General features: G+C 54.0%; 50 protein-coding genes and 1 riboswitch (2 of these 51 only partly in view). Of the genes, 13 read left to right on the top strand and 37 right to left on the bottom strand.

The window, feature by feature from the left end; translation table 11 throughout:
• The 11 genes from GJT30_01085 to rnr all read right to left on the bottom strand — a co-directional run.
• Nucleotides 1–1,057 carry the 5' portion of a response regulator gene (locus GJT30_01085; protein MSM38205.1) on the bottom strand. The gene continues 338 nt to the left of window position 1, outside the view, so only the first 1,057 of its 1,395 coding nucleotides appear in the window; it begins with the start codon at nt 1,055–1,057; the stop codon falls past the left edge of the window.
• Between the two features lie 46 nt (nt 1,058–1,103).
• A complete protein-coding gene (locus GJT30_01080; protein ID MSM38204.1) occupies nt 1,104–2,732 on the bottom strand; it encodes a PAS domain S-box protein in 1,629 nt (542 codons plus the stop codon).
• A 3-nt stretch (nt 2,733–2,735) separates the two neighbouring features.
• Nucleotides 2,736–3,959 (bottom strand): type II secretion system F family protein, encoded by a 1,224-nt coding sequence (locus GJT30_01075; protein ID MSM38203.1) that lies wholly within the window; start codon nt 3,957–3,959, stop codon nt 2,736–2,738.
• 31 nt (nt 3,960–3,990) lie between these two features.
• The gene (locus GJT30_01070) at nt 3,991–5,091 is read right to left on the bottom strand and encodes a PilT/PilU family type 4a pilus ATPase (protein MSM38202.1); all 1,101 of its coding nucleotides are present in this window, start codon (nt 5,089–5,091) and stop codon (nt 3,991–3,993) included.
• Between the two features lie 14 nt (nt 5,092–5,105).
• Complete coding sequence (pilB, locus tag GJT30_01065; protein MSM38201.1) at nt 5,106–6,812, bottom strand: type IV-A pilus assembly ATPase PilB; 1,707 nt, start codon at nt 6,810–6,812, stop codon at nt 5,106–5,108.
• 56 nt (nt 6,813–6,868) lie between these two features.
• A complete protein-coding gene (locus tag GJT30_01060; protein MSM38200.1) occupies nt 6,869–7,753 on the bottom strand; it encodes a shikimate dehydrogenase in 885 nt (294 codons plus the stop codon).
• Between the two features lie 232 nt (nt 7,754–7,985).
• Nucleotides 7,986–9,851, bottom strand: coding sequence for a DUF2723 domain-containing protein (locus GJT30_01055; protein ID MSM38199.1), 1,866 nt, complete (start codon nt 9,849–9,851; stop codon nt 7,986–7,988).
• Nucleotides 9,841–10,872 (bottom strand): flippase-like domain-containing protein, encoded by a 1,032-nt coding sequence (locus GJT30_01050; protein MSM38198.1) that lies wholly within the window; start codon nt 10,870–10,872, stop codon nt 9,841–9,843. Before GJT30_01050 ends, GJT30_01055 begins: the two co-directional genes overlap by 11 nt.
• Nucleotides 10,853–11,839: a bifunctional riboflavin kinase/FAD synthetase gene (locus GJT30_01045; protein ID MSM38197.1), complete on the bottom strand. Its 987-nt coding sequence runs from the start codon at nt 11,837–11,839 to the stop codon at nt 10,853–10,855. The genes GJT30_01050 and GJT30_01045 overlap by 20 nt, the downstream gene beginning before the upstream one ends.
• 20 nt (nt 11,840–11,859) lie before the next feature.
• A complete protein-coding gene (tatC, locus tag GJT30_01040; protein MSM38196.1) occupies nt 11,860–12,711 on the bottom strand; it encodes a twin-arginine translocase subunit TatC in 852 nt (283 codons plus the stop codon).
• Between the two features lie 213 nt (nt 12,712–12,924).
• On the bottom strand, nt 12,925–15,210 hold the full coding sequence (rnr, locus tag GJT30_01035) for a ribonuclease R (protein ID MSM38195.1): 2,286 nt from the start codon (nt 15,208–15,210) through the stop codon (nt 12,925–12,927).
• Nucleotides 15,211–15,486: 276 nt separating this feature from the next.
• On the opposite strand from rnr, the gene GJT30_01030 reads away from it, so the two are divergent.
• Together GJT30_01030 and GJT30_01025 are read left to right on the top strand one after the other, a co-directional pair.
• Nucleotides 15,487–17,586, top strand: a complete 2,100-nt coding sequence (locus GJT30_01030; GenBank protein MSM38194.1) for a tetratricopeptide repeat protein — start codon at nt 15,487–15,489, stop codon at nt 17,584–17,586.
• A 112-nt stretch (nt 17,587–17,698) separates the two neighbouring features.
• Nucleotides 17,699–18,787 carry an AAA family ATPase gene (locus GJT30_01025; GenBank protein MSM38193.1) on the top strand — a complete coding sequence of 363 codons (1,089 nt, stop codon included), beginning with the start codon at nt 17,699–17,701 and terminating at the stop codon, nt 18,785–18,787.
• A gap of 54 nt (nt 18,788–18,841) precedes the next feature.
• On the opposite strand, the gene GJT30_01020 is transcribed toward GJT30_01025, so the two are convergent.
• The 9 genes from GJT30_01020 to gptM all read right to left on the bottom strand — a co-directional run bounded on the left by GJT30_01020 (nt 18,842) and on the right by gptM (nt 25,934).
• Nucleotides 18,842–19,501 carry a hypothetical protein gene (locus GJT30_01020; protein MSM38192.1) on the bottom strand — a complete coding sequence of 220 codons (660 nt, stop codon included), beginning with the start codon at nt 19,499–19,501 and terminating at the stop codon, nt 18,842–18,844.
• Between the two features lie 21 nt (nt 19,502–19,522).
• Nucleotides 19,523–20,389 (bottom strand): methanol dehydrogenase, encoded by an 867-nt coding sequence (locus GJT30_01015; protein MSM38191.1) that lies wholly within the window; start codon nt 20,387–20,389, stop codon nt 19,523–19,525.
• Nucleotides 20,390–20,444: 55 nt separating this feature from the next.
• The gene (locus GJT30_01010; protein MSM38190.1) at nt 20,445–21,026 is read right to left on the bottom strand and encodes a LemA family protein; all 582 of its coding nucleotides are present in this window, start codon (nt 21,024–21,026) and stop codon (nt 20,445–20,447) included.
• A gap of 25 nt (nt 21,027–21,051) precedes the next feature.
• Nucleotides 21,052–21,342 carry a hypothetical protein gene (locus GJT30_01005; GenBank protein ID MSM38189.1) on the bottom strand — a complete coding sequence of 97 codons (291 nt, stop codon included), beginning with the start codon at nt 21,340–21,342 and terminating at the stop codon, nt 21,052–21,054.
• Entirely contained in the window at nt 21,339–22,079 is a 741-nt protein-coding gene (locus GJT30_01000; GenBank protein MSM38188.1) for a TrmJ/YjtD family RNA methyltransferase, read from the bottom strand. Before GJT30_01000 ends, GJT30_01005 begins: the two co-directional genes overlap by 4 nt.
• A 2-nt stretch (nt 22,080–22,081) precedes the next feature.
• Nucleotides 22,082–22,720 (bottom strand): DedA family protein, encoded by a 639-nt coding sequence (locus GJT30_00995; protein ID MSM38187.1) that lies wholly within the window; start codon nt 22,718–22,720, stop codon nt 22,082–22,084.
• A 235-nt stretch (nt 22,721–22,955) separates the two neighbouring features.
• Nucleotides 22,956–23,714, bottom strand: coding sequence for a hypothetical protein (locus tag GJT30_00990; protein MSM38186.1), 759 nt, complete (start codon nt 23,712–23,714; stop codon nt 22,956–22,958).
• Nucleotides 23,715–23,759: 45 nt separating this feature from the next.
• Complete coding sequence (locus GJT30_00985; protein MSM38185.1) at nt 23,760–24,191, bottom strand: hypothetical protein; 432 nt, start codon at nt 24,189–24,191, stop codon at nt 23,760–23,762.
• A 441-nt stretch (nt 24,192–24,632) separates the two neighbouring features.
• Entirely contained in the window at nt 24,633–25,934 is a 1,302-nt protein-coding gene (gene gptM / locus GJT30_00980) for a putative geopeptide radical SAM maturase (GenBank protein ID MSM38184.1), read from the bottom strand.
• 264 nt (nt 25,935–26,198) lie between these two features.
• Here gptM and GJT30_00975 point away from each other — a divergent pair, with 264 nt between their 5' ends.
• Genes GJT30_00975 through GJT30_00965 form a run of 3 tightly spaced genes read left to right on the top strand, consistent with a single transcriptional unit; the run spans nt 26,199 to nt 30,480 of the window.
• Nucleotides 26,199–28,025, top strand: coding sequence for a TonB-dependent receptor (locus GJT30_00975; GenBank protein MSM38183.1), 1,827 nt, complete (start codon nt 26,199–26,201; stop codon nt 28,023–28,025).
• Complete coding sequence (locus GJT30_00970) at nt 27,992–28,888, top strand: ABC transporter substrate-binding protein (protein ID MSM38182.1); 897 nt, start codon at nt 27,992–27,994, stop codon at nt 28,886–28,888. The genes GJT30_00975 and GJT30_00970 overlap by 34 nt, the downstream gene beginning before the upstream one ends.
• A 23-nt stretch (nt 28,889–28,911) precedes the next feature.
• On the top strand, nt 28,912–30,480 hold the full coding sequence (locus GJT30_00965) for a HAMP domain-containing protein (protein MSM38181.1): 1,569 nt from the start codon (nt 28,912–28,914) through the stop codon (nt 30,478–30,480).
• Here GJT30_00965 and GJT30_00960 read toward each other — a convergent pair.
• From GJT30_00960 to GJT30_00905, 12 genes are all read right to left on the bottom strand, one after another.
• On the bottom strand, nt 30,452–31,909 hold the full coding sequence (locus GJT30_00960) for a response regulator (protein ID MSM38180.1): 1,458 nt from the start codon (nt 31,907–31,909) through the stop codon (nt 30,452–30,454). The two genes, GJT30_00965 and GJT30_00960, sit on opposite strands and share 29 nt — an antisense overlap.
• A gap of 530 nt (nt 31,910–32,439) precedes the next feature.
• Entirely contained in the window at nt 32,440–32,832 is a 393-nt protein-coding gene (locus GJT30_00955; GenBank protein MSM38179.1) for a peptide chain release factor-like protein, read from the bottom strand.
• A gap of 25 nt (nt 32,833–32,857) precedes the next feature.
• Entirely contained in the window at nt 32,858–33,193 is a 336-nt protein-coding gene (locus GJT30_00950) for a DUF2845 domain-containing protein (GenBank protein ID MSM38178.1), read from the bottom strand.
• 118 nt (nt 33,194–33,311) lie between these two features.
• Nucleotides 33,312–34,898 (bottom strand): FAD-dependent oxidoreductase, encoded by a 1,587-nt coding sequence (locus GJT30_00945; protein ID MSM38177.1) that lies wholly within the window; start codon nt 34,896–34,898, stop codon nt 33,312–33,314.
• Entirely contained in the window at nt 34,895–36,385 is a 1,491-nt protein-coding gene (gene glpK, locus GJT30_00940; GenBank protein ID MSM38176.1) for a glycerol kinase GlpK, read from the bottom strand. The genes GJT30_00945 and glpK overlap by 4 nt, the downstream gene beginning before the upstream one ends.
• Nucleotides 36,386–36,445: 60 nt before the next feature.
• Nucleotides 36,446–37,450 (bottom strand): SAM-dependent methyltransferase, encoded by a 1,005-nt coding sequence (locus tag GJT30_00935; GenBank protein MSM38175.1) that lies wholly within the window; start codon nt 37,448–37,450, stop codon nt 36,446–36,448.
• A 242-nt stretch (nt 37,451–37,692) separates the two neighbouring features.
• The gene (locus GJT30_00930; GenBank protein MSM38174.1) at nt 37,693–38,220 is read right to left on the bottom strand and encodes a hypothetical protein; all 528 of its coding nucleotides are present in this window, start codon (nt 38,218–38,220) and stop codon (nt 37,693–37,695) included.
• A 63-nt stretch (nt 38,221–38,283) separates the two neighbouring features.
• Nucleotides 38,284–38,922 (bottom strand): response regulator, encoded by a 639-nt coding sequence (locus GJT30_00925; protein MSM38173.1) that lies wholly within the window; start codon nt 38,920–38,922, stop codon nt 38,284–38,286.
• Between the two features lie 565 nt (nt 38,923–39,487).
• Nucleotides 39,488–40,762: a M48 family metalloprotease gene (locus tag GJT30_00920; GenBank protein ID MSM38172.1), complete on the bottom strand. Its 1,275-nt coding sequence runs from the start codon at nt 40,760–40,762 to the stop codon at nt 39,488–39,490.
• 54 nt (nt 40,763–40,816) lie between these two features.
• Nucleotides 40,817–41,581, bottom strand: coding sequence for an acyl-ACP thioesterase (locus GJT30_00915; GenBank protein ID MSM38171.1), 765 nt, complete (start codon nt 41,579–41,581; stop codon nt 40,817–40,819).
• A gap of 37 nt (nt 41,582–41,618) precedes the next feature.
• A complete protein-coding gene (locus GJT30_00910) occupies nt 41,619–41,930 on the bottom strand; it encodes a rhodanese-like domain-containing protein (protein MSM38170.1) in 312 nt (103 codons plus the stop codon).
• A gap of 2 nt (nt 41,931–41,932) precedes the next feature.
• Nucleotides 41,933–42,628, bottom strand: coding sequence for a BAX inhibitor (BI)-1/YccA family protein (locus GJT30_00905; GenBank protein ID MSM38169.1), 696 nt, complete (start codon nt 42,626–42,628; stop codon nt 41,933–41,935).
• A gap of 225 nt (nt 42,629–42,853) precedes the next feature.
• A riboswitch (cyclic di-GMP riboswitch) is annotated at nt 42,854–42,929 on the top strand.
• 155 nt (nt 42,930–43,084) lie between these two features.
• Here GJT30_00905 and GJT30_00900 point away from each other — a divergent pair.
• Nucleotides 43,085–43,666: a hypothetical protein gene (locus GJT30_00900; protein ID MSM38168.1), complete on the top strand. Its 582-nt coding sequence runs from the start codon at nt 43,085–43,087 to the stop codon at nt 43,664–43,666.
• 133 nt (nt 43,667–43,799) lie between these two features.
• On the opposite strand, the gene GJT30_00895 is transcribed toward GJT30_00900, so the two are convergent.
• Nucleotides 43,800–44,225, bottom strand: coding sequence for an SseB family protein (locus GJT30_00895; GenBank protein ID MSM38167.1), 426 nt, complete (start codon nt 44,223–44,225; stop codon nt 43,800–43,802).
• Nucleotides 44,226–44,476: 251 nt separating this feature from the next.
• Between GJT30_00895 and GJT30_00890 the strand changes: the two genes are divergently transcribed.
• Nucleotides 44,477–45,061 (top strand): hypothetical protein, encoded by a 585-nt coding sequence (locus GJT30_00890; protein ID MSM38166.1) that lies wholly within the window; start codon nt 44,477–44,479, stop codon nt 45,059–45,061.
• A gap of 27 nt (nt 45,062–45,088) precedes the next feature.
• On the opposite strand, the gene GJT30_00885 is transcribed toward GJT30_00890, so the two are convergent.
• A complete protein-coding gene (locus tag GJT30_00885; protein ID MSM38165.1) occupies nt 45,089–45,553 on the bottom strand; it encodes a response regulator in 465 nt (154 codons plus the stop codon).
• Between the two features lie 310 nt (nt 45,554–45,863).
• Between GJT30_00885 and GJT30_00880 the strand changes: the two genes are divergently transcribed.
• On the top strand, nt 45,864–47,099 hold the full coding sequence (locus GJT30_00880; GenBank protein MSM38164.1) for an HDOD domain-containing protein: 1,236 nt from the start codon (nt 45,864–45,866) through the stop codon (nt 47,097–47,099).
• Between the two features lie 129 nt (nt 47,100–47,228).
• On the opposite strand, the gene GJT30_00875 is transcribed toward GJT30_00880, so the two are convergent.
• A complete protein-coding gene (locus GJT30_00875; GenBank protein ID MSM38163.1) occupies nt 47,229–50,231 on the bottom strand; it encodes a GAF domain-containing protein in 3,003 nt (1,000 codons plus the stop codon).
• Between the two features lie 434 nt (nt 50,232–50,665).
• On the opposite strand from GJT30_00875, the gene GJT30_00870 reads away from it, so the two are divergent.
• The 4 genes from GJT30_00870 to cowN all read left to right on the top strand — a co-directional run bounded on the left by GJT30_00870 (nt 50,666) and on the right by cowN (nt 55,035).
• A complete protein-coding gene (locus GJT30_00870; protein ID MSM38162.1) occupies nt 50,666–52,183 on the top strand; it encodes an HDOD domain-containing protein in 1,518 nt (505 codons plus the stop codon).
• A 229-nt stretch (nt 52,184–52,412) separates the two neighbouring features.
• Nucleotides 52,413–53,705, top strand: a complete 1,293-nt coding sequence (locus tag GJT30_00865; protein MSM38161.1) for a putative DNA modification/repair radical SAM protein — start codon at nt 52,413–52,415, stop codon at nt 53,703–53,705.
• Nucleotides 53,705–54,448: a DUF4130 domain-containing protein gene (locus GJT30_00860; protein MSM38160.1), complete on the top strand. Its 744-nt coding sequence runs from the start codon at nt 53,705–53,707 to the stop codon at nt 54,446–54,448. Before GJT30_00865 ends, GJT30_00860 begins: the two co-directional genes overlap by 1 nt.
• Nucleotides 54,449–54,732: 284 nt before the next feature.
• A complete protein-coding gene (cowN, locus tag GJT30_00855; protein ID MSM38159.1) occupies nt 54,733–55,035 on the top strand; it encodes a N(2)-fixation sustaining protein CowN in 303 nt (100 codons plus the stop codon).
• A gap of 107 nt (nt 55,036–55,142) precedes the next feature.
• Here the strand turns inward: cowN and GJT30_00850 are convergent, their stop codons facing one another.
• Together GJT30_00850 and GJT30_00845 are read right to left on the bottom strand one after the other, a co-directional pair.
• Nucleotides 55,143–55,775, bottom strand: coding sequence for a hypothetical protein (locus GJT30_00850; protein ID MSM38158.1), 633 nt, complete (start codon nt 55,773–55,775; stop codon nt 55,143–55,145).
• Between the two features lie 165 nt (nt 55,776–55,940).
• The gene (locus tag GJT30_00845; protein ID MSM38157.1) at nt 55,941–56,303 is read right to left on the bottom strand and encodes a hypothetical protein; all 363 of its coding nucleotides are present in this window, start codon (nt 56,301–56,303) and stop codon (nt 55,941–55,943) included.
• Between the two features lie 473 nt (nt 56,304–56,776).
• Between GJT30_00845 and GJT30_00840 the strand changes: the two genes are divergently transcribed.
• Nucleotides 56,777–57,671, top strand: the 5' portion of a protein-coding gene (locus tag GJT30_00840) for a hypothetical protein (protein MSM38156.1). Its footprint extends 641 nt past the window's final position; 895 of the gene's 1,536 nt are visible here — the first part of the coding sequence; its start codon is at nt 56,777–56,779; its stop codon lies beyond the right edge, outside the window.

The following is a 57,671-nucleotide window of genomic DNA, read 5'->3' as shown; positions in this document are numbered from 1 at the left end:
ACGCCATCAGGACATTCAGCGCATCATTGGTGATGATCTGCCGCCCTTCAGGTTTCCCCGCAAATTTTTGATAAAAATGTTCGACAAGGATTGGTATGTCCTCGGGCCGCTGCCGGAGCGGCGGCATCATAACCTGGACCACATCAAGGCGATAATAGAGGTCCTCCCGGAACCCCCCTTCTTTCACCTGCTCTTCAAGATCGCGATTTGACGCCGCAATGATGCGGACATCGGACTTACGGTCAATACTGTCGCCAACCCGTCTGAATTCCCGCTCCTGCAGCACCCTGAGCAACTTAGCCTGCAGCTGCAGCGGCACCTCGCCGATCTCGTCGAGGAAAAGGGTCCCCCCTTCAGCCTGCTCGAAATAACCGGCCCTGTCGGCAACGGCGCCAGTAAAGGCACCCTTGCGGTGCCCGAACAGTTCGCTTTCCATGAGATTTTCAGGTATGGCGCCACAATTCACGGCAACAAAGCGTTTCTCTCTCCGGGGACCGTTATAATGGATGGCGCGGGCAGCCAGTTCCTTGCCGGTGCCGCTCTCGCCGAGGATCAGTACCGTTGCAGTACTGGCAGCGACCTTCTCGATAAGGGCATAGATCTCCTGCATCTTGACGCTTTTCCCGATGAATCCACTGAAACTATATCGCTCTTGAACTTCACGACGAAGCCGCACATTTTCCTGGACGAGAATGCGCTTTTCCAGCGCATTCCTGACCAGGACCTTGATCTCTTCGACCTTGAACGGCTTGGCAATATAATCGTAAGCACCGAGCTTCATCGCCTCGACCGCCTGTTCAGCCGTGCTATAGGCTGTAATGAGCAGGACAGCAGTATCGGGTGTAATCTTCTTGATCTGCTCCAAGAGCTGTAACCCGGATAACCCAGGCATATTGACGTCGGATATGACCAGTTCGTAGTCTTCCGTTTCCAGCAGTTTCAGCGCTGATTCGGCACTGTCTGCCAGATCGGGATGGTATCCCTCACGCTCCAGGAGGATGGAGAGGAATTCCCGCATGCTCAATTCATCATCAACGACCAGAATTTTCGTTTCCATTTTTCCTCATTTTGATCACCGGCATGCGTTCCTTCTGAAATATCGATCAACACCTCGGCAGGTTTATCTTGAATGTAGTGCCCCTGTCCGGCTCGCTTTCAACCGAGATGTGCCCTCTATGGGCATCGATGATCCGGAATACCGTAGCGAGCCCAAGACCGGTTCCCCCCTGCTTGGTCGTAAAAAATGGCTCAAATATACGCTGAATATCCTGTGGAGGCATACCCGGCCCCGTATCGGCAAACAAAATCCGCACCATCTCTTTTCCCTCTCCCCACCCATGGTCGATGCCGACATCTATTGTCACGGCCCCTTCTCCCTGCATCGCATCAAAGGAATTGACAAACAGGTTCCAGAAAACCTGTTGCAGCTGATCTCGGTCAGCGCATACCTTCAGGCCGGGAGCGCACTGCGTGGTAACGCTAATATTATAGAATCGAGGATCTCCCGAAAGAAGTGCCGAAAGCTCATCGAGGAGATGTTTCAGAACAACCGGCGCGATATTGGGGGCATTGGGTCTGGCATAGGCAAGGAAATCTCCGATCAGGAAATTGAGGCGTTCCGTTTCGCGCATGACAATGTCTAGAAGTCGACGGTCCTCCTCCATGACCCGTTCACCCTGAGCAATGAGCTGTACCGAGCCGCTGATGGATGCCAGAGGGTTTCTGATTTCGTGAGCCATGTGTGCGGCAAGTTCACCGATAGCCGCCAATCTGTCGGCCCGCTTCAACTCCCGCTCCATCTCCATAATGCGGGTCAGGTCCTTGAAATTGATAAGAGTCCCGATCCGGTTACCATCTTTATCGGTAAGATCTACCGCACGGTAACCGAATATTAACTCGTTACCGTCCGGCTTCTGGTAGCTTATCTCATCAGCGTAAACCGAATTTTGCTTGTCCAGTATACCGGCAAAACCCGGGATGACCTCCTGGAGCGGCTGGTCATATGCTTCTCTCTGCAAGATGCCGGTCAGCTCTTCTGCGTGGCGATTAAAAACCCGCACTCTCCCCTCGGTGGTGATAGTCAACAAGCCACTCGACAGATTCTTTACAATAACACTGTTCAGTCTTTCCAGTTCTTCGTAGTTGATCTCCTTTTCCTTGAGGGCATTTTCACTGCTCCTGACCCGTTCTGCCAGATAACCGGTGAGAAGAGCAGTCAGATAAAAGGCAACGATATTGACAAATATCGTATAGAGAATGTGCACTGCACCGTACTGTTGCGCATAGAACGGTGTGAGACCGAGGGCGCTCAACGTGCCGAAATATTGAAGATCGAGAATCCCACCGTAAAGGATGCCACAGAGGGAAGCCGCATAAAAGGCCTCCCTGCGCGCGAGTAGCACCGATGCTGAAATGATGGCCAACATATAGAGAAATGAATATGGAGAAGTAATGCCGCCAGTAAGAAGGATCAGGGTCGTCACCAGCAGGATATCCCAGATGATCTGGGCATAGGACAGGAAAGGATGGGGTTTATCAGTTCGATACAGGACTACGAGAGACAGCAGCGAAAAAAGGAAGGTAACACCGACCAACCTGACCAGGCCGGGTAGAGAAAGGATTTCAATACTATCAGGGACTCGCCGGTACAGGATGATCGTGGAGAAAAAAAACAGCGCCACCACGATCATCCTGGCTAGGATAAACCAGACGAGACCCCTTTTCTCATTCATCGGCTATCCGCCGACGACACTGCCCATCTTGAATATGGGAAGATACATGGCAATGACCAGGCCACCGACCGTGGTCCCCAGCACCACCATCAAGAGTGGCTCCATCATCGAGGTCAGTGCTGATACGGCGTCGTCCACCTCGTCATCGTAGAAATCGGCAATCTTGTTCAACATGGTATCCATGGCGCCGGTAGCTTCGCCGACCGATATCATCTGCACCACCATGGGAGGAAAAACGCCACTCGCAGCCAACGGTTCCGCAATGGTCTTCCCTTCGGATATCGCCTGACGAACGTTGTAGATGGCCTCTTCCACGACCTTGTTCCCGGCTGTCTTGGCAACGATCTCCAGGCCGTCCATGATCGGGACGCCGCTGGATATCATGGTCCCAAGGGTACGGGTGAATTTTGCCACCGATACCTTGCGGATGAGAGGACCTGCAATGGGCGCTTTCAGCGCCAATCGATCAACAACCTTCCTTCCATTTGGCGTAGCATAGTATTTCTGAAAAGCAAACTTCAAGACAAAGAAGGCCGCAATCATCACAAGGATATACTTCTTAAAGAAATTACTGAGCCCAATGACCAACTTTGTCGGCCCGGGCAGATCACCACCCATATCGGCAAACATCTTCGCAAAGGTGGGGATGACAAATACCAGGATGACACCGACGACAATCACTGCAATGGAAAGGATGGTTGCAGGATAGACCATGGCCCCTTTGACCTGCTTCTTCAGCTTCATCGCCTTCTCGATGTAGGCTGCAAGCCGGTTCAGGATTGTGTCCAGAATGCCGCCAACCTCACCCGCTGCGACGAGGTTTACATAAAGCTGGTCGAAGGCCTTGGGATGCTTGGCAAGGGCATCGGCAAAGGTGGAACCGCTCTCCACGCTTTCCTTGACCTTATACAGGATATCCTTGAAGGTCTTATTTTCCTGCTGGCCGGAGAGGATGTCCAGGCATTGGACCAGGGGAAGACCAGAATCGATCATGGTTGCAAACTGTCGGGTAAAGACGACAAGATCCTTTGTCTCGATCTTCTTGGCACCACTAAAACCGGGGATCTTCAGCTCCTTCCCAAGACCTTTCCCTTCCCCTTTGACGGTGATCCCCGTGAAGCCAAACCGCTTCAATTGGGCTTCGACGAGTCCTATATTATCGGCCTCCATTACCCCTTTCTGGATCTGGCCAGACTTGCTCCGTGCTTCCCAGTTGAACTTTGCCATGGTTCCTCCCGTAATTCCTTTCCATTCCTGCTTAACGTAGCGGACGGCGCTGCTGCCCGGGCAGTGTACCTCCCGCAGCAAACATCTGTTTCAATTCATCCGGCTCGGGTGACCTGCCCATGGCATCATCGACAGAGATGAGCCGACGGGCACAGAGACTGAACAACGATTGGTTCATGGTCTGCATGCCGAACTTGTCCTGGCCGACCTGCATCTGCGAATAGATCTGATGAACCTTGTCCTCCCGGATCAGGTTGCGGATCGCCGGGTTCGGCACCATAACCTCAAGAGAGAGAATGCGACCATGGCCGCCCAACTTTGGTATCAGGGTCTGGGATAGAACGCCTTCGAGCACGAAAGATAGCTGCGTCCTCACCTGAGTCTGCTGATAGGGAGGGAACACGTCAATGATCCGGTTGATGGTCTGTGCACAGGAATTGGTGTGAAGCGTGGCGAAACAGAGATGGCCGGTTTCGGCAAGAGTCAGAGCCGCCTCGATGGTCTCAAGATCACGAAGCTCGCCGATAAGGACCACGTCAGGATCCTGCCGCAAGACATATTTCAGGGCACTCTTGAAACTCTTGGTGTCGGCGCCGACCTCCCGCTGATTCACCAGACAACCCTTGTGCGGGTGCAGGTATTCGATGGGATCTTCGATGGTAACGATATGGTCGTGACGATCGGTATTGATCTTGTCGATGATGGAAGCAAGCGTGGTCGATTTCCCGCTGCCGGTCGGACCGGTGACCAGGATCAATCCACGTGGTTTCTCGGCAAGGTCTTTTACCACCGGAGGCAATCCGAGCTCCTCAAAGGTGAGGATCTTGTAGGGGATGACCCTGAATACTCCTGCAACCGCACCACGCTGCACCAGGATGTTCCCACGGAATCGCGACAGTCCCTTGACCCCGAACGAAAGATCCAGTTCGCTCTCTTCCTCGAACTTATGCTTCTGTGCTTCGGTGAGCACGCTGTAACAGAGCTGTTTGGTGTCGACTGCAGTGAGGGGCGGCAAGTCGAGTGGGCTCAACTTCCCGTCGACACGAATCTGCGGTGGAGTATTGGTGGTGATATGCAGGTCAGACCCGCCTCTATCGACAAGCTCTTTCAGCAACTGATGCAGATTTGCCATGGGACACCAACCTCCTAATCGTCGGAAACGGTCACTCTCAAAACCTCTTCAAAGGAGGTGACCCCTTCTTTCAGCTTGGTAAGTCCGGACTGACGCATGGTCTTGATGCCCAGACGCATGGATTCTCGCTTGATCTCTGCCGTATTGGCGCCATTCAGGATGAGTTCGCGGATCTCTTCCAGCATGGGAAGGACCTGGTAAAATCCGACCCGCCCCTTGTAGCCGGTCCCGTTGCATCTGGGGCACCCTTTGCCGCGGTAGCAGACATATTCCGGCGCTTCTTCCTTGGAAACTCCGGCAGTGATAAGTGCCTGAACAGGAACCTCTTCTATTTCCCTGCATTCGCTGCAAATTCGTCGTGCCAGGCGTTGGGCCGTGATCAGGTTTACTGCCGACGCCACCAGGAACGGCTCGATCCCCATGTTGAGCAGACGGTTAATGGTTGCCGGCGCATCATTGGTATGCAAGGTCGAAAGGACCATGTGACCGGTCAATGCAGCCTTGATAGCGATCTCTGCCGTTTCGAAGTCACGGATCTCACCAATCATGATGATATCAGGATCCTGACGAAGGAAGGAACGGAGCGCCGCGGCAAAGGTGAGACCAATATCCTCATGCACCTGAACCTGGTTGATCCCGGCAAAGTTGAATTCCACCGGGTCTTCAGCAGTAGAAATGTTTTCCGTTACTTTATTCAGTTCCGAAAGCGCCGAGTAAAGAGAAACCGTTTTACCGCTACCAGTTGGACCAGTCACCAATACCATGCCGAACGGCTTGTGGATCTGCTCTTGGAATCGGGACAGGGCATCAGGCTCATAGCCGAGCTTGGTCATGTCCAACTGCAGATTCGACTTGTCCAGGAGCCGGAGAACGATCTTCTCGCCGAACAATGTCGGCAGCACGGAAACCCGGAAATCCATATCCTTGCCGCCACCCAGCTTTATCTTGATCCTGCCATCCTGTGGGAGGCGACGCTCGGCAATGTCCAGTTCGGACATGATCTTGATTCGTGAAGTTATGGCATTCTTCAGTTTCATGGGAGGCTTCATAGCCTCGTACAGCACCCCGTCGATCCGGTACCTGACACGAAACATCCGTTCATAGGGCTCGATATGGATATCACTCGCCTTTTTCTTGATGGCATCGGTAAGAATCAGGTTGACGAGTTTTACTACCGGTGCGTCTTCGGTAGCCCTCTCCAGAGAGTTGAGATCGACATCCTCCTCTTCACCGACGACCTCCAGATCTTCCATGTCGAGATCACCCATGACATCGGCCAGTGATGCAGACTGGTCGTAATACTTGTCTATGGACGTCTTGATGGCAGATTCGGGGGCTACCACAACCTCGATGCTGAATCCGGTCATAAAGCGGATATCATCGATGGCAAAAATATTGGATGGATCACTCATGGCAATGATCAGGGTTCCCCCTGCGCGGTTGACGGGAACGACCTGATACTTTTGCGCGATATCCACCGGGATGATCTTGATGACCGCCGGATCGACCTCGACCTCACTCAGGTTGATAGAGGGGACACCATACTGCTTGGAGAGAAAGGAAACCAGATCCTCTTCGGTAATGATATTGTTCCGGGTGAGAATGGTGCCAAGGCGAACCTGGCTGCCTGCCTGCTTCTGCTCGTCAAGCGACTGGGCAAGCTGTTCCTTGGTAATCAGATTATTTTTGACCAGGAGGTCTCCCAGTCTACTTGGTTGCATAACTACCCCTGTAATTCCAACAAGCTATAGAAATACTAATTGAAGGGCCTTCAATGTCAAGACAATGCCGCCAGTGCTGACAGTACCCGTTCCAGCATCAAGCCAGGCGGGGGGTCGCAGCCGATCCAAAGGCGGAAGGCTGATTCTCCCTGTGCTGCCAGCATACTCGCACCATTCATGGCCTTAATGCCGGCTGCACGTGCTGCCTGTAACAACGGCGTCTCGGACGGCACATACACCATGTCATAGATTCGTGCACCAGGCTTGAGCCATGTGACATCAAAATTGACAAATGCCGTACCTCCCATACCAACGGAGGTGGTGTTTACCACCAGATCAAATGATCCCAGCAGGGCTCGATCGGCACAAACGGCTGCCAGTGAGGTATGACTTCCACTGGCTCTGGAGCCGGCATGTTTCAGCAGGGAAAGTAAGTTCTCAGCAGTAGATTGTGTCCGATTGGCAATGGTTATATTCTCGATTCCAGCCTGGGCAAGGGCAACCAGAGCTGCCCGAGCAGCCCCTCCAGCCCCGAGTAGCAAAACACTCGCCCCTGCTGGATCAAATCCCATCCCTTCGGTGATTGCCGAGAGAAAACCGATGGCATCAGTATTGTGGCCAATGAGGTGAGCACCCTCCCGAGTTACCGTGTTCACGGCCCCGATCAGTTCGGCTTCGCGGGACAAGCCATCCACTAAACCGACAACCGCGGTCTTGTGCGGGATGGTAACATTGAAACCGGCAACATTGAGTGATTGCAGACCCAAAAGTGCGGTTGAGAGTTCCTCTGGTCTGACACGAAAAGGGACATATACGTAATCGAGTCCGAGCGCACGCAAGGCTGCATTCTGCATGAGCGGCGACAGGGAGTGACTGATGGGATCACCAATGATGCCAAGTACTTTTGTCTTTCCGGTCAGTTCGGGAATGGATTGAATCATGAAAAGCTCCATGCCGCGCTCTGCACCGTCTCCACCCAAACAGTGATGCACGGCCTCTTCGCACGGTCTACTCGTAAATAGCATCGGTTAGAATGGGGAAATCTTTACCGCTTCATGAAAAAAACCGGCAAGCAGCGGTTCTCGAACGAATGCTGTGCCGGTTGAAACGTTGTGGACAGGCATGGTAGTGATACCCTCCCCGTAAAGGGGCGCCATCAGAGACCTGCCAGCATCACCTCAAACCGTAACCGGCCAGAATCTGAGTGATCTGCGATCTCATTTCAGGTGAAATCGACTCTGCCTGCTGAAACTGGCGTAAGCCTTCGGCGTAACGTCCAAAACGGATAAGAGCCTCACCAGCCTCAACATGGCTATTGGCATAAATAAGAATCGCCTTTTCCGTATCCAGATCCCGGAAAAACATATCACCGCTCATCCCTCTGAGGCTGTAGAGATTCCAGACTGACGTGTCGGGCATATTCATCCCCCCACCGGCCGCATAATTCAACTGATAACAGATGCCTTTCTGGGTAAGGGCAAAGGTATCAAAAGGCACTGAATAACGCGTTGAAAAGTCGACAAAGATGGGACGCTGCGCAATCTGCTCGGAGATTGCCAGCTTGAGCACATTTTCAGGTATCTGCGTTTCCAGAGGGATTGCACGCAGGATGCTCTTGTCAAACAGGTTGGGAAAGGCATCGAGATACCAGGTAAACACGAGATGCGGCGTATGGAGCAGGTCCACATCGTCACGCATCCGTTCTACCCCTTGCAGATACCAGAGCGGAAAGGCACCGCTATCCCCCCAGGTATAGAGAATCGCCCGCTGCGACAGGGTACGTAGCGTATTGGTGGCGTAATCATAGGCAATATAGTTCAGGTGTTGATCGTTCTCCACGTAATTTATGGCGCAGATGGTCGTCGGCAGAGCAAGAAGAGCCCCTCCCAACGCCAAGTGAACAGGCAGCATTCTGATGCTCGGAACCGGCAGCAGATTGACCAGCATCTTCAGCAGCGAAAAAAGCCCTAACCCGATGAATACGGCTGAAAGAAGATAGAGCGGCGTAAAAAATTCTTCGGTAAGGAAAATCAAATCACTCGGCGTATTGAAATAACCGACGATTACCAGCAAAAACGTGAGAATGCCCACGCCATAGGCAAGGATTTCATTGCGCAGCCGCCGCCGATATGCCACGCAACCGACAAGCAGCAGGAACAATCCGACCCAGGTAAATTCATACGGGACATTAAAGGCATTCACCTGTCTCCAGAACAGGCCGAAATCACGAACCGGCTTTTCCACCGGATACCCTTTGCGGAGAAAATGCCAGAGAAACTGTGAAATATTCCTTGCGTCTCCCCAGTTGAGGAGCGGGTTCTGCATTGCCCTGACCGGCAGATGGAGATGCACTCCAAAGCCGAGAATGGCAAATGTGACTGCAAGGATAATCTCCTTGAAACGTGTGATAACATGCCAGTCAGTCACCAGGATCAAGAAGGCATAGACCGGAACCATGAGGATAATGGTCTGATGGGCACCGAAAGCGAGCCCGCACAGGAATGCCCCCAGGTAGACGAAGGCCGGCCGTTCCTCTCCGGCCAGATAGGCCGAACGCCAGCGGAGCACCAGATAAAACACCAGAGCCGACATGAAGGCGATCAACGGATACGGTTTGTCATGATTCGACTGCAGCCAGAGCCGCGGAGTAAAGGCAAAGGCAAAAGCGGCAGCCAGAGCTGCACCACGTACATACCAGCATGAAATGCGGTGATCGTCTGCCACTTCCTCATCTGCAAGCAGATATGTCACCAGCAGGTAGACCGCAAAGCAGGCAGCTGCAGCCGATACGGCAGTCGCTATATTCACGCGAAATGCGATATTGCCAAAAGGAAGATAGGTGAACGGTTTTGCATAATTGATGAAAAAAGGGTAGCCGGGCGAGTGGGCAGAACCGAGCGAATAGATGGCCGTGACAAACTCCCCGCTGTCGAAAAAAGTTACCGAGGGGGCCAGTGTCAGGAGATAAACAAACAGGGGAACGATGAATGAAAGGATAGCACAGAAATCGAGCCGCGATGCCAGGCGGTCACTGTTCACGGGTAAGCTCCTGTTGTGAGGATCTGGCACTGATTGCACGTAGCGAAAGGTTGTCACGCCAGCCACAGAAGAGCCCGGCAATGATAACGGGGAAAAAGCTTATCCCGTGGATGACCAGGGCAACGCTCATTGCCTGTTCCAATGGGATACGGAATGCCATGAGCCCATAGACGCAGGCCGCATGATATGTACCCACATAGCCTGGTGCGGCCGGGACCATTACCGCAAAGACAAGGAAAACCATGATGAACATGGCAGCGGTAATGGGAAGCATGATCCCGAAGGCTCGGAGTACCAGATCAATCGGCCAGGTGGCAAATGTCCAGATCACCAGTGAGGTTGCCAGCAGTGCCAGCAGTTCCACGGCTCGCGTTGAAATCCTTAACCCTCCGATAAATGAAGAGAGTGCCACCACGATACGACTGCTGATCTTTTCGGGAAAGGGCCGCAGCACCGTCTCGACGACCCTGAGCGTCCATGCGGTACGGCGGCGCAGGACCACGATGAATGCGATACAGCAGAGATAGACGGCAAGGGTAACATACCCCCCTGTCACCATCGCCTGCTGGATGGTTTCCATCCCTGTCGGCAGCTTCAGCGTAAAAAAGGTGATCAGAAGGATGAGAAGGACCGTGAAACCATCGTACAACCGGTCCAGAACCAGCGTGGCAAAGACCTGCCCGGTGGGAAGCTCTTCTCGTTGCGCCAGCACATAGGCACGGACGAATTCCCCAAGCCGGGCCGGAAGAAGATTATTGGCCATGTAGCCGATGAGGGTTGCGGATACAAGCGGCCACATTGAGACCCGCTTGATGGGGAGAAGGAGAAACCGCCAGCGCACTGCCCGAAAATAATAGCTTATGAACGTCAAACCAATGGCAGGAATGAGGTAAACGGTCTCCATGGTCCGGAAGGCGTCGACAAGCTTGGCAAGATCCATCTTGCGCAGCAGAAAGGCTAGACAGACGGCACTGACAACCAGGCCGACCAGGAATTTCCTGTCAACCTTGAACGATGCCATCAGCCTCCTCCTGCAGATACTCATGATACTCGATCAGTTCGGTTGATGAAAGTATCTCGCGACAGCGGGCAACATCGCCGGCTATCGCCAGCCGCAACGCCTCTGGATCGGGAAAACGCCGTTCATCACGAATTCTCGCAATGAAATAGAATCGCAATTCCCTGCCATAGAGATCCCCGGTGAAATCAAAGAGAAAGACCTCAATGGAAATTTCCTCATTGCCAAAGGTCGGATTAGCCCCGATGTTGCAGGCGCCATCGTACAGGGTGTTATCCAGTTTCACCTTGACGGCATAGACGCCACTTTTGGGGATCAACTCTTTCTCGGTGCGGATGTTTGCCGTAGGAAAACCGAGACCGCTGCCGCGATGGTGCCCGGAGACCACAATACCGCTCAACGAGTACTGGCGGCCGAGGAGCGGCACTACCCCGGCCACCTCCCCTGCCTTGATCATCTTCCTCACCTGCGTGCTGCTATAGGGTTCACCGTCATGCCCAATCGGCTCCAGGACTTCCACAGCGAATCCAAGCTCGCGGCCCATTTCAGCCAGCATCGCCACCGTCCCCTCCCGGTCGCGGCCGAATGAATAATCGTAGCCAATTATGAGGCGGGATACCCCCAGGCGCTTCACCAGTACGTCGGTAACGAATTCACGTGCAGAAAGTCCCGCAAACTCTTTCGTAAAAGGTATCGCCAGCAGATAGTCAATCCCCGATGCGGAGATGAGGTTTTCTTTTTCAGCGTAGGTATTGATAAGGCAGATCTGTTTCTTGGGATTCGGGATCACCTTCAGGGGATGAGGCACAAAGGTAATGACCACCGAAACACCATGAATTGCCGCAGCAGCACGCCGCACCCGGCGGAAGATCGCGCGGTGCCCCAAATGGATACCGTCGAAATTGCCGATGGTGACAACGGTTTTCCCAAGACCGACCGGGATATCGTCAAGTGAACGGAAAATCTCCATGCAGATTGTGCCTCACGGGTCTAGTCGGTGGGTGCCGGCAGGTTGCCGGGAGCTACTTCACGCTTTCTCCCGAACAGCCAGACAACCCAGATGCTTATCTCGTACATCAGATAAAGGGGAGCCATCACCACGAACATGGTGATGAGATCAGCGTGAAAAGCAGCAATTATCGAGCTTGCCAACAGGGCATACTTGCGGTTGCGGGCAAGAAAGGCCCGGGTGACGATGCCGAACCGCGACAACAGCAGCATAACCACAGGAAGCTCGAAAATCAGGCCGAAGATCAGGATCAACCTGAGACAGAAATTGACATAGGCACTGAGATTGAACCAGCTTTGCAGTCCTTCAGCCTCATAGGAAAGGGAGAAATTGATAATGACTGGCCATATGACGACCAGGAAGAACATGGCACCAATGCAGAAACTTATGGTGCCGACAATCACGAACGGGAGCACCAGCCGTTTTTCCCGACCGGTAAGCCCAGGAGCTATGAAGAGCCAGAGCTGATAGAAAACCACGGGGAGCACCAGGATGAATCCGGCAATTGCGGATATCTTGCATTGGACGAAGAAAGGCTCAAGGGGCGCACTGTAGTTGAGCTGCCGCTCGCGGTGCTGGATCTCTATCTCCTTGTCGAGTTTGTACCGAATGTAGAGTGAAGGAAAGTGTTCCTTGACCTTGAGGTAGGCGGTCTTTTTGATCTCCGACAGATAGGTCTTGCCGGTCAGCGGCCTTTCCACAAAGCCGAGCAAGGGACCGGAAAAATTCCAGGATACTCCCATACCAATCACCACGGCAATGACAATGACAATCAGCCGGCGACGCAATTCCACCAGATGTTCAATAAACGGCAGGACCTTCTCGTCTCCCATGAATCCCCGTCCATCAAGAGCATTCCAAAATCGATGCAGATTAGCACAGTTGAACGGAGAGGCGCAACCGATTTAACGGGAAGAACGGCGGCACGTCAGGCCTCAAGCCTGCTCAGGCACCATCCCGTACGGTTTGATGCGTATACACAGCTCTCATTGAGCCTGTAGAGCTGCGCTGGCTCCTAATAGCACAACAAACATCCCGGCAGGGAATCAACGGCGCTTGCCCCCTTTGCGGCGCCCCCCGTTTTTTCCCTTCGGCCCTCCGCCCCCAGCCTGCTTCCGTTCACCCCCGGAGCGATTGCCCGTGGGACGTCTCCCGACCGGTCGTCGAGGCTTGGGAATTTCCATCTCCCATCCCGCATCGGTCTGTTGCACCGGGGTATGCTCCTGCAGCGAAAACTCGATCTGCCGCCGATCAATGCTGACAGCCACGACCATGACCCTGACCCGGTCGCCAATGCGGAAGAGTCGTCGCGTATTGGAACCGATCAGAGAGTGCTGCTTATCAAGATAGACATAATAGTCATCTTGCAGGCTTGTAACCGGGATCATCCCCTCGACGAAAAACTCTCCCAATTCCACAAAGAGCCCGCTCCCGGTAACTCCGATGATGAATCCGTCAAACGCTTCGCCAATACGATCCACCATGAACTGAAGCCGTTTCAGTTCGACGAGTTCGCGCTCCGCCTCCATGGCAACCCGTTCACGGCGACTGGTGTGCATCCCGATTTCGGGAAGTGCCCCGGCCAAACGCTCCTGTTCCACAAGAGAAAGCGTCCCGGCAAGCTGCCCCTTGAGAATCCGGTGCACCACAAGATCGGGATAACGACGGATCGGAGAGGTAAAATGGGTATAGGTCTGGGCTGCCAGGCCGAAGTGTCCCAGGTTTTCCGCAGCATAACGGGCCTGTTTCATGCTCCGGAGCAGCACCCGGTTGAGCATCAGCTCTTCTGGACGACCGAGCGCCGCTTCCAGAAGCACCTGCAGCTGAGAACCTGTCACCTTCCCCTCCGAGACGTCCAGGTTATGGCCGAAACCAGCTGCCAGTTCGGCAAAGGCGAGAACCCGCTCTGGCGCAGGAGGCTCATGGATGCGATACAGGGAAGGGATCTGATTCCCTTCAAGATGACCTGCAACCGCTTCATTGGCTGCCAGCATGAACTCTTCGATTACACGGTGGGCGATTGTCCGGACCGACCGTACAATGGAAAGGGTATCGCCGGTGGTCAGGTCGATGACGATCTCGGGCTCGGGAAGGTCGAAGTCGATGCTGCCCCGTTCGTGACGACGGGCCATCAGTCGACGCGCCAGTTCTTCCATGACTGCCAGGTCGTCCGTGATTCCGCCAAGCTCACTGATCACCTGCGGATTGCGCTCATCGAGAACCTGGGCGACCTGGGTGTAGGTAAGCCTGGCAGAGCTACGGATGATGCTCGGGTAGAAGAGGGCCTCTTTCCGGACACCGGCGCCGTCGAACAGGAGTTCCGCGGTCAGGGTCAGACGATCCTCCCGTGGGTTCAACGAACAGATGCCGTTGGAAAGGGTTTCGGGCAACATGGGAAGACAACGATCCGGGAAATAGACCGAAGTCCCGCGCAGATAAGCCTCGCGGTCCAGCGCCGAACCGGGCCTGACGTAATGGGAGACATCGGCGATGGAAACCCAGAGCCGGATATCGCCATGCTGTTCTCGCTGCACCGAGACCGCATCGTCGAAATCCCGCGCTGTTTCACCATCAATGGTAACCACCGTCAGCCCGCGCAGATCGGTGCGCCCTGCCAGATCGGCATCGGTGAGCCGGGCCACTTTCTTTGCCTCTGCCAGTGCATCGTGAGGGAATTCGGACGGCAGCTCATATTTGCGAACGACCGTCAGTACCTCTACGTTGGGATCATCGGGCCATCCCAGCACCTCCTGCACCCGCCCCATGGCAGGACGCCGCTCCGTGGGGTACGAGGTCAGGCCGACCACTACCACCTGTCCGTTCTGCGCCTTGCCAGCGGCACCTGCAGGGATCACAATGGCTTGGGAGATGCGCGGATCGTCCGCAATCACCCGGCCGACATTGCGCGCCGACTCATAGCGGCCGACGATTGTCTGCTGGCCCCGTTCCAGAGTCCGGACGATCCTCCCCTCCCGCCGCTCCCCATGGGCTGCCGGACTCACGCTCACTTCGACGAGATCTCCATGCATATTGTCTCGTAAGGCCCGGGCAGGGATGAAGATATCGGACCCGCCATCCTGAAGAGTGACAAAGCCGTAACCGTCTCGATGCATGGAAAGCCGGCCGGTAACCGCTGCCGTTCGGCCGGCCAGGATATAACGTTGACCACGCATCACGGCCAGCTCGCCACTATCCACCAGCCGCGACAGCAGATGCCTGAATCCCTGGCGTTCGGTCCGGTCAATTTTGCAAAGTCGGAGCAGTTCACGCAATACTATACCTTCACCCTGCTCGCCAATAATCCTGAGCAGTTCTTCTCGGGTGACCCGCATATGAAATCTCCTTCCAGACCGGTTCTTTCGGCATGCCGAATATGCCTGACCAGCCGTGCAGTGTCAAACAGTTCCCATGACCGCCATGAAAAACCGATTGCATTTCACAGCCGTTTGAGACTACTATCCAGTCATAGGTTCCACGCTTTATCGGTCGTGTTCCACATGTAATACGACAGATTCGCCACATCCCTTCGACAATATGGATTCCACTACGTGTTCCGCTGCATCGCCCTGGCCGCATTCATATTTTTGCTGACCGTCCCCGCATCCGGGATGAAAACATCGCTGTATCCGCTCCCCAGCGCTACCCTTACCGCGGCGGCAGAGAAACTCCGTGCCAGGGACTACGGCGCTGCCCTGCAATTGGCAGAGGCATCTCCCGATTGCGGGATACGCAATTTCGTCGCCGGCATGGCAGCCTTCAAGGCCGGACAGTGGGACAACGCACAACGCTACCTCTCTGCGGCCTCCGGCAGTTTCGATCTGCTTGCCGATTATATACTCTACCATCAGGGCCAGGCACTGCAAAACCTCAACCGTCTCGACGAAGCACTTACCGCATTCCTGGCACTCCAGAAACGGTGTCCCGAGAGTTATCTGCTCCGCCCCACCCTTCTTCTCATTGCCGATATCCAATTCCAGCGTAAGGACTTCAGCGCAGCACTCACTGCCTACCAGAAATTCATCGAGAGTTATCCAGCCGGAAGCGACGCCTTGCGGGCTCAATACAAGATCGCGCTCTGCCGTGAAGCGCTCGGCGACAAAACCGGAGCAGTAAAGGTGCTCCGAACCCTCTGGATCACCAGTCCAGGGTCACCACTGGCAACCAAAACGGATGAAGATTTGCAGCGTCTCACTGCTGCAGGCGGGGTAGTCGCCCCCTTCACCCCCGACGAACTCTTTCGCCGTGCCACAACCCTGTTCGACCTTAAAAAGTTCAGCCAGGCAGTCACCGCCTTCAAGGCAATCCCCCGTACCGGTCTTGGCAACGATTTCCTTGCACGGATCGACTTCAAAACCGCCCAGTCCCTGTTTAATACCCGACACATCAAGGAAGCTGAGCAACTCTTCACCCGCCTGGCAGCCGACGCCGGCACAGCATCTGCTGCAGAAGCTGCATATTGGTTGGCACGCTGTAAGGATAGAAATAACCGCAATTCTGAAGAGGCCTTCAACTCCTTCATGAAACTGGCTGACCGTTGGCCAACGGCTGACGAGGCAGACAATGCGCTGCTTCAGGCCGCCTATATCAAGAAGTCGCAGAAACGCTGGGCAGATGTATCCTCCATCCTGAAACGGCTCAACGACCAGTATCCCGAATCATCGCTGAAACCGATTATCCTGTGGGAATCCGGGTGGAGCGCTTATCAGTCAGGCAACTGGCAAGGGGCGGCCGAATGGTTCCGCCGCCTGAGTGACGGAAAAACCGGCCGTGACCGGGCGCTTTACTGGCTGGCCCGAGCCCAGGTCCTTACCGGAGATACCAGCGCAGCACAGACGACCTATGCCACCCTCATCAGGGAATTCCCCCTGAGCTACTACTCCATGGCCTACTGGCAGGGACAGAAACAGGGAGAAGAACTCCTGCCGCATCTGGCCCAGGACACACTTGATACCCTTCCCCTTCCCCTGAACTTTGAAAGAGCCAAGGCCCTCATCGGGTGCGGGCTGTTCGACGAAGCCCGCAAGGAACTCTCTGCCTCCAGATCAAAAAACCGGGACAGGAGTAAAGCCCTTGGGCTGGCCCGTCTCTATCTGGAAATGGGCGACTACAACGGCGCCTACAATCTGATGAGAAGCGAATCTCCCCGATTGACTGGCAAAGAGGGTCAACTCTCATTTGCACTACAATATCCTCTGGCATTCCGTGAGATTGTCTCTAGCCATGCATCCAGAAACGGCCTCACCGACTCCCTCGTCTACGCCATCATCCGTGCTGAAAGCAGCTTTTCTCCCACGGCCGTCTCACCGGCAGGTGCAATCGGCCTCATGCAACTCCTTCCTGCTACGGCAGCACAAGTGGCAAAAACAGGTGTTGGGACAATGAATGCCGAGCGACTCGGCCGACCTGAGCAGAACATCCCTCTGGGCATCAGCCATTTTAAAGATCTCATGCTGAACTACCGTGGCGATCTGATAGCAGCGATTGCCGCATACAATGCCGGCGGAACTGCCGTCGACCGCTGGCTGCGGGACTTCGGCGATCTCCCGGCATCAGAGTTCATAGAAAACATCCCCTATGCCGAAACCCGTGAATATGTGAAGAAGGTCCTCACATCCACCGCGCTCTATGCCCGTTTCTACGGTCTCTCTGATGGCAATAGTCCTGACTCTCCTCTCTCACCCCCAGCATCTCCCGCAGAGCAGCTGTAATCGACTGAAATCTCCAGCTTGATCAACAACCATCGATTTGCATTTTTTATCCGAACAGGTATGTTTATGACACAACGACAATGTCATATATGGACACATTAGGAGGGAAACCTTGGCAAAAAGGATATTCATCGCCGCTACAGGACAAAATTGCGGAAAAACCACCATGAGCATTTCCCTCATGCACCTGGCGCGGAAAAAATACCAACGTGTCGGTTTCATCAAGCCGATTGGGCCGAAGATAGAGCGATACGGAGATATGATGCTGGACATGGATGCCGTGCTGATGGCAAAAACCTATGGTCTGGAAGAGGATATCGCCCTCATGAATCCTGTCCCTCTCCACCGCGGTTTTACCAAGGAGTTTCTCGAAGGGAAGATTGATGGGCGAATGCTGGAAGAGAGAATTGTCAGGGCAGTAGAAGCGCTTGACCAGAAGAACGACTTGTTGATCATCGAGGGGGCAGGTCATGGTGGCGTCGGTTCCGTCATCGGCCTCAACAATGCCCATGTCGCCCGGCTTTCCCAAGCGCCGGTCATGATCGTGACCGGCAGCGGCATCGGCAATGTCATCGACTCGGTACATCTGAATCTGGCCCTTCACCAACGGGAAGAAGCAGATGTCCGGCTCATCATGATAAACAAACTTCTCGCTGATAAACGCGATGTTACCCTTAAATACCTAAAGCGCGCCTTCAGTTATTCCCTGGAGGTATCCGGCGGCTTCAATTACTCGCCGATTCTGGCAAACCCCACCCTGTCCCACGTGTCCAAACTCTTGAAATTGCCGTTGCAGGGGGATCCGGAAGCACGCAACCGGATCATCCACAACATCCAGCTCGGAGCTGCATCATCCCAGCGGGTCGTGGACGCACTGCTCGAATCCACCCTGCTGGTGGTAACAGGGTCGCGCGACGAACTGATCGTCACGCTTGCCTCGCTGTATCATATTCCGGAGTGGAAGGAGAAGATAGCCGGGTTGATCATCGCCGGACATGCGCCGGTCACTGGGATCAGCCAGCAGATCCTCGACGAAAGCGGCATTCCCTACATTCGAATCAAGGAAACAACGGCCAACGTCTTTACCGCCCTCACCGAGGACGTTTCAAAGATCACGGCCGAGGATCAGGAGAAACTGGCATGGATCCAGGCGAATGCCGACCATGAGATAGATTTCGACATGATAGACTCGGTATTTTGACAGAATCGGGATTCGGCAAAGGATGATCAGAGGAAAATGGTCGGCATCGTAAAGTCACTGTCGCAGAGGATGGTCTTCGGTGAGGAGTTGATCGGACAATTCGTTACGGTCATCGGCACAACGCGGAAAGTGCTTCGAAAGTTCGGCACCGCACTTCCCGATCATGCTGCAGAGCGCATCGCAGCCCTTCCCTTGCGCCATGCCAGTCGCCAGTTCTTGCGCGAAACCGTGCCAGGCAGCAGGATCGATCAGTTCATTAATACCCCGGTCCCCCAATATCCAGACCTTCTGCTCCAGAAGCGACATGAAGATCAGTATACCGGTTTCATCACGGGTACGATACAGCCCCTTCTCAAAGAAGGCACGCACCGCCCTTTGCCGGACCGCTTCTGCAATGCGGTGTTGACCGGCAAAGGGACGCTTGAGGCGGGGGATGCGCCGAAAGAGCCACCGACAAGGGAACAGTAGCAGGATCACCATCGGCAGGTATGACCAGATGGTGACATGGCTAGTCAAAAGCGCAGCAGCCAGAGCCAAGAAAGCTGACAGGAACAGTGCTCCGGCCAGTTCTGCCTCACGGTAGCGGTCGCTCTCATCGACGATCATGATGGCAATCTCACCGGAGGTGCCTGACTCAGCAGTTGCCACACAACGGCTGATCCGCTCCTGCTCTTCAGATGTAAAATAGGTCTCTGCAGACTTTCGTTTCACGATACACGTCCCACCCTCTGCCGGTTACCAGTCACCCGAAGCACCGCCGCCACCGAAATCACCACCGCCGCCGGAAAAGCCCCCACCGGAACCTCCCCATGAGCCCCCCCCGCCATACCAGCCTCCACCAGAGGGGCCACCAAACCACCAACCGCCACCTCCTCTGCCTCCACCACCAAACAGGAAGGCGATGAACAGACCAACTGCAAATCCGACAACCGCCAGCACTCCGAGCAGACCCATACTGAGTCCGGAGAAACTGAGGGCTGCGGCAACAGGCAGTCCGACTGCACCGGCAATCCCACCGAGAAACCGGGCGATGGAACCAAGGAACACAATACCCACCAAGAGAAACAGCAGCAGGGTAAACGAGGGATGGAATCCCTGCCTCCCCTGCCGGATATCGCGCTGCCGGGGCTGGTACTCCCCTTTCACCGTGGCGGTGATGGCTTCGACTCCGGCCAGGACTCCGCCATCGAAATCCTGTGCCTTGAAACGGGGGGTTATCACATCACGGATGATCCTGCCGGCCATCAGGTCGGTAAGCTTTCCTTCCAGCCCGCGACCGACTTCAATCCGCACCTTCCGCTCCTGCTTGGCAATCAGAAGAATAGCGCCGTTATCCAGCCCTTTCTGTCCGATCCGCCAGGCTTCGGCAACCCGAATGCCGAATTGATCGATGTTCTCCCCGTCAATGGTCGGCACAGTGAGCACCACCACCTGGGTCGAATCACTCTGCTCCAGTTCAGCCAGTCGCTGCTCAAGGGTCTGCACCGCCGCCGGAGATAGCATGCCGGCATAATCATTTACCCTGCCGCTCAGGGGTGGGATCTCCAGCGCCCCGCAGAGGGCCGGAAAGGCGAACAGGAATATGAGGAGAAAACGAATCATTGGCCATCCGGCAAACGCCCCTGGACACTGCTTGTTCAGGGGCGCGGTATGCGCATCAGAACTTGACTTTTGGCGCCGTCTTAGCCCCTTCATCAGCCTTAAACGGCTCCTTGCGGGAGAGATGCAGCAGTACGGAATTGGTCAGACTGTTGGGAAAGGTCCGGATACTGATATTAAACTCCTGCACGGCCTTGTTGTATCGGCTGCGCGCCACATTGATCCGGTTCTCGGTCCCCTCCAGTTGGTTCTGGAGGTCCATGAAATTCTGGTTCGCCTTGAGGTCGGGGTAGCGTTCCACCACCACCATCAAACGCGACAGGGCACCGGTAAGTTCCCCCTGTGCACTCTGGAATTTCTGCAGCGCCTGGGGATCATTGACCAGTTGCTTGGTGGCCTGTATGGAGCCAACCTTGGCCCGTGCCTCTGTTACCGCCTTGAGCGTATCTGCCTCGTGCTTGGCATACCCCTTTACCACCTCGACCAGGTTGGGGATCAGGTCTGCCCGACGCTGGTAGGAAGCCTCCACATCTCCCCAGGCGGCAAAAACCGCCTCCTCATTGGCCTGCATGGTGTTGTAGCCACATCCCGAAAGCAGGAGTGCGGACAAAAGCAGCATCTTCATGGCAAATTTCTTCATGGATACCTCCATATTGGCTGGATTCTCAGTCAACATAATCATTGAATCGTTGTTTGTCAGCCCGGTCGTAGATGATTTTCATGGTCAACAGTCCGCCATAGCAGAAAAGGGAAAAGGCATTGGCAGCGATCAGCGGCGTATCATTGAGAACAATACCATAGATGAGCCAGAGAAACATGCCAAAGATGAGTATGACCTGCTGCCAGAAGGACAGATCCCGTGCATGCTTGGTCCGCCACGTTTTGATAAGCTGCGGAACTACTGCCAGACTGGTAATGGAGCCTGCCATCAAGCCTACCCACGTGTAATCGCTCATTTCCCTTTTTTCCCCATGAAGGTACTGGCTGCCCAGTCGATCTGGGACAGCATGCCGCGCAGGATGGCAACCTCGCGGTTGTCCAGTTCAGCGCGGGCAAAGATGCGCCGGAAAGATCGCATCAGGTGGGCAGGATTCTCCGGCTTGAGAAAGCCGATCCGAAGTAGGATCTGCTCAAGTTGCCCATAGAATGGTTCGAGTTCGGCCGTGGAAACAAGTTCGCGTGTTCCGGCAGAATCTTCACTCACAACCAGTCCCTGCCGCAGAACAAAACAAAAAAGCAGCACAGCCTGGGCAAGGTTCAGCGAACCATAGGCATCGTCCGTCGGTATGGTTGCCTGCCAGCGGCAAAGGGCCACTTCGTCAGTGGTCAGGCCGCTGTCCTCGCGCCCGAATACCAGGGCGGCACGGTTGCCGGCAAGTTTTTCGCCGATCTTCGTTACGATCTCATCCGGGGCAAAGATCTCCTGGCGGTATTTGCCATGACGACGGGTGGTGGCCACCGACAGCGGGGAATCAGCAATGGCTTCTGCAAGCGAAGGGAAAATGCGGGCGGTTGTAAGCATCTCTTTGGCGGAAACGGCAAACTTCAAGGCTTCAGGATGATCCAACGGACAAGGATTCACCAGGCGCAGATCGCATATGCCGAAATTTTTCATGGCACGGCAGACCATCCCGACGTTGCCGGGGTTTTGCGGCTCCACCAGAACAATGGCTATCCGCTCTGAGAAATGCATGATCAATCCTTCCTTGTCGAGGAGCGGGGCGGAGTCCCTGCCGCCTGCATCCGTTTCAACCGCGAACGGGCCGGTTTCCGGCGCCACCAGGCATGAACCACATGAAACAGCCACATTGCAGCAATAAGACACGCCAGAACCACCACCAGGTGCTGTTCGTAGCGATGGACATCCTCGACCACCAGTGATGCCCCTTTGCCGAACAGGTATCCGAGCAGCGAGAACACCACTGCCCAGACAAGGGCGCTGATAATATTCAGCCAGCAAAACTTGAACGCCGGGAAGGTTGTCATGCCGAGGATGATCGGTAGGACGATACGAAATCCGTAGGTGTACCGAGAAACAAACGCAACGAAGGTGCCGTATCGCTCAATGAGGCGCAACGCCTTGCGGAACTTGCGCGCAATGAAGGTAAACAGACCAAGAAGTCGCACACCCTGCCAGCGTCCCAGGTAGAAATAGAACTGGTCTCCGCAGAACGCGCCCCCAAAGGCGGTAACAATGACCCCGGCAATATGCATATATCCCTGAAACGCGAGAAACCCGGCAAGAATCAGACCTGCCTCACCTTCCAGAAAGGTCCAGATGAACAGGACCCAGTAGCCGTGCACTGCCAGGTATTCTCTCAGGTAATCCTGCATACACCCTCGCAGAGTGGGGATTGCAAATCTTATCCACCCGGCGTAGATAAAGCAACCCGAAAAACCCGCTACCCCAAACGACAGAACGCAGATGCCTTGATGGCAGCATAAAAAAAGGGGACTGCCTGACTACGGCAACGTCCCCTTACTGAATTTATCTTATTTACTAAATTTGCTCTGATTTTATCGATCCAAACCGATTTCCACAATGTCAAACGTCATAGCACCAAGGGAATCATTCGGAAAACATTTTTTTTCGCCTGAAACGTACCCAGCCACTTCCTGACGAGAGATAGTATGAATCAACCTTAAATCCCGCCTCCTGCCACGCTCTGGCCCAAGGTCGGTTGGAAGTATCTTTCTGGTTTGCCCAATATGCCTGGTAACGTTTAGCCGATTCGGGGAGTTCAAACCCCAATACATTTGACAACTGGACAAATGAAACCGTGACCTCAATGCTTTCATCCGATTTTTCAAGAAGAAACTCTCTCAGTTTTTCATACTTTGAACGTCTGCCAACTGATGAGCCGAATCGTTGAGAACATCGAAACCCATTTCCATCTTCGCCATTTCGTATCGGCTTGACGCTCCATCGAGGGTCAGGAATCAACTCAAAATCCTCACCATACTTCAGGATATGAATCTGTGGTGTTCTTTCGAAGATTGAAGTAACCCTGTAAAGGGGAATCTTTTCGCTCACAATAAGGTTCTTTGACGGATCTCCGCTAACCTTTAGCTTCAACCACGATATATCGTCCGATTCAGTACCTTTTACTTCGATGTACACCGGTTTTTGTGCATGCTGCCAGGTAACACAGAGGTCAGCACCATTTTCGGGACTGGAAAATCTACAGGTAGGATCCTTTTTAAGAAAGAAATACTTTACAACCTCTATTGCCCGATTGCCTATCAAAACACTTGAAGTCCCTCTTGGATAACGTTTATTGAGAAATCCATACTCATCATCCGTCAATTGTACTAAGTGTTGTTCCATTGCTCACCCTCTTGTAAATTTTGAGAAGCATCGAGAAACTTTGGGTCAAAGTTTGTTATTCATATGCGCCAGTGAAAACCAAACATGTTTATCCGAAAAATGGTGCGCCTCACTTCCGGAGAAAAACCATCTAAGTTCTGGTACTTCCTCATCGGTAAAGTCACTGTCATTTACGTAATTGAAAAATTCAATTCTAGTGAACGCACCAGGTACCAAGAATCGAAGTTCACGACTGCGAATATTGTGCTTATCTAACCAGTCGAGAAAGTTTTCAAACTGAGGCCTGCCAGGATGACCGGGAATCAGGTTCATGCTCCCCGGTCTCACCAGAACAGCCATACCGCGCAAGACAAGAAGCGCACCGAGACGACCCTGTTCGGCATGCTCCTGGAGGAATACAACCCGCTCCATCAATTCCGGTTTGATCAAGCTTCTATGAAGGGTATCGGTATCAACCTTGTTGAGGATAATGTACATGACAGTCTCCTTGTTCTCAGTTACTACTCAGCACGTTAATGACGAAGTCATGCGACCTGGCAATTGCTTGCGTACATGCTAATGAACGGATTGTGCCAATTCTTGTATCATGCGTAAAATTCTCCTATTTATTTAGTAATTTCATTATATTATAAAATTTGTCGCTTTTGAAACTTCCCCACAGCGACTTCAAACAGCAGTGAAGCATGGTGATAGACAGGCAGGTTAGTGTAAAAATATTTTACACTTATTGCACATTTCATTTATTTCAAGTAGTTACGCAAGTGTAAAATAAATTTACACATCTCTATAGAATGTCGCCTAGTGCGGCCTGACAACATGTGTAAATTTTTTTTACACACAAAAATACACATGTCGTAATGAGTCGGGTGATGGATAAAAGGTCTTCAGAAGGGGAATACAAAAATATTTCTGGGGGGGCTACAGGAGCCTCTTGTGGCGTAGTTCCATATCCTGACGAATGATTGCTTCGAGTGTCGCATCAAGATAGTCCCGTCGACAATCCACACCATCTATAGTGCCGGTCTGAAGCTTGCGCAAAAATCGGCATCCTCCGAAACAGAGCGGAAGATAGGGGCATTCAAGACACTCTTTATTCTTCCAGATATCCAGACGGTGGGATTCGTGATAGTCCGCAATCCCCTCTACCAGGCTTCCGATCCGCAGTTCCCGCCAACCCATAAAAGCAGGGCATTTGAATAGTGAACCGTCACAAGCCACCACAAGGCTATTGGTAAATTCGACCATGCATCCCGCAGGCAATGGCTTTGGGGTATTAAATCCGCGTCTAAGGATCTCCCTTCGAAGAAACAAGGAGGCATCAACGAGCCAAGGCTCACAGATTGATGCGCAACCGGTTGAAAAATCGGCAATCCCTTCTTTACCAGCTTTGGGGGTGATGGGGGCGAAGAGAACACTAGTAATCCTGTCGGGCGTTACCCCCTGATCAAGGAGATGATCCAATAGAAAAGGGAATTCGTGGAAATTGTCTTGGGTAAAATTACCGCCAAGTTGCACGGAAACAAGCGAGCAGACATCCTTCAGATTGTTAACAATACAGTCGAAACTCCCGTTACCCGAGACAAAGGGGCGCTGTCGGTCGTGAATGGAACGTGGCCCGTCGAGGGTGAACTTGACCCCCTTGAGCCCCAGCGCTACCAGTTCTTCGGCCGTGGAACGGGTAAGGAGCGTCCCGTTGGAAACCAGGTTGAAGGCATAGCCCCTCCCCTCGCTCTTGGCTGCATCCAGAAGTCGTCTGGAAATGCGCCTGATGAGGGGAATGGAAAGGAGCGGCTCGCCACCGTAGAATTCGAGGACCAGGTCCTTTCCCCGGCTCATGTGCTGATCAATGAGTCGGTCACAGAGGAGATCGGCGGTTTCCTCACTCATGTAGCGCTTTCCCCGGAATGGGTCTTCGTAGCAATAGCCGCAGGCCAGGTTACAGTCAAGGTTGAGGGTCACCAGGGCGGTAAAGCGCCTGCTCCGCCTCGATGCATTGTCGAACAGCGACAGCATCTCTTCCCGCTCCTCCTCCCTGCTCGGCACCAGGATATCCAGCAGGGCAAGTTTCTCCGCCGTCTCCCCTGCCAACTCACCCAGACGGGCAGCTTCCATCATGGCCGCGGGCAACTCCAGCACCGCCCCTCGGCGGGTGGAAAAGAGGAGTAGCCTCCCCTCCCCCTTTGGCGACGGATAGATCTTCAGATAACGCGACAGCTCCATGGTTCCCCCATATGCACAAAGGGGGGTTGCCCCCCCTTCATGTCCCTACCGCTTCGCCTAGCCGAGAATAACTACCGCAAAAAGAGCCCAGCAGCATCCACCGATGGAATCCTCCTCGGCGAGGTTGATCCCCTTGTCCAGCACCTCGATCTCACCATTGTCCTGAATCATCGTCATCACCCCCTTCCACTTTGAGATCATTCGTAACGCCAACCATGGACAGACCGGCACAGAATCTGCTATATAATCGGGACGGACAAACCCATGACCAACGTACTGACCAAATATCTTCTGCCACTCATGCTGCTGCTCTCACTCTGCCAAGGTTTGGCAGTTGCAGAGGAGACGGACGAGACCCTCGGCCTCTTCAGCGGCTGGCAGGACGAGACCATTACCGTTGGTCGCGCCCCCAAGCCGGCCTCACGCACTGCAGAGAATGTCACGGTCGTCACCAGCGCGGAGATCGAGGCTCTCAATCCACACACCCTGGCCGACATCCTCCAGACCATCCCGGGCATCCAGCTCGGCAATCCGGGGAGCCCCGGCAGCACCACACCGGTCTATGTCCAGGGCTCCCAGTACAACCATGTGCTGATCCTGATCGATGACGTCCCCTTCAACAACCTGTCCGACAACTATGCCGACGTGGCCCTGATCCCGGCCCACATCATCGAGCGGCTGGAGATCGTCAAGGGGGCAGCCTCGTCCTCCTGGGGCCAAGCCCTGGGTGGGGTGATCAACGTCATCACCAAGGGACCAACCCCCGACCGCGCCGCCGGTGGTACTGCTTCGGCTAGCGTGGGGGACCGACGGACATCAGACGTGCATGGCGCCATGGACGGCACCGTGGAACAGCTCGGCTACTACCTCTCCGGTGGCTACCTTACATCCGGAGGATTCCGCCCCCACAATGAGACTAGGGGAAACAATCTCTACACCAAGCTTACCCTCGACCTCCCCAAACGGGGGCTCCTCAGTCTCTCCCTCGGCCGGTTCGACAGCAAGAGGGAGCAATTCGCCGCCCCTTCCCTAAACCTTCAGGCTGACGACGACCTCACCTACCTCTTTGTCACCGGCACCCTGCAGCAACCGGTCAACGACCGACTTACTCTAGAATTATCCGGTAGGCATGCGACAAAACGGGCTGTGGTGTCGCAATTACTTATCAGCAACAACCTGCGAATCGATAATGAAGCTGAAGACACCGTCACCGGCAGCAGCGGCAAACTGGTCTGGCACGGCACGAACCACCTGGTGGTTGCAGGAGGCGACTTCGAACATGTGGAACTTAAACAGGCCAACTCCCTGAACCCTGTGGATGAATCCAGCAGGACAGCGGACCGCTGGGGAATCTACCTCAATGATACCATCTCCCTCGGCCCGTTCTCCCTCATCCCTGGCATCCGGATGGACCGGGTGGCAACCAGCAGCGACCAGTTCAGCCCCTCCCTCGGGTTGACCTGGCGCATCTCCGACGACACCACCGTCAGGGGGTACACCGCCAAGGGGTACAGTCTTCCTTCATTGCTTCTCGACCAGCAGGCGGAAAAGGTCTGGACCTCCCAAGTCGGGATCGAGAGCACGGCCATCGCCCCGCTCTGGCTGAAGGGAACCTTATTCAGAAACGAAACCTGGGACATCGCCTCCATCAATTCTACAACGCTTGTAAGACAGAACAAGCGCTATCTCAAGCATGGAGTCGAACTGGAAGCGAAAACCGCCCCGGCTTTCAACACCTCGCTGGCAGTCGGGTACACCTTTGTCTATGCCAACGACGACGAGAGCGGCGCCGTTATCAAGGGGATACCCCGCCACAGCGCCAATCTGGCGGTCAACTATAACGATGGGGAATTCCTGCACGGAACGCTCACCGGCAGGTACATCGACTGGAATGACGGGGTGGTCTTCAATCCACGCTATTCAGCCGTCATCTGGGACCTCTTCCTGGGGGCCACAGTTGCGCGTAGCGAGACATCCTCACTGGAACTCTTCGTCTCGGTGCGTAATCTCTTTAATGGCTCACAATATACCATCGATTTCTACTCCAACCCAGGCAGATGGATCGAAGGCGGCGTGAGGGCACGGTTTTGAGGGTTCTTGCCTCGCTTATCCTTCTCAGCACTTTGCTGTTCCCCATTGGGTCCGCTGCCTCTTCTGACACGCTTGTGATACAAAGCCGGCGGGACCCTATCTTCGACGATATCCTCAGGGGGTTCCAATCCGTACGCCCCTCATCCATGCATATCATCACTCTTGCAGATTACAGCGAGACAGACATTACCCGACTTGTCCGCGAGGAGCAGCCCCGATTGATCCTCACCCTTGGTGATACCGCTCTCAATGCAGTGAAGCGGATCAGAACGGTCCCTATCATCTCCCTGATGTCGCTCAATCTCCAGAACATGAACAGCTCACACCCCAATCTCTCCGGCATCAGCATGCTGATCTCACCGGAGCGATATATTCCGATCTTTTCCAACCTCAGGGCAAAACGTGTCGGAATACTATACAATCCCGCAAGAAGCGGTGCCTACATCCGTCGGGCAAGTCAATTAGCGGCACGAAGTGGCATAGTACTCGTTTTGCGGGAGGTCCGATCTTCCAAAGACACACAGCATCAACTTACCTCTCTCAGCCGAGAGGTGGATGCCCTTTGGATGATCCCCGATCCAGTCGTTGTAACTCAACAAACCGCTGAAGCATTTTTTCACTTCTCGCAGCGCGAGCGAATTCCAGTTGTAGCGTTTGCCAGCATTTACCTCAGCCTCGGTTCCTCAGCAGTTTTGGAAGTTGACCGATTCGATATGGGCAAACAGGCTGCAGAGATGGCATTGAAATTTAGTAAAGGAATTGATCCAGAAGAGACTCCCATGGAATCTCCCCGAAGGGCCATTCTAAAGATTAACCGCAATGTGCTGCGCAGATTGGGAATCGCTCCAGAAGAACTTGAATAGATTCCAACAATGGGAAAACGGTTATGACATCCTTCAACCGATTTCAGACATACCGAAGAAGCTTTCATTTCCGCCTTTTCGTGATCTTCACCGCAATCACCGCAATCATCACCGCCGTATTCTCCACCGTTTTCATCGTCCGTGAGATTCACTCTTCCAAAAGGGAAGCTTCGGAAAAAGCTCGGCTGCTTGCATCGCAGCTTGCCAACAGCATCCGACTCTACCTCTATGCCGAAGATCGTGACAATCTCTGGAGATTGGCATCTGACATTGCACGACATCCACAGGTCGTACGAATCGTTATTGCCGGTAATGATGGGAAAATCCTCGTCAATATGCGACCCGAAAGTACTCAAACACCCGGTACCACTCTAAGTGAAACAGTAGCTGTAACCTCTGGCAACCTCCCAACATCTGCAGAAGCAGCACTCACAGGAGTACCGACTCCTACATACCGACTGGGTACGGTGCGTCTTGATCTCGATACCGGTGACCTCGCCCAGAGAATCAGGGAACTGATCATTTTCACCAGTGTTACTACCCTGAGCTTCTGGTTATTGGTACTGTTTCTCGGCTTCAAGGCACTCACTTGGATGACACGTTCTTTCAATGCCTTAATGCAGGGGGTGCAAACTATCCGTCAAGGCGACTATTCAGTTAGAATTGTCACTGAGTCAAATGACGAGCCGAGTTGGGCGGCTGAAGCAATCAACGAACTCGCCGAGTCTCTCAAAAATAGAGAAGAACAGAATCGCCAACTTCAGGAAGAACTCTTCCATGCCATGAAACTTGAAGTTCAAGAAGAAAAACAACGCCTCATGGCAAAGCTAATACAAACAAACCGGATGACCTCTCTCGGGCTTTTAGTATCCAGTATGGCCCACGAAATCAACAACCCCAATGGATCCATTCGCCTTGCAGGACAATTTCTCACAAGAGCATGGAAAGATACACTCCCAATTCTGGAAGGAGTTGCCCGGGAAGAAGGATCTTTCAGCCTTGGCGGTCTCCCCTTCGACAAGGCTAAAGAAGAAATCTCTAGCTCAAGTGAAACCATTGTCAGAAATACAGCCCGAATCGAACGCGTAATACATGATCTCCGGGCTTACAGCCTAGGGGAACGGAATGAGTTCCGCACAGACGTCAACATCAACCAGGTTGTAAATGGGGCTCTTGCTATCATCCGTGCACACGGGCGCCAGGGTGACATGACTATCACGGCAGATCTGGCACCCGATCTGCCGCAGGTAACCGGAAATCACCATCAACTGGAACAGGTAATCATCAACCTGCTCCTTAATGCGATTCAGGCCATGCCAGACAGAAGAGGCAATATTTCCATTACAACCTCAGTGAGTCCCCAGGGCAACACTGTCTTGATACGCGTTCAGGACGAAGGGGACGGTATCCCTCCCGAGTATCGCGATCAACTTTGTGAGCCCTTCTTTTCAACACGAATCGACAAAGGAGGAAGCGGTTTAGGTCTCTACATCTCAAATTTTATCGTATCTGAACATAAAGGTTCGCTTGATATAGACTCAGTAGAGGGCAAAGGGACCACTGTCACTGTGCAAGTGCCTGTGACAGGATAGGGGATTCAGCCCGATGTTCGGTTAATCGTTTGTGTAATGTCGGTCGGGTAATCCCAAGCAGATCAGCAGCAGCTTTTTTATTTCCCTCCGTTACCTTTAAAGCTTGTTCGATGAGCATCTGCTCCATTTCGTCAAGCGTCGGGAACTGTTCAAAGGTTGCCTGCATACTAAACAGGCCGTCATAAGCAAAACGTATGGTATTCTTTGCTCTGAAACGTGACGGAATACCCGGAAAATCCTGTAAATTAAGGACGTCACGGTTATTATGCGCCACAGCACTACCGATTTTACTAATCAACTCGCGAACATTCCCGGGAAACTCATATTCCTGCATGGCAAAAATAACCTCTCGGGCAAGGCGAGGCGCTGGCCTGCCATAGGTTTCAGCAGCAAGCTTGACATAGTGACTTGCAAGCAAAGGAATATCTTCCGGCCTCTCTCTCAAGGGCGGCACTTGAATCTCGTGGAAACAGAGTCGTTGGAATAGATCCTGCCGGAATTTATCCCGTTCAATGAGATGAGAAAAATTACGGTTTGAAGCCGCTATGATTCGCGCATCACTTTTTACCAGTGCATCCGAACCAAGACGGTAATATTCGTGCTCCTGCAGCAAACGGAGCAGTTTCACCTGCGACTCCATACTCAGGTCACCTATCTCATCAAGAAACAGAGTGCCTCCCTGAGCCTTGGCTATGAGTCCTTCCCGCGCGTCGGTCGCACCGGTAAACGCACCTTTTTTGTGCCCAAACAAGGTATCCGTAAACATGATATCGTCAAGACCTGCCACATTCAGCGGAACGAATTTTCCCTTTAAGCCACTCGCCTTGTGAACAGATTGGGCAATCAACTCCTTACCGACGCCTGTTTCTCCGGTAATCAACACAGGATGCAGTGAAGGCGCAATAGTTTCCACTACCTTGAATATCGCCTGCAACTTGGTGCTTCTGGTCAGAATTTCATTGAAACAGTCGGGACGGGCCAGAGGTTCCCCCAACAGATAGTTCTTGAGCAACTTGTTCTGGCTGGAAAGTTCGCTTATCTGATATGCCTTGTGGATGTTCAGCAAAAGCCGATTGGTGTCCACCGGCTTGGTGATATAATCAAAGGCTCCCTGTTTGATGCTTGCAATGGCAGTTGCAAGGTCATTGACTGCTGTCAACACAATGACTGGAATATGGGGATAACGCTGAACGACAAGGGGAAGCAGCTCTGACCCGGTAAGCCCTGGCATTACCCAGTCCATGAGCAGCACCGAAATTCCTCCTTCTTCCAACATGGGAAGAACAGCCTTACTGTTGGAGAGGGTAATCACAGACCTGACATCGTTAGATTGGAGCATGACCCTGAGTTCATTCAGGAAATCCAGATCATCATCAACCACCAGCAAAGATCGTTCAAGTTCCAGTGATGGTACGACATCCTTCTTCATCTCTCAGCTCCTGTCCATCCAGCCTTTTGGGAAAGCCACTTTGGCATGATTTGCCCGGTATGCAAGGCCATGCAAGCTTACTGTTCCCCCGTGGAATAGATATTGAAACGTAAAAGCAATTTCTGCACCATTTCTGCATTCATGTGAAAACCGGTAATAGCCAAACTGGGATAACTTCTCATGATCAGTACATTTCTGACTTTTCCCATACACATTCACAGTCCTTACCCTACAGAAAATTACCCTGGTCTTCTTTGCAATCGGCAGGTCAAGTATAAATTCGACGAATTCAGCATATCGTCCAAGTGTAAATATATTTTACACTTAACGCTTTATCTAACAATTACAAAGTGTTAGCTATCTGTAAATTTTTTTTACACACGACTGTAAAGCATTGCCCATATTGCCTCTACAGCATGTGTAAATTTTTTTTACTTGAGTGATCCGAAGGGATTAAATTTCCGGCAAAACGCTTGGCAGGTCTTATCGTTCGTTAGAGATTACACAAGACCCAACTTGGTTGGAAAAACTCACTCATCTGGAGGAGCAGATCTGAGGCGCTTCTTTGCGGAGGTCTTTCGTTTGGATTCCAGTCGTCTCTCCCGAGCCCCTGGAGTCACCTTGGTGGAAATGCGCCGCTTTGATTTTCTCTGTCGCCGTTCGAGTTCTTCTTTCAAACGTGCTAACGCAACCGCACGATTACGGAATTGGGAGCGGCTTTCTGACGCCTGAACCACTATTCCCGTTGGGACGTGCTTGATCCGCACTGCCGAATCAGTGGTATTGCGGTGCTGACCGCCAGGTCCCGAAGCACGATAGAACTCGATCTCAAGGTCGCTGTCGCATATCAATGGTCGCTCTGCATGCGAGTTGAGCCTATTTCCAACATCCACTATGTCGCCACTCTCACCTTGGTCCAACATCCAACTGCGGGCCAATGCTCTTCAATTAATACCCATATCCAAGACTTTCAAAACGAGCTACCCTGCCATTTTCAAAAATGACCTGATATTGGAACTGGTTTGGACCAAAGTTATAGATCCAATCATCCACCCTGATGGTGGTGACAGTCCGATCCTGGGAGTATCTCGAATCCGCTTCGATCCTTTTGTCGTTACGAGACGAGCTATAGGTAGGTTCTCCACACTTGCTGACAACTTCCCCCACCGTATCCCCAATCGTAACGAGTCCTCCCCGACAGATCAAGCTCTCGCGCTGGTCTGCCCATACCGGAGAGGAAAGTGCAACGACACACAAGAGTAGAATGAACCTCCTCACGACCATACGTTTTCCCCTCTCCACCTTGCCTGCTTGTGTTATCAGCATACTCCTTCTCCAAAGAAATGGTAAGTATGCTTGCATCAAGTGTAGGATTTCCCGTGTACCGGACTCTGAAAATTCCTCAGCTCATTTCGTTAGCTCGCGAATTTTGGTTTCCGACAAGATATCCCTTAGCCAATTGACAAAAAGATGCAACTTGCTCCTCCTGCCAGGCCAGATCGCGACTGAGCAGATCTGCCATCAGCCTGGCAACCTCTGGAGCCGCTTCCATTGCAGCACGAGCATCCAGCAACAACGCGCGTGTCCGTCGGGACAGTATGTCCTCGATGCTCCTGGCCCACTCATGACGTACCCCCCAAATCACTTCGGCATAGCGATACGGGAGCCGGGGATGCAACGGCTCCCTCAAAAATGGCATATCAGCGCAAAGTTGCTCCAACCCGGTAGCGTCGGTACCATAGGAACTCCAGTCTCCTGCATCGACAGGAATTTCGCACCAACCATGGATGTGAAGCTCAGCCGTCTGTGAAACATGCTCCTCAAGCCCTGCCAGGCGTGCAGCAGTAGTAACCGTATCTTCTCCCATCTTGCGGTAGGTAGTCCATTTACCGCCAGTAATCGTCACCAAGCCGGAAGCTGAAACCAGCAGAGTGTGGTCACGCGAGAGAGATGCCGTTCGAGCATCATCACCACTTCTGACCAGCGGCCGAACACCGGCAAAAACGCTCAGCACATCGCGGTCTTTGGGGTCACGAGTGAGATAACGGGCAGCATGCTGCAAGAGAAAATCCACTTCCTCGGGAAAAGGTTGCGGTTCAGCCAAAACTTTTGGAACAGGGGTATCGGTGGTACCGACAATCACCTTGTCATGCCAGGGCACGGCAAACAGGACGCGACCATCATCGGTATGGGGGACCATGATGGCACTGCCTCCGGGAAGAAATTCCCGATCGAGGACCAGATGCACTCCCTGGCTTGGCGCAATCAGTCGAGGCGATTCGCGATCGTCCATCTGACGGACCGAATCGCAGAAAGGGCCGGTAGCATTGACCACTACCCGTGCCTTCAGTTCGTATTCCTTACCGGTCTCGAAGTCAGCAGCAACTACTCCGCGCACCAATCCATCAGCCTTGAGGAGCTCAAGCACCCTGAAATGGTTCAAAGGGACACCACCGAGCCCCACACAGGTTTTTGCCAGGGCCACTGCCAGTCGGGCATCATCGAACTGGCCATCGTGGTAGATAACTCCGCCGCGGAGACCTTCCGGTTGTACGGTGGGAATATGACGCAGAGTTTCGGCCCGCGACAGGATCTGGGACGGCCCCAGACCCAACTTTCCGGCCAGCATGTCATAGAGTTTGAGGCCAATTCCGTAAAACGGCCCCTCCCACCAGTCGTACAGAGGCACTACAAAGGAGCGATTGTGAACCAGATGCGGGGCATTACGGATCATGAGCCCACGTTCGTGCAACGCCTCCAGGACCAGGGAGAAGTTCCCCTGTTGCAGGTAACGAACACCGCCATGCACCAGCTTGGTGCTCTTGCTTGAAGTACCGCTGCTGAAATCCGCCTGCTCAAGGAGAAGAGTCCTGTATCCGCGCGAAGCAGCCTCTACCGCCGTACCCAGCCCAGTTGCCCCGCCGCCGATCACCAGTATGTCCCAGCATTTGACCTCATCCAGTTGCAGCAGCAGTTCTTCCCTGGTCATGGCTCCTCCCACCCTCTGGCACGCTCCAGGGCACGCGACCATTGCCGACGCAACTTTGCAACCCTGTCACGTCCCATTTTCGGAAAGAATGCACGATCCTTCTGCCAGAACATGGCAATCTCATCCCGGTCCTTCCAGACTCCCACTGCCAAGCCAGCCAGATAGGCCGCTCCCAGAGCTGTCGTTTCGTTGATTTTCGACCTCACGACCGGCACCCCCAAGAGATCGGCCTGGAACTGCATGAGGAGGGTATTCACCGTGGCACCCCCATCAACCCGGAGTTCGGTGAGATTGGCACCTGCATCCGACTCCATGACGGAGAGGAGATCGGCTGCCTGAAAGGCGATACTTTCCAGGGTTGCCCGCGCGATGTGGGCTGCTGTGGTGCCCCGTGTAATGCCGACGATCGTTCCGCGGGCATAGGGGTCCCAGTGCGGTGCGCCAAGCCCTGTAAATGCTGGTACCAGGTAAACTCCCCCATTGTCGGGGACACTGGCGGCCAATGACTCGACCTCCCCGGAATGGCGGATAATCCCCAACCCGTCCCGCAGCCACTGCACCCCGGCCCCGGCAATGAAAACGCTCCCCTCAAGGGCGTATTCGACTCGGCCGGCGATCTTCCAGGCTATGGTGCTGAGAAGATTGCACCGGGAGGTCACCGGTCGATCGCCGGTGTGCATCAGCATGAAACAGCCCGTTCCGTAGGTATTCTTGGCCATGCCGGGACTCCCGCACGCCTGCCCGAACAGTGCTGCCTGCTGGTCGCCGGCAATACCGGCAATGGGAATGTTGGCAGCGAATAGATTGCCAACTGTCTCGCCATAGACTGCACTGGAATCCACAACCTGTGGGAGAACCTCTCCGGGGATACCGAGCAGTTGCAAGAGTTCCGCATCCCATTCCAGCGTGTTGATGTTAAAGAGAAGGGTACGAGAAGCGTTGCTGGCATCGGTTATGTGCAACCGACCGCCGGTCAGGTTCCAGACAAGCCAGCTGTCAACGGTACCGAATGCAAGCTCGCCCGATTCCGCGCGCGCACGGACACCGGGGACATTTTCCAGCAGCCAGGAGAGCTTGGTCCCGGAGAAATAGGCATCCAGAACCAAGCCGGTCTTCCCGCGAAACAGTGCCTCCAGACCATCGGCCTTAAGCCGCTCGCAAATACCGGCAGTTCGGCGGTCCTGCCAGACAATGGCATTATACACCGGTTCACCGGTCTTTTTGTCCCAGAGCAGGGTTGTTTCCCTCTGGTTGGTAATGCCGATTGCAGCAATATCCCGTGGTGAAAGTCCGACCCTGCTGATTGCCTCGGCAGCCACCCCTACCTGTGTAGCCCAGATTTCCCAGGCATCATGCTCCACCCACCCCGGCTGAGGGAATATCTGTTGGAATTCCCGTTGCGCCACGGACTTGATCGTACCTGCGCAGTCAAAGATGATCGCCCTGGAACTGGTCGTCCCCTGATCGAGGGCCAGGATGTAGTTCATTGATTCCTCCCCGTAACACTCTTCACCGGAATCCTCATCAGCCGGGCAAATCTCACATTTCTATCCTGGCATCGTACCGGCAATGATCCCGGCTCCGTTGGGGAGTTCGATGGGAAGACGTTCCAGGGCGGTAAGCCCTGCAGCAGCCATCATTGTCATGATCTCCCCTTCCGAATAGGCCTGCCCTTCGGTGGTGCCAACCAGCATGTTCAGGGAAAAGAGTGCCGGGAAAAGCGGCCGGTCCCTGGTATTCTCAAGGATGAACTCCTGGACGAGCAGGAGTCCGCCCGGTTCCAGGGCACCCACTGCCTTTTCCAGGATCACGGCACACCCATGGGGGCCTTCCCCATGCAGGATGTGAGAGAGCCAGGCCACATCGAAACGCCCCTCGATCCCCCTTGCAATGAAATCCCCATCCATGAAGCCGATCCGATCGGACAGCCCGAAGCGAGCGACGGTCTGTTCCGCAAAGCGCTTAGTGGTGGGAAGATCGAAAATCACGGCCGTCAGCTCAGGATTCTGTTTGCAGAAATGGATGGCATAGGTGCCCGGTCCGCCTCCCAGATCCAGGAGGCGCCGACGCCCGGTAAGATCGATCTGAGTCACAATCCGGGGAGCCAGCAGCATGGCCAGGTTGAACATACCCAACAGGAAACTCTCCCGGACGCTTTCGTCTTCACCGTGAGAGACCCGTTCGCGAAGCGGCCTGCCGGTTGCCACAGCCTCATGCAAGTGTGCCCACCCGGCCATGAGATGATGATGGTGCAGGATGATATGCCCCAAGTAGTCGGGCGATGTCCGAGCGAGGAATCGAACTGCCGAAGGCGATGTAACAAAAGCCTCCCCCTTCTTCTCCAGGAGGCCGAGCGCTGCCAGAGCGTCCATCAACATGGACAGCCCACGTGGGCTCATATCCAGAAGATTCGCGAGCTCTGCGAGGGTAAAGGGTCGCTCAGCCAGAGGGGTAAACAGGTCGAGTCTAACCCCTGCATGAAGGGCACAAGTCCCCCAGTAGCCTCCGGAAAGTTGCAGCAGATCTGCAGGCATCCACTCCTTTGCTTCCATACTCTCCTCCTGTCAGGATCCAGGCTTTTCTCCCCGATGGGGGAGGGATGGCGATACACTCTTACAGATGATACCGTCTTTCCGATTCAACTCAACCGGATGACCTCCTCTTCGCAACAGTACGGACAGCACAGAGGGAAACATGATAATACAGCAGGAAATGGTGATATACGATGCGGTTCAGGAAGGGTGAACATCAAGGAGGCAACGTTGAAGAGAATGGGGAGGTCTTCAGCCCAGTACTATACCGAATCTTTCGCAACTTCAGGGAAGTGCTCGATCCGTACCAATACAACATTGGTCAATTTTTCAGTGGAAAGCTGCAGAAGCTGTGTCTTGTCTCCACGGTGCAAATAGGCGGGCACATGCTCCTTGCCTTCTCCGCTCACGTGCGCATCGGTGACTGCGCGCCTGATGGCGCAGCCGCTGGAATGAACCCTGTCGCCACACCCACCGGGCAACTTGGTATATTTGCAGATGAAGACTTCAGGGAGAACCGTTTCTGCCGCAATGGGAACATCCTGCCCGATGATGGCGAGGTATTTCGTATTGGCTGCCATGACGCGCATTGACGCATCAACAACAACTACGGGCGCTTCAAACTCGTCTACAAACTCCTGGAGTTGAAACGATTTGGGGGATTTGCCGAAATGGCGAAAGAGGCATTCTTCACAGATGCCATGGGTTATTCCGTCGACTGTACCGACCTCACGATCTGTCAGTACGCGTCTTTTGATTTCAACCCCACACCATGCACAGATCCGTCTCATCAACCCTCCCACATTCAGTCAGCAACTGGGCAGTTACACGTGGACAGCCCGCCAACATGAGCATTACAGACTCGTCAAACCTTCACGGATGGCATATTTTGTGAGATCGGCAATAGTAAACAGGTTCAGTTTTTTCATGATTTGCAGGCGATGAAACTCGACTGTCTTCGAACTGACATTCAGCTCATAAGCAATCTTTTTAGTGTTCCACCCTTCGGCGAGAAGTTGCAGTACCTCGCATTCTCTTGATGTCAAAAGAGAGAAGGCATTCTGGTCTTCCCCTTCTTGCCGGAACAGCAGTTCCTGGATGAAGTTCTCACTTATGGAGACTCCGAAATAATACTCCCCCCGCGCGACTTGGTGCACTGCCTCTACGAGTTCATCCGCTGTACAGTCCTTCTGCAGGTAGCCACGAGCTCCCGCTTTCATGGATTGGAAGAAGTAATCACGGCCGGCATGAACAGACAGGACAAGAACATGGGAACTTGCAAGACCATCAGTTATGCGTCGAGTTGCCTCGATGCCGTTCATTTCCGGCATGGCAATATCCATGAGAACCACTTGAGGCTGAAGTTCCCAGGCAAGGGCAATGGCCTCCCTGCCATCAGACGCTTCCCCCACGATATTGCACGAATTATGGCTCAGTATGTGACATAAGCCTTTGCGCATCAATTTGTGGTCGTCTGCTAAGAGCACCCGTATCTGCGGATGAACTCGTTCCGAACTCTGATCAGACACGAAAGTCCCTATTAACTACGCAATACACTAATGAGATTTTTGTTTAACAGAAAATAGCAGGTCAACCAACTAGGGATTTCCTAGTATTAACCATATTTATGCATGTAACTGGCACATACCCGAAAGATGTACAAGAAAACGTGACACGACGGGAACCATTGAATTTCATACTGCCTGCAAGCAGTCGCAACCGTTTTCGCATTTCGTGTACTTGCGCAATAGTCCACAGATTTCTGATAGTTAGTTAGTCACATGGTTATGTGAGCAACGGTAGTTCATACTGCCTCATTGCAATCGCATGCTGGCACAATGAACACAATCTAAGAATATGTGCTTTTTCAGCCGAATCTTTACCCTGCTTGTACAATTAAGTCAAGGACATATACATTCACAGGCGCGTGTTGAAATAGCAGAGAAACAGGGGATGAAGCAGCATGCGGACTAATGACAGACAGAGGAGAATACTCCAGGTGCAGAAAAGTACCCGGCAAGAGTTGGACAGTCCGGTCCACCCTCGCAGAGCACCTGATCAGTCGACGGCTCCCGCAGCCGATGGAGAAGGGATCGATGCTGCCCATTCCCGAAGGGTGCGCACACGCTCGACCACCGGCGGATGGGAATAGTAGAACCGGGCATAGAGTGGATGGGGGTGGAGATTGGATAGATTTTCCGCTGACAGCTTGATCAGGGCCGAGGCCAGAGAGCCGGCATCACCGGTGATCTGCCAGGCAAAGCGATCCGCATCCTGTTCATGCCGCCGGGAAAACCAGGCCGACACCGGCGTAACCGGGAACAGCAGCAGCGAGGCGATAAAGCCGAGGATCACCATGCTTGATGGAAGGGATGCGGTTTGAAGACCAAGCAATTGTGGCAAACCTGGCCATTGAATCGCCTGGAATGCTGTCCAGGAGCCGACGAACATCGCAAGTTCCGTCACCACGATCCGTTCCAGGACATGACGCAGCTTCCAGTGGCCGATTTCATGGGCCAGCACCGCAACGATTTCCCGGTGGGTCATCTGGGCAAGGAGGGTGTCGAAGAGTACAATCCGCTTCACCTTCCCGACCCCGGTAAAATAGGCATTGGAGTGACGACTGCGCCGTGAAGCATCCATCTGCATCACACTTCCCACCCTGAGGCCCGCCTTTGCCATCATTGCCGCTATCTCTTCCTGCAGCCCCGGCTCGAAAACCGGTTCAAACCTGTTGAAGATGGGCTCAATGAGATACGGAGAGACGAACATCATGAAGAGTCCGAAAATCGCCATGAAAGCCCAGACCCAGATCCACCACCGCAATGGGCTCCACTGGATCAGCCAGAAAATGGTAAAAACGACGCCCGCCAGCAGCAGGGAACCGATGACCAGGGATTTGAGAAGATCCACGGACCAGAGCCGCCTGGTCGTTGCATTGAATCCGTGGCGGGCCTCAACCGTGAAGGTGCCGTAATAGGAAAGGGGGAGTCCGAGAAGGGTCTGAACCCAGGAGAGCAGTAAAAAGAAGAGAACGCCCTGTGTTATGGGCGAATCTGTCAGTCCGCAGATGAAACGGTCATAGAGGGGAAGCAGGCCTGCAAAGAGAAAGAGGGCTACCAATCCGTTATTGAACAGTGATCCCCAGAGTTCGAGTCGACTGCTGTCCAGGGTGTAGGCTGTGCTCCTGGCCAGTGTTTCCTCATCGATGGCCGAGGCGAACCCTTCGGGTATCGTGTCACCGTGCTTCTTGAGGTGGCACAGGTTCAGGTAGCGGAGCCAATACGTAAAGGAAGTGACTGCCACGAAACAGGCTAACAGGAAAAAGGTCATGAATGGCAGGTCCTGTGGGAATGGAATCAAAAGATGTACGGCGGAAAACAAATATCAGCAGTCGTCTTCATCAGGGCATTTCCCCCAGCGGGAAACCAGGCGAGTCAGTTCGACGCCATCCTCCTCCCGCACCAGCTGATGCAGAAAGGCCAGTTCCCCTCTCTCATCCAGCCGCCTGCTGCGGGCAACAACCGTCTGCCCGTAGAGAGCCTCTGCCCGATAGGAGATTTCCAGCTCTGCCAAAGAGCAGCATTCCGCCACGGACGGCGGCACTGTCTCAAGCCCCCAGCCGGCATAGACCACGTTATTCACATGGTGGTTCATGTCCAGGTCTCCCCTGCCCACCCTGAAGGACAGCTCGGTTTCAGGATTATCGAGTCGTGGGAGCGATACAAAGTCGTCATTGATGGCCCGTTGTGGCAACAGGGGATAATCCGGCAGGTATTCGCTAATGATAACCGGTCGACGGGTGGCAATATCCAGAACCGCAAAAGAACAGGTGGCAAGCGCAATGGTCGTTCCATCGGCTGCCACCACCTCGAACTCCCGACAGGAAAAGCGCCCTTCCCGCAGCGAAGGCCAGGTGCGAACCCGCAGGACATCGCGGGAAGCGGCCGTGCCGATCAGTTTGAGATGCATGCGGGAGATGACCCAGGTGAGCCCCCTGGACATTAACTGCCGTACTGCTATCCCCAGGATCCGGGCATGGTCTCCTGCTGCCTCCTGCAGATAGTTGAGGAAAGCTGTCGGCCGCACCCGTCCCGAGGCATCAACCTCGTAGGTCCGAACGGGGAACTCTTTTTCGAAGACTGGTTCCATCAGGGAGCAGTTATCCAGTTGCCTGACGACATGCCGACTACCCTTTCACACAGGGGAGGCCGGTTCGCCGCCAGCCGGCCATGTGCCCCTCCAGGAGTTCCACATTCCGGTACCCGGCAAAACCGAGGAGAGCTGCAGCCACCTGTGCGCGAGGACCATGCTCGCAGGTCACCACCAGTTGAGACTCCTTGTCTGTCGGCAATGGAGCCAGACGAAAGAGGATCTTCCAGGCAGGAGCATGGATCGCCTGCGGGATATGCCCGCCCTTGTACTCCATGCCTGTACGTACATCAACCACACAGGGTGCCTGCGATTCTTTCAGACGACGTGCCAGATCCTTTGCCTGCATGGTCAGCGACGGTCCCCGCCAAGCCGCAACAGCATGAGGAACAGGTTGATGAAATCCAGATAGAGGGTCAGAGCCCCCAGTATGGCGGGCTTTCTCCCCTCCGCCCCACCAGCGGCCATTGCCTTGATCTTCCAGGTATCGTAGGCAGTAAGCCCGGTGAAGACAATCACACCGAGAGCCGAGATGATCCAGGAGACCGCAGAGTTCCCCACAAAGATGTTTACCACCGAGGCAATGACGATACCAATGAGGCCCATAAAGAGGAAACTTCCCCACGAAGTGAGATCGCGGCGGGTCATATAGCCGTAAACACTCATGGCGCCGAACATGGCGGCAGTAACCACAAAGGTGGCGGCGATGGAATCCGCAGTGTAGACCAGGAATATGATGGAAAGGGTCACCCCGTTCAGTGCCGAGTAGGCGATGAACAGCAACGTGGCAACGGCAGCACTGAGACGGTTGATGGCACCGGAAATAGTAAAGACCAGCGCCAGTTCACCGATCATCAGCCCGTAAAAGAGCAGTTTGTTGCCAAGCACTACCTTGAGCAGGGTCGGCGTGGAAACGGTCACCAGAGCCAGCAGGGCGGTAACGAGCAAACCCGCTCCCATCCAGGCGTAGACCTGACGGATGAGAGTGTTCTGGGCACTGACAATCTGGTCCTGGGTGCGGGGGTAGTTGATATCGAACTGATTCATGCTGGATATTCCTTTCATATACTGCGTGTAGGTTTTTCCCTTGCCGCCAGATACACACGATATGAACGGCGGCCTATGGTTGCATTGTCGTCATTATTCCCTGCTCTGTCAAGGTCGCCTCATGCCCAGTGGGCAATCGGCTCGAAATTCCTTGACGCGGAGTCGCGGTTGCGTTATGTACATTGGCGGGTCAAACAGTCAAAGAGCCACCACCACAACCGCGATACACGACAATACTAAACCATCCGCGAGGATGGGGCGGAAAGCCCACGGGTCTCAAGCAGACAGCCGGGTTGCCGAATTATCAATTATGATATACGGCACCCGGCTTTTTTTGTTCCATGACCTTACGTCCGCCAATTTCGACGGATTTGCAAGAACCCCTGTCAACCCCGCAGGCATGTGAGCGTTGTATCAGGTATCACCACACACCAAAGTCAGCAGAAAGGAGTCAGCATGAAACGCATAGCACTAGCCGCCGCAACCTTGGCCATTTTGGGTATCCCCCTGGCCCAGATTGCCAACGCCGAGGTCAGCGTCAACGTCAACGTGGGGATCCCGGTAGTCCCGGTGGCGGTACCGGCGATTCCGGGTCCTCCCCAGATAGTCCTCTCGACGCCACCCGAATTCGTCATGCCATCGGCACTCGGATTCTACGTTGCCGTTGGCGTCCCCTACGACATCTTTTACGTGGGCAACACCTATTACCTCTACCGTGACAACGGCTGGTATCGGGCGCCATACTACAACGGTCCGTGGCGGGGAGTTGAACGCCGGCATCTGCCACCGGGACTGCGCAAGCACAAGTTCGAAAGGATCCGCTACTACCGCGACGAGGAGTACCGCCACTACCGTGGTGATCATGACCGGTATCGCGGTCGCCACTTCCGTCCGGACAAGGGCTGGAAACAGGAACAGAAGGAGAACCGTCGCGCGGAAAAGGCCCAGTGGAAAGAGGAGCGGCGGCAGGAGAAGGACGAGAGGAAATGGGAGAAAGAAGAGCGTAAGGAACACGGCAGGCACGGCGGCCGCGAGTAATATCCAGAAGCGGTACGGGTTCAATAGTGATCCCGTACCGCTTTTTTTTAAAGGAACGCCACGAAATCCACAACCCGCAACCTCCCCATTTCCCGCAGCTCTTCCTGAAACCCCTTCCCTGAAAGAACTCTTCTCAGTTTTCCGCGCTGGCCGCCTCGGCGTTGCAACGTTCAACCACCTCTCTGAGCCAGGCAATCTCATCGGGTAGAAATTGTTTCGCGTGTTCAGTCCCGACGTTCAAAGCCCAGTGCAATGGCGGCATGGAGGTTGCCGCCAGCACATGCCCCGGCACCTCCACGAACTTTACGTCTTCCTCTGCCCACGCATGCAGACGCTCTTTGGTATCGAACAACATCAGATAATCGTTTCCCTCCGACTCGATGACCAACGGCAGAACCTGCCCTTCCGACACTGCCTCAGCTTCTCCCTCAAGATCCTGCATGTCGAGGGTCGGAACAAAAAAAGTCCCGTTAAGGAAGAGATCGTAAAATTGCGACTGGTTCTTCGGATTATTCAAATCCAGACGTAGGATCTCCAAAGCATGGTCGAGTAGATTCATTTTTTGCCACCTTTCCGGCGTTTGCATGAGAATCTTCGGGATATCGTTCGTGTACCCTGGCAAACGCCATCCTTTAATACTCCATTGCCCAATGCTCCGCAACCGGAAAAACCGCGAAAGAGACCCCGTGTAGCGATATATGTTCTTGAATGGGGAGACGCATGGCAAACAATATCCGCTCTGCCCAAGCCAGGGAGTCCAACGTGAGATATACTTGCAACAAAGGAATTCATCTCTCTCAGGAGGCTACCATGCGTTACTTCTTTCTTCTGCTGTCCCTGCTGGCCGCACCGCATGCTGATGCCTCGGAACTTGCCCCGTTGGCTGACTGCGCCAGCAGCGTTTTCAGCGAGATCAACCATACTAAGGCATGGTCGGGAAAAGCACCGACAGGTTGCGCAGCAAAAGTGTCAGTGGAAAAACGGAATGATGGCGCCCTGGTTACCACCTGGGTCACTGAACGGACTGCCGGAGGATGGATGAGAACCGCCTACGTGGTACTGATGGGCTACGCGGAAATTGCCGACGGGAAAGCTCTGGCACGGGGAAACAGGGACGTAAAGGAACGTGCAGCACGTTTGGGCCGCTGCCTGGATTCGCTCATGACAGTCAACGATCCGCTCTACTGTCGGTACAAGGCTACCAAAGAGTATTATGCCGAGGAGAAGATGGGAACCGAACGGCACTGGTTGATCTGGCTGGACGATAATGGTCGGCAGAGCGCTGTCGAGTTCGTGATCGGCGACACCACCCCCAGTCCCGCTCCTCCTGCGGATATCTTCAATGGCGAACAGTTGCCTCCGGGAACCGATTTCCACATCCTTCTGCAACGGTAACAACAGGAGTTCAGAATTCCCCAGGGGTTACCGAATCTGTCCAAAGTCGACGCGACTCTCAACAGAACAGTTGTCCAGAAAATGGGATCTTTCATCCGTCAGACCGGATACCTGCTCCATGATACGCTGGAATTCCGCGGAACCGAGCGGTTTTTGCAGACAGTCGATAACCTGCAGCTCTTTGCAGCGATCCAGTTCACGGTAGAGATGTGACGAACTGAGTATGACCACCGGCAAGTCATGGGTCCTTGAGTCGTTGCGCAGTGCCTCCAGGACTTCGACCCCGCTCATGTCCGGCAGCTTCAGGTCGAGAAAGACCACGGCAGGCAGCAGGGTATCCTGATATGCCTGATTCGTACCCAGATATGCCAGGGCATCCTCACCATTGTACCGGACCACTACCTCTGCATCGGTATTCTTGGTCATGATCCGGGTTGCCAGGAATACATCGTCGGGATTGTCTTCCACCAGGAGTATCGGGTGCTTTTTCATTGCTCCCTCCCTGCAGTAAGCACAATATAATTTTATCTACATATTCAATTTATCAAGTTTTTAGCAATTTGCAATGTTCTGCAAAAAACTTTCCTTTCAAGAAAATTGGGGAGAAAATTACTCACTCGACAATATCGTTCTCTGCCGGTTATCATTCTTTACGGTAACACCTTTTGCTCCTGCACCGGTTACGACCTCGCGCAACCATGACAACCCTGTTCTCACAAAACATCCTTGTTTCGTCCCCAATCCTTGTTAAAATTTCACTGTAACCTCAAGAGCCATAAGTTTTTTCAAATGTGAGGTCAACATGGGAAACGTTGAAGGGAAATACCTGATCGGCAGACAACCGATCCTCGATGGAAAAGAGCAGGTCACAGGGTATGAACTGCTTTTCCGCTCTACGGAATCTCTGTCATCGGCAATGGTCAAAAACGCTTCCCAGGCAACTGCGAGCGTCATCATAAACACCCTGTCGGGCTTCGGCCTTCAAGAAATCCTCGGTGATCTCCGGGGATACATCAACATTGACACAGAATTGTTCATGAGCGACTCCCTTGAACTCCTTCCGAAGGAGCGCATCGCCCTGGAACTGCAGGAGAGCATCGCAATAACCCCGAAGACCATTGATCGCTGCCGCCTCATGAAGAAGAATGGTTTTATTCTTGCCCTTGACGACCATAGTTACAATCCCGATTTCGATGAACTCTATGACATTGTGGACATCATCAAGATCGATATGCTGAAAACTCCCAAGAACCAGCTCCAGGAGACCTTGCTGAAACTTCGCCGCCATAAGCCGAAATTGCTGGCGGAAAAGGTGGACAATCGCGAGGTATTCGACCTGTGCAAGCGGCTCGGATTCGACTTTTACCAAGGGTATTTCTTTGCCCGACCATCGGTGTTGGAGAAAAAGTCCGTCGACGAATCGGCCGCAACCCTGCTGAAGTTGCTCCGTCTGCTGCTGGCAGACGCAACCATCACGGAACTCGAACAGGTTTTCCGCAGCAATCCGGCATTTACCTTCAAACTGCTCATGCTGGTCAATTCCGTTGCCATGGGTGTCAGGGAGAAGATCCGCGACGTGCGTCATGCCATTACGCTCCTGGGTCGCCAACAGATTCAGAGATGGGTGCAACTGTCCCTGTTTTCCTCCGTCGATGGTCCGCAGGACAACAACCCACTTATGGAGATGGCCGCAGTCCGTGCCACGTTCATGGAACTCATCGCCGCCGAACATCCGCAGCTCAAGGGTCAACGCTCTGCCCCGGACAAGGCGTACATGGTCGGAATTCTTTCCCTCATGGAAAGGATCTATCAGATATCCACAGACGAGATCGTCAACAAACTCAACCTGTCCGACGAAGTGAGATTGGCACTGACCGATCATGCAGGCATTTACGGTTCTCTGCTTGAGGCAGCAGAACTTGTGGAACGCCTTGAACTGAGTGAACTGGCGTCGTCTTTACAGCAGATGGGAATTCCATGCGAACTGGCCCTCGCGTCCCAACTGAAGGCCTATGGCTGGCGCCATGAAATGGGTTGAATAGTGGTGTTGACCCGGCACGTAAACCAAAGCCCCTGTTCAGCCTAGAACAGGGGCTTTGCCACAGGTGGCCCTGCAACCGTCTAAAGCGTCGCTCTGCATCATCGCTTGGCTCTTCCGGAATAATCGTCACAGCGTAAAGTAGAATGTTGCTCCCTGGTCCACATCCCCCTCTGCCCAGACACTTCCACCATGGCGATTGATGATATTCCTGACAATCGCCAGCCCGACACCGGTACCTTCAAACATCTCCTGCGAGTGCAGGCGCTGGAATACACTGAACAGCTTGTCGGCATACTGCATGTCGAATCCTGCGCCATTGTCCCTGACAAAATAGACGTATCGTGCATCCTGCAGATATGCACCGACCTCAATACGGGCATCTTCACGTCTGCGCGTGTACTTGAGCGCATTGGAAAGGAGATTGAAGAAGACCTGCCTGAGCAGTTTCGGATCAGCCTCACAGGGCGGCAGATCCCCAACGGTCACGTCCACATGACGCCCTTCCCGCTCCTTGTCCAGCTCCTCCAAAACCCCATATACCAAGGCAATCGGTTCGATGTACTTTTTGGACAGCGGCATCCGGCCGAGCCGCGAGAAGGTCAGCAGATCATCGATCAGACCCTCCATGCGCCGCACGTTTCCGGAAATCCGCTTCAGATAATTCTGCGCATCTGCGGGAATATCCGCGAAGTATTCGTTGACGAGAATGCTGCTGAATCCATCTATCGCCCGAAGCGGAGCGCGCAGATCGTGTGAAACCGAGTAGGAAAAGGACTCTAACTGGCTGTTGGCCTGCTCAAGCTCTGCTGTTCTCTGGGCCACCCGCTGCTCTAGGGCATTATTCAATTCGCGAAGCTCTTCCTCGTCCTGTTTCCGCTTGGTTATATCTTCGGCAACCCCTTCAAAGTAGACCATTGCATCTTCGTACGCAACCGCACGTCCTGACAGCGAGACCCAGATTTTCCCCCCATCCTTGCGATACATCTGGCACTCGAAAGAGTTCACTTCACCTTCTGTGTCTATGATCCGTCTGAACTCGGCACGACGATCGGCGTCGACATAAATCTGGCTGCCGATATCGGTGACAGACGAAATCAGTTCGGCAGGGGAATCATACCCGAGCATGGCTGCAAACGCCGGATTGGCCGTTATGAAACGCCCCTCTGCTGAGGTTTGAAAGATCCCTTCAAGGGCATTTTCGAATATGCCCCGATACTTCTTCTCGGCCTGCTGCAGCGCCTTTTCTGCCTTGGCGCGTTCTTCCCGCGTGCGTAGCGCAAGAATCCCGAAGGCCAGATCGTCGCTCAACTCCTGGAGGAGCGTTATCTCCTCGGACTCGAAGGCCCCGGGGGAATCGGCATAAAGAACCAATGCGCCGAGCACGTCGCCGTCCGCTTTGATCGGAATGGCAATGGACGAGCGGAAGTTGTGCTGCAAGGCCTTGTCTCGCCACGGAATATAGGTCGCATCTGTCAGGACATCCTCGACAAATACAATCTCCCCACTCCTGATCGCAAGACCGGTCGGGCCTCCCCCCAAGACGCTACTGTCCCAGGTTATGGCGATGGATTCGAGATACCCGTCATCATGGCCAGCACATGCTACAGGGCGGACACTCTTTGCCGGGTCCTTCTCCGCAAAGCCAACCCATGCCATGCGATAATTCCCCAGCTCAACGATAATCCGCAGTACATCCTGCAACAACGACTTCTCGTCCGTGGTACGGATCATTGACTGGTTGCACTCGCTTAAGACCCTCAGGGTCCGGTTCAGCTTGCGCAGCCCCTCCATGGTTGACTTCAACCTGCCCGTCATAATGTTGAACGACTGGGCCAGTTCGCCGATCTCGTCAGGGGAATGCACATTCACGACACGATTGAGATCGCCCTGGATGATGGTTTCCACAGCGCTTTTCATCTGCTGAACCGGCCGCACGATGGTCCTGACTATCACCATGCCGAACAACCCGATGGAAAAGGAGAGGAGCAATCCGGCAATACTCATGATGCTTGTCATCTTGATCCGACCGTCACGCAGCACGGATCGGTAAAACTGCAGCTCATCCTCATAAACGCTCGTACCGATTATCCAGTCCCAGGGTTCGTAATACGCAAGCCGGGCAATCTTCCATCTCGGTTCAGCCTCACCCGGATTCTGCCAGAGATAGCGTTCCGTCGCCAGTTCTCCTGATCCGAGCACTATGGCCTTGTCGATAATCGACTTTATGACGTAATTGCCATTGCTGTCCGTGCTCTCCAGGATGTCTTCGCCGTCGCGCTTTCCCTTCTGGGAGACAACGTAATGCCCCTGGTGTTCCCCCTTTCCCCCCAGTACATAGACATAGCCGGTTTTCCCCACACTGGTCTGCAGAATTGCCGCGCGTACCCTGCACTCCACGTTGCGCAGCTTCACACCTACATACAGCATCCCCATAAGCTTCCCCCTACGATCCGTAATCGGCTCATAGGCGGTCAGATACCACTCGTCAACGACAAAGGCGCGGCCATGGTACGTTTTCCCTTGCTTGATCGCTTCAATGACCCGATTGAGAGTTCCGTCGGGATTCACAGCGGGGATGTAGGTACCGATTGCCCGCTTACCTTTAGCGTTCCTCACGGTCGTTGCAACACGGAGCATGTCGCCCTTATCGTTCATTATCTGGAAAATGGTCGCAGTGTCCTTCACCAGGCGCGTAACTTCATCCACCACCACCGTTTCACTGTCCGGGTCCGTATTCATCCCCAGCCATCTGCCCCCGACCATCATCTTGGGGAGGGTGATGCTGGTCTGCTGTCGGTTGAACTGATTGGTTGCAGTCCAGGTTACCCGCTCACTCGCCAGACTTACCCCTCCAGAAGTGACAAGCACCCTGCGCGCCACATTCAGGTTGGAATCGATCTGTTGCTGGGTAGCCTCGTGCTCTGTCTTGATCAGGTGGTACACCCCCCTGGTGATGCTGTCCAGGTTGGTTTCAATGAGGCTGCTCACCTCTCTCTGGGCCAGGGTGTTGTATTGTCCGCTCTGCCAGACGGCAAGCGCCACCAGAGAAAATACTGTAATCAGCACGCTGCCGGCACCCAAGAGGGAGATCTTCTCTTTTAATCGCAGATGGATGAAAAAATTGCCCATTCAATTCCCACGAACATTTCCGTGCTCATGACGAGACCGCAAAAAGTGGTACCCAACGTAAGGTCCCGAACTAACGAAATTCAGGAACAAATGAAATCAATTTAATACACCAAATTTTACTTGATAAATATTAATTGTCCAAAAAGAATAACACCGGCACATAATCGTCTTGAAATAGACTTTCAGTTGCATGAGCATTTCAGGTGGGTACCCGCACCATTAAGCCCGGCAGATATGAAATACACAGAGAATGCACTTCAATTCTCCGGCAAAAATCAGGCAATCCCTTATTTTGCCTAAAGATAAGTATGAGAAGAACGATATAAATCTTTGTATGTCATTAAAACCGGACAACATGCACCAGCACGACACCGTTCCCGCGAGGATATCCATATCATCATCCTACCTCAGGGAGAAATGGTCAGGAGTAAACCATGAGCCCCTTTGACGAGTTGTTCCACAGCAGGATACGGCTTCCCTCCCCGCCTGCCATTGCAATCAAGATCCTGGAAACCGTCCGGAAAGACGATTTTGCCTTCCAGGATCTCGCATACATTATTGAATCCGACCCTGCCCTGACGGCCAGGGTGCTCAGGATGGCAAACTCCTCGTACTACAACGCATCGTGCAACGTGACCAGCATTGCCAAGGCACTTTCCATCCTCGGCACCCATGCGGTCCTGAATATCGCCCTGTCGTTCGTGATCTGCACGGAATTGATGAACACGGCCACTGATGGCTTCGATGTCGATCTCTTCTGGCGCAGGGCCGTCACTGCTGCCGTTGCAGCAGATGAGACCGCAAAACTCGTCAAACACCCCAATCACGATCTGTTCATCGTCGCCCTTTTGCAGGATATCGGCATCCCGGTCTTGCATAGCTGTTTCCCGCGGCAATACCAGCAGGTTATCCAGCAAAAACTGAACAGCCAGACACCGCTTGTCGAGATCGAACGAAAGCTGTTCGGCTTCGATCATCTGGATGTCGGCGCCGAACTCCTGAAATCATGGCAGCTCCCAGAAGAGATCTACCTCCCTATCAGGTACCTTCACCAGGGATGCACCATCCCTTCCAGATATCGGCCCATTACGGACATCTTGACCATTGCCGGTCGATTATCCTCGTTTTACAACGGTTCTCAGGATGTGGACAAGATCAGAAAGGTCAAGCAGATCCTTGACCGTTCATTCAATGTAGTTGGGGAGTCTGTCGACATGCTTGTCGAAAACACTGTCCACAACACCCTTGCCATTCTCGATTCATTCGAGCTCTCCCCCGGCGACCTCCGTCCGTTTTCCGTAATTTTGCAAGAGGCAAACGAGCAGTTGAGCAGGCTTTACGACTCCTACGAGCTGATGGTGATCGAATTGAAACATGCCAAGGAAAAGGCGGAAAAGCTTGCGCTGGAGCTCAACGATGCCAATGAGCGTCACCGCGAGCTGGCTTTCAAGGACGGGCTGACCGACCTGTATAACTACCGCTATTTCCAGGAAGCCATGGACCTCGAATTCATGCGGGCGCAGCGGTACAACCGAGTCTTTTCCATGATCCTGCTCGATCTGGACCATTTCAAGGAAATCAATGATACCCATGGACACACCATTGGGGATTTTGTCCTGGCAAACGTCGGCAAGGCAGTCGTCAAGTCGGTCCGGGAGACCGATATCGTTGCACGCTACGGAGGAGACGAATTTGCAGTGATCCTGCCCGAAACAGCGGATGAGGATGCCATTGTCGTGGCTGAACACATCCGCAAGAACATCGAATCATGTACCATGACCATAGACGACTTGACGATCAAGGTCACGACCAGCATGGGAATCGCCAGCAACAGATGCGCCTCGGATCTGAACAGCAAGGCGGCCCTGGTCAGCCTTGCGGACAAGGCGCTCTATCTCGCCAAAAACAAGGGGAAGAATCGCGTTCACTCCATCAAGTTCGCCGGAATATGAATCTGCCCTTGTTTCGTGTGGCAACAGATGTACAACTCGTAATCCTTCAAAGTTGATCAATGCGTTAATCCCTCTCGCAGATCATGACCATGCCCCCTGAACCAGCCACCGCAGGTTCAGGGGGCTGTCCGATGCCGCGGCATTATGTAAAACAATCAGTCTACGACATATTATGTCACTGCCTTCTGCTATTCGTCTCCCGAACCCTTTTCAGAGGTGGACAGCAGCCATGGCAATCGACATGATGGACAGACTGAAAATTCTTGCAGAAGGTGCGAAATACGACGTCTCCTGCGCCTCCAGCGGCAGTTTCCGCCGCAACAGGGATGGCATCGGCAATGCGGCTTCCTGCGGCATCTGCCATAGCTGGACCAGCGACGGCCGCTGCGTTTCCCTCCTCAAGATCCTGATGACCAACAGCTGCATCTATGACTGCGCCTACTGCATCAATCGCCGCAGCAACGATGTCCGACGGGTCATGCTGACGCCTGCCGAGGTTGCGGAACTGACCATCGGCTTTTATCGCCGCAATTACATCGAAGGGCTCTTCCTCAGCACCGGCGTGGTCCGCTCCCCAGACTACACCATGGAACTTCTGATCCAGGCGGTGCGTACGCTACGCCAGGGATATCGCTTCAACGGCTACATCCACCTGAAACTCGTGCCGGGTGCCGATCCGCTCCTGGTAGAGGAGGCAGGCCTTCTTGCCGACCGAGTCAGCATCAACCTGGAGCTGCCGACCAGGGAGGGGCTTGCCCTACTGGCGCCCGACAAAAGCCGCGACGCCGTGGTAGGTCCGATGCGCCAAGTGAACAAGCTGATTGTCATCAATCGGGAAGAACGCCAGGTTTCCCGGCAGGTGCCCCGCTTTGCCCCTGCCGGCCAGAGCACCCAGATGATCGTCGGCGCCACCAGTGAGACCGACCGGCAGATCGTCACCCTTTCGGAAGAGCTCTACCGAAGATTTGAGCTGAAGCGGGTCTACTATTCGGCATTCATCCCGGTGATCACCGACAGCCGCCTGCCGGTCAGGCCAGCATCGCCGCTCAGGCGGGAACACCGGCTGTATCAGGCCGACTGGCTGCTTCGCTATTACGGTTTTCGCGCCCACGAACTGCTGGATGAAGAGTCGCCGAACCTGGATACCGAACTCGACCCAAAAACCGGCTGGGCGCTTCGCCATCGAGAAATGTTCCCGGTGGAAATCAACCGGGCCGACTACGAGGTCTTGCTGAGGATTCCGGGGATCGGCGTCCGCTCGGCAAAGCGGATCGTCAGGGCGCGGAGGCAGGGGCATCTGGGTATCGACGACCTGGCAATCCTCGGGGTGGTTATGAAGAGGGCTCGCTATTTCATCACGGCTCGGGGCCGCACTGCCGGAGCGAGCAACCTGGAGAGCAGCCTCTTACGAAGCACGTTGATGGGAGGAAAGCGGAAACAGGCCGACAGCCAATTGGAACTGCCACTCTCTAGACCGCAGGCAGACAACGAAATCATCGACCTGGTCACGGGAGAACTGTGATGGGTGGTCACTATCGCTACGATGGAAGCTTTGCCGGTCTGTTAACGCTTTTAGCCCGACTCCTGCCGGCTCGTATCCTCCCGGATGCCATCAGCGTCGATCCGCCGTTGCAACAGAGCCTCTTTACCGTGGTGACAACCGTGGAAACGGACCAACTGCTTGTCGAGCAGTTTTGGGAAAAGCTGTCGACCCACCTTGCGCCAACGTGCCTCAGGATCGTGCGGTTGGCGTTTCTTGCCGACCACCCCGGACGGGAGCTGATGATCTGTCGATATCTGCTGCTGGCATGGGAGGGGAAAAATATCGGCAACATGCTTGCCCACTCCGACGTGGCGCCGCTCTGGAAGCTCAGCCAGCAGGTCGGGCGCGAGGCGCACCGCTACCTGGGGTTTGTCCGTTTCCAGGAGGTGGAAGGCGGCTTTTACTACGCCGGCATCGCTCCCGATCACCGGATACTCCCGCTCATCGCTCCCCATTTTGCCGCCCGCTTCAGGGATCAGCAGTGGTTGATCCACGACAACAGGCATGGCGAAGGGATCATCCATGACCGTAACCGGCGCGAATGGCTGATCCTCCCCATGAATGTTCATGCAGAGCCGCAACTGACGCTGGCAGAGGAGCGGTTTCAGGTCTTGTGGAGGAGTTATTTCACGACCCTGGCCATTGCCGAGCGGGAAAACCTCCGGCTGCAGCAGAGCAAGGTGCCGAAGAAGGTGCGCCCCTGGCTGGTGGAATTTTCCTAAGGAGGACCGACAGGAAACCTTTTACTTCGAGAACCAGCAAAGGCGGCCCATCGGCCGCTTTTCGAATTGGGGAAACTATCCTCTTATCCTCCGCCACTTTCACCATAGGCAGGAGACTGGCGCAGTATCTGCAAAATATTCCAAAGCTGTATCGCCTGCAGGCGTTCTGCGGCTAAAACAGTCTATATTCCGGCAGGTTTCGCAAAGCCGGCATTTCCGGCGCTGCCCAGGTTTGCGGCAGACTGCGAACGCAATGCTTAACTGTCCGGCACGAAAGGTACACCATGACGCCAAAAGGAACCGACCGCTATGTAACCTTCAAGGGGATCGACGGCGACGGCAACGCGCGCCGGCTGATCGCCATGCTGCGCCGCCATATCGATGACCCTGGCAAGACCAACGCCTTCTGGGAACAGTTCAAAGGGAAGCTGGCGCTTGCCGGCTCTGCCGAGGCCAATCATGGCCGGATGCTTGACGAGTTGTTCCTCGTCCATTCCTACATCAACAACATTCGGGAGCTGTTCGAGGAACAGGACGACCAGGAAGCCCTGGCCCTCCTGCAGCAGGTTGAAGCTGAGTCGTGCTAGAAGAAACCATCGAGGACATGGACATTCCCCGTCGGATCAAGGAGGAATGAGGCGGGGAAATGTGCAGACCAATCACTGTAGCAGCCTCATAGTGCATTACTGGTCGGTCATCTCTGCTTGAGAATCTGGTCAATCGTTTGTTCTGCCGATTCCTGGGTCAAAGGCGCTGAAATTCCATTACCGGGAACGGACAGGTGCCTGTCAGCTCCGGGAGTATCCGCATGTGCGAGTGTTCTGACAAGGTCATCTCTGACTTCAGCAAATATCTCCTGCATTGCCCGGTTCATATCCGCAAAGCGCTGGTCCATAATACACGCTGTTCCCAATCCGCAACCCTGCTGGATTATCGGGGTCCATACCCTAGCAGCCTTCGTTTCCCACACCTGCAGATTGTTCACCTTCCGTATAGCCCGGAAACTGAGAGCCACTTCGTTCGGCCTGTCCCAGGACCCAATGGCATATGCCTTTTCCACAGTACCATCGATGAGTATCTCTTCGTCCAGCAATTCCGATCTGTTATATACAAACCGAGCCGAGCGGAAAACACCTGAGGCCGCTAGGTCGTCTGCGAAGTATTTTCCCCACAACTCGGGTGTTAGCGCCGAAGTCGTCCCGGGAAACCCGGCCTTGACCAGATTTATCGTTATCCCTTCGGCGCTGAATACGCTTCCACGGGTCGTGAAGTTCTCTGTGCCATCCGTAAAGGGCAGAACCGCAACCTTCATCTGCAGTTTTGCCACGCCTGCCTGAGGCATGCCCGGCTTATAGACAAACCTGGTGGAGGCACATCCCGCAAGCAGAAAGAGTACGGAAGCAACAAAACAACGGAAAAATCCTCGCTTAAAGCATCTCATCTGGGAACCCTTGCAGTAAGTTTGGTGCAGCGCTTCGATGAACTCGTCCTCCTACTTCTTCTGCAGCCTAATCAGTTCCGTTTTTGAGATCCTTGCCCGCGCTCCCGAACTGTCCGATGCACTGACATAGGCAATGGTGGCTTCAACGGTATCTCCTACCTTGAATATATGCAAATCGATTCCCGACTTCGCTGCGACGGTCGTCTCATATGTCTTGCCTGCCTTGTCCTTCAATCCGACGAGTCCCGTCCGGTAGTCGATCTTCACAATCGTTGCAGTGACTGTCACCGTCTTTGTTGCTGAAGCCGATAGCGCGGGCTTCGTTCGCAGTGGTTCGATTGTGGATATGGCAAGGGCACTAGCTGGCATCATGAAGCAGAGAGCGAGGCAAAATAACGTGGATGCTGTTTTCATGGTTCCTCCTTAGGGGTATTTCGACATAAAAAATTAATACTACGGGCATGACTGCTAAAATCTCAATATCGTTTTACGAAAAGCGTGGCAACAAAAAAAGGACCCCGAAGGATTCCTTGTTGTTTGTTTGGAGCGGGAAACAACTCTCCAAGTCGGCATCTGTGGGGAAGACGAGGGCATAAACCAGATCATCTCCTGTCTTCATGTTAGCAAATTCCTATCCCTTTCAACCCCTTTCCTTCGTTGACATGTTGACATCATTCAATTAAAATACACACATTAACCAACTGACTTACTCAACTGTTGCCAGTTCACCGACCATGCACTTCTGGTACAAATCGAATACTGACTTCTCTTTCATGACGAAGGCAGCGACCTCATTACCGAAGGTCTGGCGACACATCACGAAGAAGTATTGGCCGCTCGTTGTCGTAGAAGCATCCGAGTCTCAATAAAATACTGGAGGCACTGTTATGACTGGCAAAAAAAGACTCTTCTTTCTGGCAGTGATGTTTACGCTTCTTTTTGCGCTCGGAGCCTGTAGCAGCGATGATCCTGTTACACCCCAGAATTCCTCGACTCCGGCCATCACCGGTTTTTCACCAGCCACTGCTGCTGCGGGTGACACTATCACCATAACCGGTACGGGCTTCAGCACAACGCCTGCGAGTAATACCGTCGCATTCAACGGGACACCGGCGACCGTGGTCAGCAGCACGTCGACCCAAATAGTGGTTACGGTGCCTGCGGGTGCAACCTCCGGGACCATCACAGTCACGGTTGGCGGAGTGACCGCTACCTCCAGCTCCACCATTACGGTCACGACCGGAACAGGGACCGCAGGTGCCCTCGACACCACCTTTGGGGGTACAGGGTACGTAACCACGACTATCGACGGTATTGCCAATGCCATTGCGATACAAGTCGACGGTAAGATTCTGGTGGCTGGTTCCGGCACCGATGCAACCGTTGTCCGCTACAACACGGACGGCACCCTCGACACCGGCTTCGGCACTGCAGGTATCGCAACGCTGCCGGCGGGGAGTTCCGAGCTTTCAATTATCAAGGGGCTGGCCCTGGACAGTAACGGCAAGATCGTCGTGGCAGGTGTGGGGACTTCCGGCGGGTTCTTCAGGATGGCCGCCGCCCGCCTCAACACTGACGGCAGCCTCGATACGACTTTTGGCGCCAGTGGCATCTTCTACTCGCCCTTTACCTCGAACGGATCGTACGGCGCCCAAGACGTGGCCATCCAAGCTGACGGCAAGATAGTGCTGGTTGGTGAAACGGCCGACAAATTCGCTGTCGTCCGGCTCAACACCGATGGCAGCCGCGATACCACCGGGTTTGGCAGCCCCAACGGTTACG

The sequence above is a fragment of the Geobacter sp. genome (genome assembly GCA_009684525.1).
GTDB lineage: Bacteria > Desulfobacterota > Desulfuromonadia > Geobacterales > DSM-12255 > Geoanaerobacter.
Note: the sequence above shows the minus strand (reverse complement) of the source record. Positions and strands in the feature narration are given on the sequence as shown.

What these genes read in the sequence shown, in the direction of transcription:
- GJT30_00885 (MSM38165.1), bottom strand. Translation starts at nt 45,553, where the DNA reads ATGAAAAAGCACCCGATACTCCTGGTGGAAGACAATCCCGACGATGTA.
- GJT30_00955 (MSM38179.1), bottom strand. Translation starts at nt 32,832, where the DNA reads ATGTTGGACCAAGGTGAGAGTGGCGACATAGTGGATGTTGGAAATAGG.
- GJT30_00845 (MSM38157.1), bottom strand. Translation starts at nt 56,303, where the DNA reads ATGAAAACAGCATCCACGTTATTTTGCCTCGCTCTCTGCTTCATGATG.
- gptM (MSM38184.1), bottom strand. Translation starts at nt 25,934, where the DNA reads ATGGAGCTGTCGCGTTATCTGAAGATCTATCCGTCGCCAAAGGGGGAG.
- GJT30_00970 (MSM38182.1), top strand. Translation starts at nt 27,992, where the DNA reads ATGGATCGAAGGCGGCGTGAGGGCACGGTTTTGAGGGTTCTTGCCTCG.
- GJT30_00960 (MSM38180.1), bottom strand. Translation starts at nt 31,909, where the DNA reads ATGAAGAAGGATGTCGTACCATCACTGGAACTTGAACGATCTTTGCTG.
- GJT30_00975 (MSM38183.1), top strand. Translation starts at nt 26,199, where the DNA reads ATGACCAACGTACTGACCAAATATCTTCTGCCACTCATGCTGCTGCTC.
- tatC (MSM38196.1), bottom strand. Translation starts at nt 12,711, where the DNA reads ATGGGAGACGAGAAGGTCCTGCCGTTTATTGAACATCTGGTGGAATTG.
- GJT30_00875 (MSM38163.1), bottom strand. Translation starts at nt 50,231, where the DNA reads ATGGGCAATTTTTTCATCCATCTGCGATTAAAAGAGAAGATCTCCCTC.
- GJT30_01080 (MSM38204.1), bottom strand. Translation starts at nt 2,732, where the DNA reads ATGAATGAGAAAAGGGGTCTCGTCTGGTTTATCCTAGCCAGGATGATC.
- cowN (MSM38159.1), top strand. Translation starts at nt 54,733, where the DNA reads ATGACGCCAAAAGGAACCGACCGCTATGTAACCTTCAAGGGGATCGAC.
- GJT30_00930 (MSM38174.1), bottom strand. Translation starts at nt 38,220, where the DNA reads ATGAGACGGATCTGTGCATGGTGTGGGGTTGAAATCAAAAGACGCGTA.
- GJT30_00995 (MSM38187.1), bottom strand. Translation starts at nt 22,720, where the DNA reads ATGCAGGATTACCTGAGAGAATACCTGGCAGTGCACGGCTACTGGGTC.
- GJT30_00895 (MSM38167.1), bottom strand. Translation starts at nt 44,225, where the DNA reads ATGAATCTACTCGACCATGCTTTGGAGATCCTACGTCTGGATTTGAAT.
- GJT30_00910 (MSM38170.1), bottom strand. Translation starts at nt 41,930, where the DNA reads ATGCAGGCAAAGGATCTGGCACGTCGTCTGAAAGAATCGCAGGCACCC.
- GJT30_00965 (MSM38181.1), top strand. Translation starts at nt 28,912, where the DNA reads ATGACATCCTTCAACCGATTTCAGACATACCGAAGAAGCTTTCATTTC.
- GJT30_01010 (MSM38190.1), bottom strand. Translation starts at nt 21,026, where the DNA reads ATGAAGAAATTTGCCATGAAGATGCTGCTTTTGTCCGCACTCCTGCTT.
- GJT30_00905 (MSM38169.1), bottom strand. Translation starts at nt 42,628, where the DNA reads ATGAATCAGTTCGATATCAACTACCCCCGCACCCAGGACCAGATTGTC.
- glpK (MSM38176.1), bottom strand. Translation starts at nt 36,385, where the DNA reads ATGAACTACATCCTGGCCCTCGATCAGGGGACGACCAGTTCCAGGGCG.
- GJT30_00865 (MSM38161.1), top strand. Translation starts at nt 52,413, where the DNA reads ATGGCAATCGACATGATGGACAGACTGAAAATTCTTGCAGAAGGTGCG.
- GJT30_00860 (MSM38160.1), top strand. Translation starts at nt 53,705, where the DNA reads ATGGGTGGTCACTATCGCTACGATGGAAGCTTTGCCGGTCTGTTAACG.
- GJT30_01030 (MSM38194.1), top strand. Translation starts at nt 15,487, where the DNA reads ATGAAAACATCGCTGTATCCGCTCCCCAGCGCTACCCTTACCGCGGCG.
- GJT30_00880 (MSM38164.1), top strand. Translation starts at nt 45,864, where the DNA reads ATGGGAAACGTTGAAGGGAAATACCTGATCGGCAGACAACCGATCCTC.
- GJT30_00985 (MSM38185.1), bottom strand. Translation starts at nt 24,191, where the DNA reads ATGTACATTATCCTCAACAAGGTTGATACCGATACCCTTCATAGAAGC.
- GJT30_00890 (MSM38166.1), top strand. Translation starts at nt 44,477, where the DNA reads ATGCGTTACTTCTTTCTTCTGCTGTCCCTGCTGGCCGCACCGCATGCT.
- GJT30_00900 (MSM38168.1), top strand. Translation starts at nt 43,085, where the DNA reads ATGAAACGCATAGCACTAGCCGCCGCAACCTTGGCCATTTTGGGTATC.
- GJT30_01070 (MSM38202.1), bottom strand. Translation starts at nt 5,091, where the DNA reads ATGGCAAATCTGCATCAGTTGCTGAAAGAGCTTGTCGATAGAGGCGGG.
- GJT30_01000 (MSM38188.1), bottom strand. Translation starts at nt 22,079, where the DNA reads ATGCATTTCTCAGAGCGGATAGCCATTGTTCTGGTGGAGCCGCAAAAC.
- GJT30_01005 (MSM38189.1), bottom strand. Translation starts at nt 21,342, where the DNA reads ATGAGCGATTACACGTGGGTAGGCTTGATGGCAGGCTCCATTACCAGT.
- GJT30_01015 (MSM38191.1), bottom strand. Translation starts at nt 20,389, where the DNA reads ATGATTCGTTTTCTCCTCATATTCCTGTTCGCCTTTCCGGCCCTCTGC.
- GJT30_00870 (MSM38162.1), top strand. Translation starts at nt 50,666, where the DNA reads ATGAGCCCCTTTGACGAGTTGTTCCACAGCAGGATACGGCTTCCCTCC.
- pilB (MSM38201.1), bottom strand. Translation starts at nt 6,812, where the DNA reads ATGCAACCAAGTAGACTGGGAGACCTCCTGGTCAAAAATAATCTGATT.
- GJT30_00990 (MSM38186.1), bottom strand. Translation starts at nt 23,714, where the DNA reads ATGGAACAACACTTAGTACAATTGACGGATGATGAGTATGGATTTCTC.
- GJT30_00915 (MSM38171.1), bottom strand. Translation starts at nt 41,581, where the DNA reads ATGGAACCAGTCTTCGAAAAAGAGTTCCCCGTTCGGACCTACGAGGTT.
- GJT30_01050 (MSM38198.1), bottom strand. Translation starts at nt 10,872, where the DNA reads ATGGCATCGTTCAAGGTTGACAGGAAATTCCTGGTCGGCCTGGTTGTC.
- GJT30_01075 (MSM38203.1), bottom strand. Translation starts at nt 3,959, where the DNA reads ATGGCAAAGTTCAACTGGGAAGCACGGAGCAAGTCTGGCCAGATCCAG.
- GJT30_01045 (MSM38197.1), bottom strand. Translation starts at nt 11,839, where the DNA reads ATGGAGATTTTCCGTTCACTTGACGATATCCCGGTCGGTCTTGGGAAA.
- GJT30_00935 (MSM38175.1), bottom strand. Translation starts at nt 37,450, where the DNA reads ATGGAAGCAAAGGAGTGGATGCCTGCAGATCTGCTGCAACTTTCCGGA.
- rnr (MSM38195.1), bottom strand. Translation starts at nt 15,210, where the DNA reads ATGCGGGTCACCCGAGAAGAACTGCTCAGGATTATTGGCGAGCAGGGT.
- GJT30_01060 (MSM38200.1), bottom strand. Translation starts at nt 7,753, where the DNA reads ATGATTCAATCCATTCCCGAACTGACCGGAAAGACAAAAGTACTTGGC.
- GJT30_00950 (MSM38178.1), bottom strand. Translation starts at nt 33,193, where the DNA reads ATGGTCGTGAGGAGGTTCATTCTACTCTTGTGTGTCGTTGCACTTTCC.
- GJT30_00945 (MSM38177.1), bottom strand. Translation starts at nt 34,898, where the DNA reads ATGACCAGGGAAGAACTGCTGCTGCAACTGGATGAGGTCAAATGCTGG.
- GJT30_00920 (MSM38172.1), bottom strand. Translation starts at nt 40,762, where the DNA reads ATGACCTTTTTCCTGTTAGCCTGTTTCGTGGCAGTCACTTCCTTTACG.